We start from the raw sequence: 57,671 nt of genomic DNA on the forward strand, positions 1-57,671 counted from the left end.
GGCGTATTACAATCTCGGCAACGCGCATTTCCGCAAAGGCGAATTCGCCATCCAGAGCGGCAAGCAGGAAGGCATCGAGGACTACCGCGAGGCCATGGCCAATTACAAGAAGTCCCTGGAACTGCGCCCGGAAAACAAGGACGCGAAGCGCAATATCGAGGTGGTGCAAGCCCGCATCAAGGAACTCCTCGATCGGCAGAAGCAGGATCAGAAGCAGCAGGGCAATCACCAGAAGCCGCCCGAGCCCAGCGAAGAGGCCAAGAAGGTACTGGCGCGCGCCCTGCAACTGGTCCAAGAACGCCGCTATTCCGAGGCCAAGACCCTGCTCGAGGACATCATCCAGAAGGACCGCACCGCGGCGACCTTCCAAGCCTACGTGCAACGCATCGACGACGTGCTGAAGATCATGCGCGGTGAGACGCCCACGCATCCCAACGCCCAGGATCCGCGCGCCGCCCAACCCGGGGTCGGGGTCATATGATCTCCCTTCGCAATGCGATCCTGGCGCTGGCCCTGGCGGCCGGACTCGCCGCCGCGAAAGGCGCCGAGGACTATCTCCATGGCGGCGCCTCGTTGTACATACAGGGCCGCCTGCAAGAAGCCTCCGTCGAAGTCGAAGACGGCTTGTCCAAATATCCCAACGACGCCCGCCTCAAGGCCCTCGCGAACCAACTGAAGTCCATGAAGGACCAGCAGAAGAAGGACCAGGGCGGAGGCGAAAGCCAAGGCGGGCAGGGCAGCCAGCAAAAGCAGGACAAGCAGGATTCCTCCCGGAACAAGGATGGGCAAGGGAAGCAGGACCAGAACCAGTCCAAGCAGCAACAGAAGGAGCAGCAGAAAAAGGATCAGGACAAGGACAAGCAGGATAAGGATAAGCAGGGCGGCGACAAGGACCAGGACAAGGATAAAGACAAGGATCAGAACGGTCAGCAGAACGGCCCTCCGCCGGAGGCCCAGCCGGGAAAGCAAGGCGACTCGACCGGCAAGGGCGCCGCGCCCGTGCCTCCGGGGCAGATGAGTAAGGAAGAGGCGGAACGATTGCTAAATTCCTACCAGGACGACGAGAAGCGCGAGCAGAAGAACATGCAGAAGCGCTCTCGCAAGCAGGTGGAAGTCGAGGAGGATTGGTGAGGCTTACCCTGGCCCTATGCCTTACCTTGCTGGCGGCCGGCGCGGCGCGCGCCGAGATCGCGGCCCAAGCCTCGCTCACGGCCAGCCAGGTCGGCACCGGGGAGCCGTTCCAGCTGATCGTGCAGGTAACTTCCGACGAGAAGCCGGCGGACCTTCCCTGGCCGCAGGTGGAGGGCCTACAGAACTTCACGGTCGCCAAGAACATGGCGAATTCCCAAAGCTCCCAGACCACCATCGTCAACGGCCGGGTGAGCAGCAAGAACCTCTACATCGTCAACTTCACATACACCCTTACGGCGCATAAGCCGGGCGCCTTCCAATTAGGACCCATCAAGTACGCCTATAAGGACTACGAACGCAACATGGGTTCGGCCCAGGTCACCGTCGCCAAGCAAGAGCCGGGGCTCACCAGTACGCCGACCTTGAGCAAGCGCAAGGCCTATGTCGGCGAGCAGGTCTTCTACAACCTGCGCCTCGTCGCGGGTGCAGGCGTGCAGCAAATCAACCTGGTTCAGGATTTGCAAAAGCTCATCGGCGAGAAGTTCTGGTTCCAAAGGCTGGACAAGCAGGTGGAAGGGAAGACCATGAAAATCAACGGGGAGAACGCCCGCGTGTACGACATGCGCATCGTGCTCTTCCCGTTGCTGGCGGGCAAGGCCGACTTGGCGGGCATCCCCATCGAATACACCCAGGCGAGCCGCACCCAGCGCCGCCGACAGGGCTCGGTCTTCGACATGTTCGACGACGAGTTCTTCGGGAACGGCGGATCCGCGGTCAACATGTCGGCCATGGCCAGCCCCATCGATATGGAAGTCCTACCGTTGCCCGCCGGGGCCCCCGACGGATTCACGGGATCGGTCGGAATCTATTCCTTGTCTGCGACGGTGGATAAGACCAGCGTCGCCGCCGGCGATGCGGTTACCCTGACCGTGACGGTCAAGGGCGATGGCGAGCCGAAAACCATCACCAAGCCGAAGCTTCCCGACCTGGGGCAGTTCGAAGTCTTCGAACCGGAAGTCGCCACGAACTCGGCGCCGCAGGGGAACACCCTGATCACCGTCAAGACCTTCAAGTACGTGATGGTTCCCCATCGCCGCGGCGACTACGATTTGGGCGCCATCGCCTTCCCCTATTTCGATCCGGAGCGTAAAGAGTACGTAGAAGCGAAATCGCAACCCATCCGTATCGCGGTGACCGCCGGCAAGGAAAGCGAATATACGCCGGCCCGGGTCATGAGCCAGCGCGAAATCGCGGACATCGGTTCGGACATCCGCCACATCAAGACCTCCGGGGAGCTGAAAAGCCAGGACGATTTCGTGTACCGGCGGGCCTGGTATTGGCTGCTGTTCCCGCCCACCCCGGTCGCCTTCGCCATGCTCCTGCTGGTTCGCACGCGCAGCCGCCGTCTGGCCGCCGACGCCACCTTCAAGCGCAAGACCCTGGCGGGCCCCCAACTCAAACGCCGCCTGAGGGAGGCGGAGGATTCGCTTAAGCAACGCGATGCGCGGGGCTTTTACCGGGCCCTGTCCCAGGCGGTGGTGGGCTTCGCGAGCGACAAGACCAATGTCGAGTTCCGCGGCTTGACCGTCGAGGACGCGCAAGCGCGCCTGAAAGCCAACGGGGCCGGCGAGGCCGCCGCGACGGAATACGCCAAGGTGCTGCAAGCTTGCGACTTCGGCCAATTCGGAGGCGGGGAACGGGACGAGAAGGCTTGGAAAGCGGCGTTGGCAGCGGCCGAGAACCTGTTGCGCATATTGGACCGGGAGTTGGGATGAAGAAGCTATTCGGCTTGGCCCTTCTCATGGGCCTGTTCGCGAACGCGGGTGCCGTTACGCCCGAGGCCATGGCCCGGGCCAATCAGGCCTTCCACCAGGCCAATGCCGCCTATGAGAAGAACGATTACGCCCAGGCGGCCGATCTCTACCGCCGCGCCCTCGACGAAGGCGTCGCCGATTCCCGCCTGTATTTCGACTATGCCAATTGCCTGTTCCGCCAGAACCAGCTGGGGATGGCCATCCTTTATTACGAGAAGGCCCGCAAGCTCGATCCCAACGATCCCGACATCGCGTATAACCTCCGCTTCGTCAACGCGCAGATCCAGGACAAGATTCCCGCGCCCGAGGAAAACTTCCTGACGCGGGCGCTCGCCTACGCCCATGCCGCTTTTTCCATCAACGAAGGCCTGTGGATCGAGCTGGGCCTTTTCACCTTCCTGGGCCTGGCGGCCATCCTCTGCCTCTACGCCGGCGCCGCCCTGCGTACCGCCCTGGCGGTTTTGATGGTGGTCGCGGGATTGGGCATGCTTTCCCTCGCTCCCTCCCTGGTCCTCAAGATCAAGGACCAGGAAACCCTTCGCTTCGCCATCGTACTAAAGCCTTCCATCGAGATGTACAGCGGTCCCGGCGAGAACTTCCAGGTGCTCACCCAAGTCCACGAAGGCACCCGGTTCGAAATCGTCGAGACCCACGGGGACTGGGTATCGGTAAAGTTGGCGAATGGCAAAGGCGGCTTCGTCCGCCTCGCCGACGTCGGCAAAGTCTGATCGCGACATTGCCGCACCCTTGATGGATCCGGATTCGGTCGCGAAAAAGGCTGCTGGATCCCATCCATCGGTGAATCGCGCCAAGCCTTGATTGGCTCCGGAATCGGGAATCAGCCAAAACCCCATACCCGGGCAAGCCCGTTATATCGGCCCCTCCTGCCGATGCCGGGCCTTCCAGCTTCCCAAATTCCCGCCATCCCGCAAGCCTCATGGGGCTGATTTGACTTGAGTTGCGAAATCCTCGCGCCCATAATGGACTTGGGAAATTCGACGATCTGTCTTAGTGGATTCGGATATGGTATGATTTTGGGGATCTTGTGTCCGGGGGCCTTATGCGGCTAGATTGCATTCGCGTTCATCCCGGAATCGAAATGGAGAACATCATGTTGCGCACCGCGTACCCCTGCCATGCCAATCGGTCATCCACGCATCGGATGCCGAACGGGTCCCGACCCTCGCGTCTCGGCAGAATGGTTCTTCTTACGATCGCCGCCGCCCTCGCCTCATCGTTGGCGCAAGCGCAGACCAAGCGCTGCGACCTGGTGGGCCGGGATACCACCGTTTCCGGCAACCCCGCGTCCTTCAAGCGATGCCTGGATTTGTCGTCGCTGGATGGGAAGACGGTGAACGTGCCGTTGAACGTGACGCGCATCGACAACGACGGATTATCGCTTTGCAAGGGCGCCGTGCAAGCGGGCGGCGATGCCGATATCGTTTACGTCTACGATAACTCGGGAAGCATGCGCGCCGGTTCGGCCTACATCAATTCGGGGACCGGGGACACGACCTACTACTACGACGTGTGCGGGACTTCGGCGGGCGATTCAATCTCCTTCTACCAGTGGAACGACAACGGAACCAGCCAGGTCTTGCGGAAAATCCCGCATTTGTCCGCAAACGGGGGTTGCTCCAACATCTCGGGCGATCCGTACAATGCCCGCGCCAGGGCATTTTATCTGGGGATCCAGGATCAGGCGGCGCGGGCGCCGCAATCCACCGCAGGCATAATGGGATTCGAGAATGGGACCGAACCGGTGGTCCGGCCAAGAGTTTTGAACAGTACCGCCAACATAACCGCGGTCCAAGGAGGCATCAATACCGCTTTCACCGGCGGGACGAATTACAATCCGCCGCTGGACTCCGCACGGAAGTGGCTGACAACATCCACCATCACCTCCAATCCAAAGAAAGCGATCATTTTCCTTTCCGACGGCAGGCCCAGCGACAGCCCTAACTTCGGTTCCGGCACTCCGCCCATCTACGGTATTTTCCTGGGCCGCCCACGCAGCGACACCGCCGTCCTCTCCAACATGTCCCTGAGCACTGGCGGCAAATTCTTCATCATCCCCCCGGACGATCCCGACAGCCTGAAATCGGTGGTCGCATCCATCCTCAATATCGTCCTTCTGCAATATTCCCCGCAGAGCGCTTCGGTCACCAATTCCAGCATCGCCCCTGCGCAAACGGCTACCAGCGCCGCCGCCGACTTCATCCCGCAACCCGATGGGAGTTGGCTCATGAAATTGAGCGACATCATCGGCCTCAACGCCAACGGGTCGAATGTCATCTCGGTCAGCACCAGCTTCAAGGAGAAAACCTCCGGAAACGTGGATACGAAGACCATCAGCTTCACGGTTTCCACCACCTTGCCCGCGTCCAGTACGACCCAGAAAATCGGGACCACCCAATTCGGGATGACGTGCTACGATCGTTCCTCCCTGCTCATCCTCGATGCGGGGAACGCCCGGCCGGCTTACTTCACCGACTCCAACACCATCTACCAAGTCCGCATCCGGACTTCGCCATCGCCTCTCGATTCGGCGGTGGCCGCCGCCACGACGCGCGCCCAGGCCGACACCGAGGCTCCGCATCTCAAGCCCCCCATCATATCCAACGCGGATAGCCTGGTCTTCCGGAACGCCTTTCCGTTCCAGGGGACGGGAGCGGCACGCGTATTGCGCAACGGCACCTTGGAGTCGTCGGCATTCGATTCCATTATCGTGGCTTGGTCGCATCCGCGTGACCCGCAGGATTTCGTGGCCGATACCATGCGCGTGAGGCCCAAAGGGCAGGCCTCGCAAGTTTGGTTCGCGCAATCGAACGGCGGCGCGGCGGTTACCCAATTCCCGGCCAGCACCTCGGTCGTATACATCGTGGTGAAGGATCAAGCCCCGGACGCCCATAAATCCTATACCGCCATCGTCACATCGGAAACATTCAGCATAGACAAGGAGACCGTGGTTTTAACTCCGCTTACGCCGGGCTCGGGAACCCTGGTCGGGCAGCTTACGGTGGCCAACGACACCAAGACTCAGGGCAACGGGAAACTCGAGGTCTCGGTGGGCGGCGATCAATTGCGCGTCGTCTATAAGGACCCGGTGGACATAGGCGATTCGGCGCAGGCCACCGCCGGCTTCGATCAGAGCGTTGAAGAAGCACCCGCCCTGCGTTTTACCGACGCTTCCGGCAATCCGCTCCCGGCCGGCACCATCTGGTCCCCGGCCAACGGTAAGCTTTATTTCGATTACAGCGACGATGCCGTGAACGGCACGCTCGCGACCGAGCAAATCTTCCTCACCCTCGCGAGCAAGAAGTACGGCGTCCAGCTGGCCGCGGATCATGAACGGATCGCGGCCGATTACGTAGCCAAGCTGACCGATACGCGAGGCCATTGGAAAGGCTCCATCGACTTGGCCGATGCGATGCCCACCGACTCCAACGGCAAAGCGGAAACCCGCTTCCGCGGCGAAGCCACCATTTCCGCCAATGCCCATGACAATAAGGGCGCCAGCCAGAACCTTACCGTTACGGATTTCCTGGTCATCGCCTATCCGGATTCCCAAGCGAGCATCCAATGGAAGATGGACACCACCGTAACCTCGAACGAAGGCATGATCTTCACCGTCCGCGATCAGAGTTTCACCAAAGACAACGATACCGTGCTCGTGAACGTGGCCTGCGTCAAGTCGGGCGACAGCGTCGCCAATTTTCCCGCCGGGGAAGGCCCTACCCCCCTTTCCGGGCAATACACCACCGGTACCCTGCCCAAAGATGAAGGCACCCCGAACCTCGGCGATCGGATCCTTTCCTGCCTCACCACCGATCAGATCCGCGTGCGGTATACGGATCCCGTCTATGGCGGCATTACGGAAATAATCATCGAGGAAGTCGCCAAGCCCGTGGCTACGCCCGCCGGGAACAAATTCGTCACCAGCGAATCGGTTGAGCTGACGAGCGAAACCCCCGGAGCCGTCATCTGGTACACCCTGGACGGCTCCAAGCCGGTGCCGGGCCAAAGCCTGCTTTACTCCGATCCCATCCGCATCGGCGTAACTACCACCCTGAAAGCCATCGCCGTCAAGCCCGGCTTTAAGGACAGCAAGATCCTGACCACGGTTTACACGAAGGAAACGGTGGCCTCGCGGCTGGAGATCCTCGACGAGAACGGAAACGCCATACCCGGGAACGTCCTTACGGGAGCCTCGAAGGCGATTACCATCAAGCTGATCACCACTCAGGATAACCTCACGTCAGCGGACGTGCCCACGGTGACCCGGGCGGCAGGGGATTCGGAAACCGCGCTGCTCCGCTTCAACGGGTCCCTGGGAAACGCCATCGAGTTGTCCTCTAAATTGCCGCTGCTCTCGCCGGCCACGCGTTCATTGAGGAACGATACCTTGGATGCCGCCGGGAACGATACCATAGTGGTGCGCTGGGTGAATCCGTATAACCCCGCCGACGTCGCCGCCGATACCCTCGTGATCAAGCCCGCCTTCGTGGCGGCCGAAGTCTACTTCTCCGCCACCGAGAACGGCCCTAAGATCACCCAGTACCCCGTCAATACCGACACGGTCTACATCGTCGTGAAAACCCGCCCGCGCGATCCTTCCCTCACCTATAACGTGGTCCTCACCTCCAGCGACGGCAGCAGCGATACCGAGGTGATTGTCTTGACCGAACTCTCCCCCGGGGTCTTTTCGGGCAAGGCGCCGGTCGGCACGGGTGCCAAAGCCAAGGGCGATCACGTGATCCAGGTAGCGGCGGCCGGGGACCAGCTTACCGCGGTCTTCACCGATCCGGTTTACCACGATCCGTATCGCGGCGACGCCGGTTTCGCCCAGCAAGTGCAAGAGTCGGCGCAACTGGATTTCATCGATGAGAACGGGGATGCCGTCGCTCCCGGGGCCGTCTGGAGCCCCGCCAAAGGCAAGGTCTTCGTGCGCTACTCCGACGATTGGAACGCCGGCATCGATTCCCTGGTCCATTCCAAGACGGTCCGCTTCAGCTTGGTGAACTGGAAGTCGGGCGATTCCGTGGGCGCCGATAACGAGACGCTCGTCATCTCGCTCAAGTCCCACACCGTCAGCCGCGGGACCTGGGAAGGCTCCATCACCCTGGCGGATTCGTCGAAAGCGAAAGCCGGCGACAACATCCTGGAGACCTATTATCTCGGGAAGCTCCGCGCCGCCGTCACCCCGCATGACAATGCGGGCGCGGACCTCAACGGGGAGGTGACGGATACCTTGGCCATCGCCTATCCCGACCAACCCGCCGAGATCATCGTGCGCGACACCTCGGGCGGCACGGTGCAACGGAAAACCGATCAGGTCGAGATCGTCATCCATGATCAGCTCGTGACGAAATCCGGGGAAGCCACCATCACGGCCACGGTTTCCTGCAGCCAAAGCGGCGACCAAGTCCAAAACGTGGTCTTGGTCTGGAACGGGACGGAATACGTGGCCAAGCCGCCGGTGGAAAAGGGCGAGTTGAATTCCGGCACTCCGAACAAATCGGACGCGATCCTGCAATGCCGCCAAAACGACATCTTCGTCGTGAACTATACGGACCCGGTCTTCGGCACTCCCCGCAGCACCGAGGTGCGTTGGATCGACGATACCCCGCCCGAAATGTGGTATGCCTCGGTTAAGGACGGCTCCCGCATCGCATCGGTTACCGATGGCTCGGCCAACTCTTTCGTAATCGTGGTAAAAGGGGTCAGCCCTACGCGCGATAAGGTGGACACCATCTCGGTGACGTTATCCATCGGCGCTGATGAAAGCGAGATTTTCAAAGCCGTGGAAACCGGCCCTTTCACCGGGGAGTTCCGCACCACCGCCACCTTCCGCTTCCAGACCGGTTCTCCCCAACCCGGCGACGGAACGATCGAGGCCCGTCTCGACCCCAAGGCGCGCATCAACCAGGCGGTCGTGAACGGCAAGGCCACGATATCGGGTAGCGACGTCAAAGCCGATCTCACCTTGTTGTCCATCTTCGATTTGGCGGTCTCGGCCTGGGCCGCGGACGTCGACGGGGACGGTCGCGCCGATCATCTTTACTTCCGCTTCGATCATAGCCTAGCCCGGCTGCCGGATGGGCTCACTGCGGCATACTGGAATGCCGTCTCCCCGGATTTGAAGCAAAAGGCCGAGGCTTCGCAGCTCAGCTTCGCGAAGGGAGATTCTTCGCTCATCATCGCCGATTTCTCGAAGTCGCAGTTCGGCCTAGGCCTCACCGGCATCCCGGACGGCAAACCGGCGCCTTACGCCCTTTTCCCGGACGACAATCTCTTCGGCGGCCAACAGGCCCTCCTGGCCGACTCGGTCGGGCCCATACCCCTCACGGCCATGAAGCTGCCGTCCAATGGCCAGACCTATGCGGTCACCCAAACCGAAAGGCGCTTCACTCCGGATACCCTAGTCATCACGGTTTCGGAAAAGCTGCGCACCAGCACGTCCTTCTCCGCGGTCTTCCGCTTCTCCAAAGGGTGCCGGGACTATTCCGAAAGCGTTCCCTTGCTGTTGTTCAGCCTGCCCGAAACCTCCCCGGACGGCATCACCTATAAGGCCATCGTGGACAACGCCCTGGAAACCCAGACGCCCCTGGTCGGCGATTGCATCTTCCTGGAAACCGACGGGCGCTTCTCGGACTTGGCCGGGAATCTGCCCTCCAAGGTGGGCGCGCCCATCACGGGGGCCGACCCGAAACTCGTGATCCGGGCCTTCAAGGGCTATCCTCCGGTGGCCGGCATCGACGCCGGAAGCGTGGGCTTCACCACCGCGAACCAGGACAAGCTTTCCGACGGCACCTACCGCCAGGAAACGGGGATCGACCAGACCGTACAAGTCATCTGGGTGCCGCCGGTGGGATTCGACGTATCCAACCCCATCGGTTCCCTGGAAAACGTGGCCCGGGACTTCGGGAACTCGCAGACCGGCAACCGGGCCGGCGAGAGCGCGCATCCCCAACCCATGCCCCCCGGAATCAGTACGGTTCAAGTCATCACTTCCGCGGCCTACCTGGCCCACATCACCATCTTCGACAACCTGGGCAACTTCGTCCGCACCATGAACCAGTCTTTCGGGCATAATGGGGAATTACGGAACGGGTCGCGTACGGTGGAAGGGGGCCAAGTCAGCTTCCTGGTCTGGGATATGAAGGATTCCCACGGATCAATGGTGGGCCAAGGCGTCTACGTGTGGAAGGTGAACTTCACCTTCGAGGACACTAATCGGAAGTCCGAAGTGCGCTTTACGCGGACGGGCGTGCTGCGGCAAAACTAGTGGTGGATTCCGCTCTGTGAGGCTTGTGAGCATTCGCTTTCGGCCCATGCCGGAGGGAATGCGAGCCCTGGAAGCCTTTTCATCTAGGGCTTTTGGGGCCTAGCCCGATTATTGAGCGATTACCTTCCGAATCCAGGGGCGGAACATCCCCATCAACATGCGGAAATCCCGCAATTTTTCCTACTATTTCGAGCCTGGAAAACCGGTACAGGGTCGAGGGGTCCAACACCGCTGCATTTTTGAGAGCGGAAAGTATGCTTTCCCACGCGCTCGTTTCGGTTTTTTCGCATATCTTTGCTTAGCGCTAGGGAGGCCCGCCCTGAAAACACCTGCAAAAGGATCCGCCGTGAAGTCCAGACACTTCCTGTTCACCGCTCTTGTCTTTGGGTTTATCCTCTCCGCGTGGGAATCGCCCCTGGCCCAGACCCCTCCGAATATCCTGACCTTGACGGCGAAGGTCCGGGACTTCGCCGAGCTGCCGAATGCATCCAACCCTTGCACGGGCGCCAACTGCCCCAACCATCCGGATTTCAATACCTTCAATGGCGATTGCAGGAACGCGGTAAATCCTGTGATCGACACGACCGGCTCCGTCACTCCTGCGGTTTTCGCGTTCGATAACCGGAATCCCAAGATCCCGCGCGCAGTCACGGGATGCTACACGAGCACCGGCAATTTCGACGACTGGTATAACGATCGCATCACCGATGCCTTGCCCCACCAGAATAAACCATTCCTTTACAACATGATTTTCACGCGCAACGCCCAGGGCTTGTATGTGTACGACAACTCGAGCTTCTTCCCTCTTGATGACGATTCGGTGACTCGGGGAATCACTCGCCCCATCCCCGGTGGTCCCACGAAAACCTTCGGGCATTTGAATACCGTTAACCAAGGTGGCGTGAACACGGCGCTGCATAACTTCGGATTCACCACCGAATTCCATGCGACCTTTACCTATATCGCCTCGGAAACTTCCCCCCAGACTTTCGATTTCAGAGGCGATGACGATGTCTGGGTCTTCATCAACGGCAAGCTGGTAATCGACCTCGGGGGCGTGCATGCGGCCGAAGCCCTGGGAGTGACCTTGAATCAGGCGACCATCGATGCAAAGGGACTGGGCCTGGAGAACGGCAAGAGCTACATGCTGGACTTCTTCCTGGCCGAACGCCACATCGTCGCTTCGGACTGTAAAATCACCACCAGCCTCCAGCTACAGACCAATCAGGTTGACCCGCCCACGGCCGATCCCCGAACCGAAAACTTCGCTTCCCAAGTATCCGTAAGATTGAGCGAAACAACTCCGGGGGCAGTCATCCATTACACTACCGACGGCTCCGTCCCGGATAGCACTTCCCCGATATACGATACCGATCCTGCCAAGAATTTTTCCATCCTCGTCACCAAAACGACCACCATTAAGGCCATCGGGATCAAGGCGGGTTGGAAAACGAGCACGGTGATGAGCGAGACCTATACTAAGGTGTCCCCTGCCTCGACCCTGGATATCCTGGACCAGAATGGGAATACCCTGCCCGGCTACCTGAGCGAACTCAACACCGCTTATACGATTAAGCTGGTTACGTCGCAGGCCCAATTAACCACGGCCTCCGTGGCCGCATCCACCCAGGCGGCGGTGGACAAGGAGACGGTCAGCATCCCTAATCCGGTCTTCGCGAATGATCGATTCACCTTTACCGGGACGGAGCCGCTCGTCATCGGCGCCGCTACGGCCAATGACGGGAAATCCCAGGCTTCGCCCTACGATAGCCTCATCGTTCGTTGGGTCAATCCGCAAGACCCCACCGACATCGCCGAGAAGCATGTCTGGGTGCGGCCCGCGCCTAAACAGGCTAAGGTCTTCTTCGCCACCAATCCGGATGGCACGGGCGCGACCGATTCGATCTCGGGCACCGCGACCCAGGTATACGTTTTCGTTACGGATGAGATCCTGCGATCGACCGATCAACCTACCATCAAGCTGGTGACTTCGACCCCGACCGGTTCCGGCCGGACCGGGGATTCCTTGACCCTGAACCTGACCGTCGTTTCTCCCGGGCTGTACCGCGCGAAGGTTACGCTTTCAATCGTACCCGTATCCGTTCCTGCCGACACGATCATCCAGGTCCAGCTTGGCGACCAGATCAAAGCCAGCTATACGGATCCCCTCGACAAGGATGTCGCCAGCGCCAATGCCGGCTTCGGCAAGCAACCTGAAATCGATGGCGTCTTGACCTTCACCAACAAGGCCGGGGTGGCCGTACCCAACGGAACCCATTACGATCCGGCCCAAGACTCGCTCTTTATCACTTACATGGATGATTTCATCCTCGGCTTGAATTCGATTCCCGTGACCCTATCGATCGTGAACTACAATGGCACGGCGGATCCCGATCTGGAAACCGTACAGCTGAAATTCGTCCAGCAGACGGGCAGCACCGGCGTTTGGAAGGGATCCATCAAGCTGATGGACTCGCCGCACATCCTGAAGAACAACGACACGGCCGATACCTATGTGATCGGCGAGGTGCATGGCGAAGTCACCTCGCATACCAAGAACGGCGGCGCGGGCGCCAAAGCCACGGCCGATCTACTGGTGGCCAATCCCAATCAACCTCCGGGAATCGACATCACTAATCCGAACGGGGACGTGGTCATTAAGCGTACCGACTCCAGCATCGTAGTCACCATTACCGATCAGTCGTTGTCCTCGGCGATCGACACCCTTTATTTCAACGTGTCCTGTACGGGAAGCCGGGACGGGCTTGTCGACTATATGGCGGTGGAAACGGCGCCTGGTTCGGGGAAATACGTATCGACCCCGATTCCCAAGAGCGAAGGCCCGGCCGTCAACGACAAAAGCCTCCAATGCTTGTCCCACGACGTAATCCAGGTCACCTACACGGACCCGGTCTACAAGGACGGCAAGAGCGTACAGGTGGACATCAACGAGCCGATGACTCCCACCCTCTCCTTCTCCAGCGATCCGGCCGGCAAGAATCCGATCTTGTCGATATCGGACGCCGATGCGGATTCCTTTTACGTGGTGGTCACCGGACGCAATCCCGATATCAATGCCGTGGATAACGAAACCGTTACCATGACCATCGGTACCGAATCCGAGAATTTCATCGCGGTGGAGACGGGGAAGGCGACCAATATCTTCATCGCCAAGGTCCCGTTCAAGTTCGTGACCGGGGCGCAGACGCCGAACAACGGCATCCTGGAAGGCAAGGTCGCTTCGGGCAATCTCAACGGCCAAGTCACCGCCGTCGGAAAGGTGACCATCGACGCGGCGGTGGCGACCGGGTCCATCATCCTGAGCGCCGCCTATGACCAGGTCGTGAAGGCTTATATCAAGGATACCAACGGGGACGGCCGCGGCGACAAGGTCTACATCGTGTTCCAGAATCAACTGAGCCATCTTCCGGGTGCGGACACGGCCCATTGGAATTCGGAACTGTTGCCCGGGAAGCTGGCCGACAAGGCCAAAATCTCCTTCCTCAATTCCGATTCCACCACGGTGGTGCTGGATTACACCTCGAACCAGTTCGATCTTTACAAGACGGCCCTGGACCAGGCCAATCCGCCGATGGTGACCTTGCCTTCGGATGATGCGCTCTTCAAGGGCCAACATCCTTTCATCGATGATTCCATCGGGCCGGTGATCGTTTCCGCGGTCAAGCATCCGGTCAACGCCAACCTGATCGCGAAGGGCGACAAATCCTTGAACCAGGATACCCTTTACGTGAAGCTTTCCGAACCGTTGAAGCTCGGCGACTTCACCCAGATGCTGAAATTCGGCGGCAGCTGCACCGATTACAGCAGCGCCAAAGTCATCACCGCCTCCTCTCCGCCGGCGACGCAGACCAACCCGCCCGATCCGACCACCTATATCGTCATCATCGACAACAATACCGGGCTTTCCCCGGCGGCCGGCAAGGATTGCATCTTCCTCAACGCCGATGGAAAGTATACGGACACCTCCGGGAACATTCCGCCCAAGTACGGCGTGAAGCTCGAGGGAGACGACGGCAGAAGGCTGATCGAGCTTTTCCGCGGCTACCCGCCCGTGGCAGGCTTGAATCCGACGAACCCCGCTTACCAGGTTTCGAACCAGGATTCCCGCGATGATAACAAGGGTGGAATCGCCCAGGAAACCGCTCCCGGTTCGGACAAGTACGCCGTGTACTGGATTCCCCCCGTGGGATTCGTCCCCGGTAGCGCCACGAAATTCGATGGGTCGAAGACGGCCTCAGGGCGTACGGTGGCCATCAATGATCTGCCTTCCGGATCGGATCCCGGCGCGATCCAATGCGGGACAAGAACGGCCAGATCGCGGCCAATGGCGTGTACGTTTGGAAAGTCACCTTCCAGTTCCAGGGCGGCAAGCAAGAGGTCGAGTACACGCGTACCGGTATCCTGCGTAAGAATTAATCGGGATCCGAAAGGACCGGATGGGATAGGCCCCGCCTCAGGCGGGGCCTTTTTCGTTGGCAGCCGGGAAGGCTAGGTTCCGAGGGCAGCCAAGAATGCGGACACCGCCAGGCCGCGGTGGCTGATGGCATCCTTCACTTCGCCCGGAAGCTCGGCAAAGGTTTGCGCATAACCGCGCGGAATGATAATGGGATCGTACCCGAAGCCTCCCCCGCCCCGCTCTTCCCGGATGACCTCCCCTTCGCAGACCCCTTCGAAGTAGGCCGGAGCGGCTCCGGGAGCCAGGAAGCAAAGCACGCAGCGAAAGCGGGCGCGCCTGTCAGGAACGCCTTCCAGCGCCTTGAGCAGCTTGGCCCGGTTGGCGGCCGCCATGGGCAGGGCTTTGCCCGCCGGGTCTAGCCAAGGGCCCGGGGGGCCGCTTTCCAGGGCGGAATAACGGGCGGAGTAGAGGCCCGGGGCGCCGCCCAAGGCGTCCACTTCCAGGCCGCTATCATCGGAAAGGACGGGATGCCGGGTCAGGGCCGCCAGGGCCCGGGCCTTGAGGAGGGCGTTCTCCCGGAAAGTGGTCCCTGTCTCCTCCACGTCTTCGTGGAAGCCGATATCGGCAGGGGTGAGCAAGGAGAAGCCGGCAGGACCCAGCAGGGCCTGGAATTCGGCCACCTTGCCCTTATTGCCCGTGGCGATGACCAGGGCCTTATGGTTCTCGGGCAAGCCTTGGGATAAGTCCGAACGCATGCCCGGCCACCCTACTTCGGCTTGAGGACGAAGTTCACCAGCTTATCCGGCACGGCGATGACCTTGACCACGTCCGCGCATTCCAGGTAGGCCTTGAACTTGGGATGATTGCGGGCCAGCGCCTCCAGGTTTTCCTTGGAGGTGCCTTTGGCCACCGGTTGTTCCACGCGGACCTTGCCGTTGGTCTGGAAAACCACGTTCACGGTATCCTCCACCGTGAGGGCCTCATCCCAGGCGGGCCAGGGCGCGTAGGCCAGGCTTTCCTTATGGCCCAGGTTCTCCCACATCTCTTCGGCGATATGGGGCGCGAAGGGCGCGAGCAATTTCACCAGGGTCTCGGCGGCCGAGCGGCTGGTGGCGCCGGCCTGCTCCGATTCGCTCCCGATGTCGCTCACGAAGATCATCAATTGGGAGATGGCGGTGTTGAAGCGCAATCCCTCGATGTCTTCGGTGACCTTCTTGATGGTCTGGTGCATTCGCTTGGTCAGGGTCGCGGAGGGCGGCGCATCCGCGATGGCCGCGTCCGCCTTGTCATCCCCCACCACCGCGCGCCAGGCCTTGTTCAGGAAGCGCCACAGGCCTTCGATGCCGGCGGTCTGCCAGGGCTTTTGGCGTTCCAACGGCCCCATGAACATTTCGTACAGGCGCATGGAATCGGCCCCGTAGCGCTCGATCACGTCGTCCGGGTTGACCACGTTACCGCGGGACTTGGACATCTTCTCGCCATCCTCGCCGAGGATCAGGCCCTGGTTGACGAGCTTCTGGAACGGTTCGGCCTGGGATACCAGCCCCAAGTCGAAGAGGAATTTCTGCCAGAAGCGCGCGTACAGCAGATGCAAGACCGCATGCTCGGCCCCGCCGATGTAAAGGTCCACCGGCATCCAATACCGTTCGGCCTCGCGGCTGAAAGGTTCCTTATCGTTGCGCGCGTCCACGAAGCGCAGGAAGTACCAGCTCGATCCCGCCCACTGGGGCATGGTATTCAACTCGCGCTTGCCCGCGGGCACGGGGCCCTGGCCGGGATCGGGCGCGCCGGTGGACCCCGGGTATTCGGCCCAGGCGACGGCCTTGCCGAGCGGCGGCTCGAAAGTCCCCGTGGGGCGGTAATCCTGGACATCCGGCAGTATCAAAGGCAGTTCGGAGTCCGGGAGGGAGCGGACGCCCTCCGCGGTATTGACCAAGGGAAATGGTTCTCCCCAATAGCGTTGCCGGGCGAAAAGCCAGTCCCGCAGGCGGTACTGGATACGCGCCTTGCCCAAGCCCTTCTCTTCCAGCCAGGCGTTCATCTTGGCTTTGGCCGACTCCACGTCCAAGCCGTCCAGGAAGCCGGAGTTCACCAGCTTACCGTCGCCCGTCCAGGCTTGCTTGGCGATGTCGCCGCCTTGGATCACTTCGATGATGGGCAAGCCCATCACCCTGGCGAAGGCGTAATCGCGCTCGTCATGGGCGGGCACCGCCATGATGGCGCCGGTCCCGTAGCTCATCATCACGTAATCGGAAGTCCAAATCGGGATGCGCTTGCCGGTGGCCGGATTGATCGCGAAAGCTCCGGTGGCTTCCCCGGTCTTATCCTTGTCCAACCCGCGCTCGAAATCCGATTTGCTGCCGGAAGCCCTTCGGTAGGCGTCCACGGCGGCCCTGCGATCGGGCGTCACGATCGCGGCCAGGATTGGATGCTCGGGTGCCACGACCATATAGGTGGCGCCGAACAAGGTGTCCGGGCGCGTGGTGAAAACGGTGAGCGGCTGGCCATGGCCTTCCACTTGAAAGCGCACCTCGGCGCCGCTGGAGCGGCCAATCCAATTGCGCTGCATGGCCTTGATGGATTCGGGCCACTCGAGCCCGTCGAGATCCTTGATCAGGCGTTCGGCGTACGCGGTGATGCGCAACATCCATTGCCGCATGGGGCGGCGTTCGCACGGGAAGTCCCCGCGTTCCGAACGCCCATCGGTCACTTCCTCGTTGGCCAAGACCGTACCCAAGTCCTGGCACCACCAGACCGGCGCCTCGGCGATATAAGCCATGCGCTTGGAATCGCGGTAACGGGCGATCCCGGCCGCGCCCTGCGATTGCACTTCCGCGGGAATTGGCAGCTCGGCCATGGGCCGGGCCTTATCGGCCGCGAAATCGTACCAGCTCTCGAACAGGCGCTTGAAGATCCATTGTGTCCACTTGAAGTAGCCCGGATCGGTGGTGCTGATCTCGCGATCCCAATCGTAGGAAAAGCCGAGCGCGCGGATCTGCCGGCGGAAATTGTCGATATTGGAAAGGGTGGTGGCCGCGGGATGCGTCCCGGTCTTGATGGCATGCTGCTCGGCGGGAAGGCCGAAAGCATCCCAACCCATGGGATGCAGGACGTTGAAGCCCTTCGCCCGCTTGTAGCGGCAAACGATGTCGGTGGCCGTGTAGCCTTCGGGATGGCCCACGTGCAGCCCATTGGCCGATGGGTACGGGAACATGTCGAGGGCGTAGAATTTGGGTTTTGACCGATCGAGGGTGGCCGTGAAGGTCTTCTTTTGCAGCCAATGGTCCTGCCATTTGGGCTCGACGGTCTTTGGATTGTATCGGGGCACGAGGTACCTGGGTGTGTGGTTTGAGGGGAAAAAGATAGCTAAACAAGGGATTTCCCGTGATTGCTTAATGGCCCGCCGCGACCCCCGCCCCGCGGGAACGGGTCGGCATCGGGACGGGGTTGAACCGGCGCTCTCCAACGCATAGGATGGCGTACGCGGAAAAGGGTCGGCGAAATCCCATTTACACCAATATTAATGGTCTTAATATCGAATCACCGCGGTTGGCCGCTTCCCTGGACCCCGGGATTTGCGGCAAAAGTATCCCTCCCGCCGAACCCCGCCCGAATGGCGATTCGCGAGCTAAGGCGCCGCCGATGAAACCGCGGCATGGGCCCGGATTGCTAGCATTTATCCCCTATTCACGGGAACGGAGGCCTGAGCTATGCGGTTAAGGGAATTCGGGAAATCGGGATTGCGCGTGTCGGAAATCGGCTTCGGCGCTTGGGCCTTGGGGGAATCATGGTGGGGTAAGCAGGATGACAAAGAATCATTGAAGTCCCTCCACCGGGCCGCCGAACTGGGCGCCAACTTCATCGATACGGCGCAGGTCTACGGCGATGGCCGCAGCGAATCCATCATCGCCCGCTTCCGCAAGGAATGGAAGGGCGAACTCATCGTCGCCACCAAGACCCCTCCCGAAGCGGGCGAATGGCCGCCATCCCCATACGATCCGCCCTCGGTATCCTATTCGCCGGCCTACCTGCGCGCCAACGTGGAGAAGCGGCTCAAGGCGTTGGACGTCGAGCGCATCGATATCCTGCAATTGCATAGCTGGACCCGGGCCTGGAACCGGAATCCCGCGCCTTTCGAAACCTTGCGCCGGCTGCGCGAGGAGGGCAAGATCGGCCTCATCGGGGTCTCCACCCCCGAGCATGATCAGAATTCGGTGGTCGATTTGATCAAAGGCGGTTGGGTCGATTCGGTGCAGGTCATCTTCAACCTCTTCGAACAGGAGCCCGCGGCGGAGATCCTGCCGGCGGCGGCGGAGCATGGCGTGGGCATCATCGTGCGCATGGCATTCGACGAAGGCGCCTTGACCGGCAAGTTCAATCGCCAAACCGTTTTCCCCGCGGGGGATTTCCGTTCCGACTACTTCCGGGGCGAGCGCCTGGGCCGGGTGGTGGATCGAGTGGAACGCATCCGGAAGGATTTGGAAGGAAGCGGCTATACCATGCCGCAGGCTGCGCTCAAATTCTCCCTGGGCCATCCCGCCGTAAGCACGGTGATAGCGGGCATCCGTAATCCCGCGCAGGCGGAGATGAACCTGGCGGTCTCCGATCTGCCAGACCTCCCTAAAGTCCTGCAGGAGAAGTTGCGGAGGCATAATTGGCGCAGGGGGATCTGGTATGCTGACCATTGGTGAATGAGGTGGGTCTGGGCGGGGCCGCGAGCCGGTGGGGCGGCTCGGATGCTCGCTTTCGGTAAAGCGGTCCTTCCGCGGCTTGGGAACGCGACGCCCGCGAACCGCACTGCCGGTCTCTCGCCGGCTGACGCGGGCTTTCGAATTTTCCGGGCTGAATCGCTTTCCCGAGCCGCGACGCTTGCAACTCGCCGCCCCACCGTCTCGCGGCCCCGCCCGTCCCCGCTCTTCTCCCCATGTTCCGCATACCCGTTCATGATGCGTTCGAAGGGAACGGGGTTGCCGGTGCCCTTGGCTTGTGGCCGCGAAGATTGCGGCCTCGAAGATTGCCGAGTCTGATTGCCTGCCGGGGCGCCCGGGCTGTAGGATATGGATGATATGGAGAGGGATACCCGGCGACTGGCGATCGTGAGCGTTAGCTTGGGGATTTGCGTCGCTACCTTGATGCCCGTGCAGGCCGGGCTCCTCGATGCGTTGAAGCATGCCGGGTTGCCCTGGCGCGCTATCGCTCACGGCAGCAATGTCCTTTCCTTCTTCGATGCGGCGCAGAATATCCTTCTCTTTCTGCCATTGGGATTCCTCCTGGGGTCTGATGCGGACGGGTTGCCGGGGAAGTCGCCCAAGCGGGCCGCTGCCTTGTGCCTGCTCTTTAGCGCGGCCATCGAGTGCGCGCAAGCCTGGATTCCCGGACGCTTTCCCTCGATCTGGGACGTTACCTTCAATTCGATAGGCAGCGGCGATCCCCGGGGCGCGAATTCCCTTGCTTAACCGGGGGCCGGCAGATGATTTTCTTATTAACCCCCTTCCGGTTCCCTTTACTTCTCCGGAGGTACCAATGCGTATCCGCGGTTGGCTCGTTGCCCTTTTAGTCCTAAGCGCGATATACCGGCTTTCGGCCCATGAAGATTCGTGGCTCCGTTCCAACGATCCGGAGAATGCCTCTTATTTCGCGCCTAAGCTTAGGGTCTCGCATTTGCAGGATTCCCTGGCTTTTTGGCCCGGCGTGGGCATCGGTTGGATTGTCGGTTCGGTCATCTCGGTCGGGTTCGAAGGCTATATGTTGGCCACCGATCCGCGCGGCCCGAACGCCTCGGGGCGATTATCCATGGCTTTGGGCGGCATGTCCTTCGAAGCCACGCCCTTTCCCGAACGCCGGACCCATATGTCCTTCAACGTGCTCGTCGGGGCCGGCGGATCGCAAACCGAAGGCGAGGTGGGCCTCGACAGCCTATCGAACCATACCTTCTTTTTCGCGGCGCCCGGCGCTAAGCTGGAATTCAATCTGACGCCGAATATCCGGTTGTGCCCCGGCATCAGTTATTTATGGTCACCCGATCCCGTTTGGGGATTGCCGGGCAACGGGCTTCAGGAACCCATGCTCACCTTCGATTTGCTTTTGAAGAAGCGCGATCCGGATTGATCGACCGCGCTCAATCGATCATGTGAATGGGCGAATTGCGATCGATCCCCACGGCGCTGCGCTCGTAGAAATCGGCGAGAAGCTTATCGCGCTCCATCGCCGGCAACGCGAACTTATCCCGTCCCCTGGATTTCAGGAAAGCGTCCAGGTTGGCCGCCAAAACGCCCGCGCAGACCGAGACGTTCATCGATTCGGTGAGGCCGTATTGCGGGATGCGGAAGCGCACGTCCGCGGCGGCTAAGGTGTCGGGGTGGTTGCCCATGACCTCGGATCCGAGATAGAAAGCCGTGGGGCGCGACAGATCGACCTGGTCCAGGGGCAAGGACTCGGGCGCCGTGGAGGCGACGGCGATGCGGTAGCCCTTGGCCTTCAGCCCTTCCAGGCAGCGCACCCGCTTGGAATAGCTGTAAATATCCAGCCATTTGTAGCTGCCTTTCAGCACGGAACGGCCTACGCGATAGGGATTCACTTCGGATATGACGTGCACGTCCTGGAACCCGAAGACCTCGCTGGTGCGGATGACCGCGCTGATGTTATGGGGATCCTTCAGATCCTCCAATACGAAAGCGAAATGGCGGATACGTTGATCCACCACGCCTTTGAGGAGCTCCCGCCGGTGCTCGGTGAGCTTATGGCCGTATTTCTCGATGAGGGCGGATATGTTCTCGGATTCCATTGGCAGCTCACCGGGATGCCGGGATCGCGCAGGGATCCCGGGGCCGGCGGGGGCCAATATAGGAAAGGCAGCGCCTTCCAATCCGTTACTGGATGTGGATACCGTCGAACAAGGACGCTTCCGGGAAAGCGGGTAGCGCGCGGCCGTCCAAGGAGACCACGCCTTTACCATCCGGACGGGCGACCAGGATTTGGTTCGCGCCTGAGGCGCCGCGGCCGAAGAGCACCGAAGCGCGCGTGCTCTTCGCCAAGGGACGAATCTCGATGCCCGTAGCCGACCCGAGGAAAATCTTCTGCGCGAAATTGTAGAAGCTACGATCCCATACCCGCTTTTCATGCCCCAGGTTGGCCTCGATCTGCCAGACATGGGTGACGTTGTTCTGGTCGAAATAGTCATGGTATTTTTGGCCGTTGGTGACCAGGCCGTCCGTGCTTCCGTAAGACATGTAGATGAACTTCACGTTCTTCTTGATGACGGAGACATCCTTGATGGTCGCGGTGGGCGCTTGCGTATTGGGCGCGGCCGAGTAGGGCCCGAGATAGTGGAATAGCTCGGTATGCGGGAACCCGAAGTTGAAGGTCTGCCCGCCGCCCATGGATAGGCCGGCGAGGGCGCGCGAATCGGGATCGGTCGCCACGGAATACGTCTTCTCGACCCAGGGGATCAAGTCGCCGATGAGGACGTCCCCGAAAGCGGCGAAGCCATCCGAAGCGCCCTTGGTATTCCCGTCGGGCATGACCACGACGAAGGGTTTGATCAGGTTTTTCGAAAGCAGGTAATCCATGATGTTGGCGGCATCGCCTTCGTTGCTGCCCTGCCCGATCCAGGAAACCTCGTTCCCACCGATTCCATGCATCAGGTAAACCACAGGGTACTTCTGGCTGGTCGAATATCCCGGCGGCGTATATACGGTCACCTTTTGCGTGCTGTATTTCTGCGTCTGATAAGACTGGGAAGCCGTCACCGTTCCATGGGGAATGCTCGAGCTCTTGGAATCGAATCCATTAGGGGGAACCGGAAGATTGGCCGGATCGCTGGAGAAGGCCAGTACCGGAAGCAGAATCAATCCGAGGGTCGAAATCTTACCAATCATGATATTTTCTCCTGAGTGCGATTCGGAAAACGCGCCCCTACGGGTGCGCCGCAAATGCCGCATACCGGATCCGTTCCAAGAACCCTGCGTATGTGAAGATACGGGAAAAGCCGCTTTCCTGCGTTCGGAGAATGCGCGGAAAATCGCGACTCTTCATGACTCAAACGGATTTTTCCGAAACCGGAAAACATCTTCAAGTCATGATCAGCCGAGAAGCGCGACAAAGTTCACGAATCGGGAATTTGCGCTTGCGTTTTACCTGGAGCGTTCCAGGTGCGCCGAATCTCTTGCTAGGGAAGCTTGAGGAATTCGGAAATCTTCTTCTTCTCTTCCGGAGTCCAATCGGTCGCAGCTTGCAGCTTTTCCGCCGCGCCCGGCACAGCCAATTTCTTGGCTGTGTCGGTGATATCGTTGAGGACGTCCTTCACCTTGGATAGGACCACCTTGCGGAATAGCCCAAGGTTCATGATCCCGTTGATGACCCCATTGCCGGGGAAGACCAACAGGTTCATGCGGTACTTGAGTATGCGCGGCCGCGATGGATCGGGATAGTAGGAGAAGTCCATCAAGGAAGGCCCCTTCAAGGTCCACCAGGCCACGGTGGCGATGCCGTAGCCGAAATAGAAAAGACGCTTTTCCTGGGAAGAGCCGGAGATCAGGACCGCATCGCCCCGCAAACGCTTGCCCTTGGTCCCTTTGAAATGGCGCCGCTCGGCATCGACGTATTCCGCGGTGTAAGGCTCGTTCTGGAAATGGCTTACCAAACGCGCCGACAGGGGCAGGTCCGCGAGCAGATAAGCCAAACGCTCCTGCGAAATGGGAAGCTCATCCTCGATGACGTAAAGGGTGCGGTATTCCATTCCCAGGAAGCGGTAGAGGTTGTAGCCATAAAGCGGATGGCCCGGCGTGATGCCGCGCGAGTTGAGCAGGCGGGCCTCGGAACAACGCGTGCTGTCGAATTTGAAATCCGGCTTGGGGATGTATTTGGGGTCGGGGCAATAGCCCTGGGGCATCGGCAGGCCGCAGCCGGAAACGAGATTGCAGAAGTCGCGCTGCCCGGCAGTGACCTTGGGGGCGGGCGCGGGGCCCGGGGACGCGGGCGCCCCGGCCTTAGCCTGCGGAGCCGGCATCGGCTTGGCGGCGTACGCGATGAAGAGAGGGATGACCAGTAAAGCTGGCCATCGTACCGGTCCCTTCCCCACTTTTCCCTCCAGGTTACTGGAATTTCTTGAAAATAAGGGTGGCGTTGTGACCGCCGAACCCGAAAGAATTCGAGAGGAAGGTCTTGATGGGCTCCTCGCGCGCCTGGTTAGGGACGTAATCCAGATCGCATTCCGGATCGGATTCGAACTGATTGATGGTAGGATGCACCACGTTGCGGTTGAACGCCATGAGGCCCGCCACCGCCTCGGCCGCGCCGGCCGCGCCCAGCAAGTGCCCGATCATGGATTTGGTGGAATGCACCATCACCTTGCGGGCATGGTCACCCAGGGCGCGCTTGATCGCCAACGTCTCGCCCGCATCCCCGCGCGGCGTCGAAGTGCCGTGGGCGTTCACGAGATCGATGTCGGAAGGATTCATGCCCGCCGATTGCAAGGCGTTACGCATGGCGCGGTATCCGCCGGCCCCGTCCTCGCAAGGCGCGGTGATATGATGCGCGTCGCAGCCCATCCCGTAACCGGCGAACTCGCCATAGATCTTGGCGCCGCGCTTCTTGGCGTGTTCGAGCTCTTCGAGTACCAGTACGGCGGAGCCTTCCCCCATCACGAAGCCGTCGCGACCCTTGTCCCAAGGACGCGAGGCGGTCTTGGGATCCTCGTTACGGGTGGAAAGGGCCTTCATGTTGGCGAAGCCGGCGTAGATCACTTCGATCATGGAGGCTTCGGATCCCCCGGTGAACATGATGTCGGCGGCGCCGCGCTTGATGATTTCGTAAGCCTCGCCCATGCTGTGGTTGGAGCTGGCGCAGGCCGACAGGATGGTGTAATTGGGGCCCTGCAGGTTGTTCTCGATGGCGAAGTAGGCGGCCACCGTATTGGGCAGGATCATGGGGATGAAGAAAGGGGATACGCGCTTATGGCCCCGCTCCACCATCACCTTGGTATCGGACTCGAATGTGGAGACGCCTCCCATGCCGGTGGCGATGATGGCCCCGGCCCGCTCGGGATCGAATTTGCCTTCGAGTCCCGAATCGGCCATGGCCTGGTGGGACGCCACGTGGGCGTAAATGATGGCCCGGTCCAGGCGCCTGGCCATCTTCTGGTCCTTGAAGTAAGGCATCCATTCGAAGTCCCGCACCTGCCCGCCGATGCGGCTCGACATCGTTTCGTTCGGGAAGCGGTTCACCATCCCGATCCCGGATTCGCCGAGGGCCAGCCGCCGCCAATACTCGTCCACGCTCAAGGCCAGGGGATTGACGGTTCCCAGGCCGGTGATCACCACGCGTCTCGACATAACCGTTCCTCTTTCCCTAGCGTGTTACTTACGCGCCTCGATATCCGCGATGGTCATCTCGTGCACGGGCCCGAAATGCGAAAGGGCCGCCTGGTTGCGCTCATCCGTCTTCATCAGTTCCGCCTTGTTGCCCACCACGATGATGCGCATGGAATCGGGATCGAAATACTTGCGGAAGGCGGTTTCCACCTCGGCCTTGTTCATGCCGGAAATGGTTTTGATGTACTCGGTGAAATGGTCGGGGCTGCGGTGCCATATCTCGCCTTGGGCGAAGATATGGGCCGTGGCCGCGGGCGTGTCGAAGGTGGCGGGCAGGCTCTTGATCAGGCCGTCCTTGGCGCGCTGCAATTCCTCGTCCGTGACCCCGTCCTTGGCCATGCGCTTCATTTCGGAGAGCACCAACTTCACGGCATAAGCGGCGGTTTCCACCTTGGTCTGCAAGGATACGTTCACCGTGGATTTGCGGTAATAATCGCTTCCCACGTCGCTATCGATCCCGTAGGCCAGGCCCTCGTTGGAGCGAACCTTCTCCATCAGCCGGGAAGTGAAGCCGCCGTCCCCGAAGATGTAGCTGGCCACGATCAAGCGGTAGTAATCCGGATCGGGTCGTTTCACACCCGGCGCGCCCAGGCGGATGGTGGCCTGGGTGAAAGGCTTGTCGATGACGTAGACGCCGGGGGCTTGCGGCCCCGGGAACGGCGGAAGCGAATCGGTTCCGCCCTTGTAATCGGGGGGGAACTTGGCGATGAGCTTGTTGAGCTGGGCGATCATTTCCTGGCGATCGAATTGCCCCGAGACCCCGATGACCATGCCCTTGGTCGAGTAGCCCGAACCGATCCAGGTCTTGAGCTTGGCGGTGGTTACGGCTTCCACTTCTTTGGCATTGGCCAACCAGTTGATCGCGTTCGGGCCGAACATGACGTGCTCGTAGGCGACCCCCATTACCCCGTTGGGCGTGTCATAACGGTGCTTCAGGTTCTCGAGATAGGCGCGCTTCTGCACCTTGAAGACCTCGGGGTCGAGTCCGGGCCGCAAGGCCACCTCGGGCAGCAGATCAAATAGCGCGTAAGCATCCTTCTTGAGGGCGTCCAGGGAGAGTTCGGCCTGATAACGGCCGATACCGGCCCCCACGGATGCGGCCACGAACTCCAGGCTGTCTTCCAGTTGTTCGGGCTTGAGGCGGGCAGTGCCGCCCGATTTGAGCATGGCGGAATAGAGTCCCAAGGGGGCCACGTCGGCGGGCTGCTTGGGGAGATCGGGGTGGCCGAACAGGATTTGCATCTGGATCAAGGCCAGGGTGCTGTCCGGGACCAGGTAGGCTACCACTCCGCGATCCAGGACCACGCGATGATCCTTGGGATGCGGCGGTTGGTAGGTGAACTCGGGAAAGACGATTTTCGAGTAATGATCGGGAATGCCGGAGGAGGACATGGCGCCCGTCACCTTGGCTGTAGCCGTCTTGACCATTTCCTTTGTCTGGACGGCGGCGGTCTTGACCGCCTGGCCGGTAGCCTTGGCGGCCGTAGCGACGGCGTTACCGGGATGGGCGAGCGCCTGCTTCGCCTCGACGGCGGCCTGCTTAGGCCCCGAAGCGTGGGCCTTGGAAGAATCCACAGGGGCGGCGGCCCATGCGGCGCAGGCGATGAAAGGCACTAGTGCGGCGAAGCGGTTCATTGCGCGCCTCCTTCCTGGGCGGCAGCGGCTTTCGGCTTGGCCGCCTTGGGGGTCTTAGCCTTCCCACCGGCTGCGCCGGTGGGACCCAAAGCCCCATGCGCGCCGGGAACGGGCGCTTCGGGCAGGATCAAGCCGGTCGTCGAGTTTTGCACGGTGAAATATTTCTTGCATACGTCCTGCACCTGCTGGGCGGTCACTTTCTCTACGCCGTCGGGGAAGCGGTTGATGTAGTCCCAGCCGCCGCGCATTTCCCAGAAGGCGAGCTCGGTGGCCAACTCTTCCTTGTCCAACAACTGCCGTTGGGTGCGGGCCACCACCTGGTTCTTGGCCCGGGTGAGTTCGCGCTCCGTGATGGGCTTCTGCCCCAAATCGGTAAGCACTTCCCAAACGGCCTTTTCCACTTTTTCCGGCTGGGGATTGCCATCCAGATCCGCCTCGATGGAGAAGTTCGACGTGTACTTATCCACGCCGTTGCCGCCCGCGGCGTTCAGCGCGATTTTCTTTTCCTTCACCAACTTCTTGTAGAGCCTGCCGCTCTTCCCCGAAAGCACGCCTTCCACGATATCGAGGGCGTACAGATCGGGATGATCGAAACCGGGCGTGTGGAAGAGGATGTCCATGCGGGGCTTGGCCGAGTTCTTCAGTACCGTCATGCGCTTGGCGCCCGGCTGCTGGGGTTCTTCCACCACCACCGGCGGGAATTCCGACCCGCGCGGGATGCCGCCGAAGTATTTCTTGATATCGGCCAGGGTGGATGCCGGATCGAAGTCCCCCACCAGCACCAGGATGGCGTTGTTGGGCTTGTAGTATTTGCGATAGTGCTCGTCCGCCATCTCCCGGGTCAGGTTGCGGATGTTGGAAGGATATCCGATGGTGGGCAGGCGGAAGGGATGGGCTTCGTAGAACAAGGCCATCAGGCTTTCCCAATAGCGGCCGGTGGGGCTATCCTCCACGCGCATCCGGCGCTCTTCCATCACCACGTCCCGTTCCGAATAGAACTCGCGCAAGACCGCGTTCTGCATGCGATCCGATTCCAGCCACAAGTAGAGATCGATCTTGTTCTTGGGCAAGGTCACGAAATATGCCGTCATCAGATCCGAGGTGAAGGCGTTGAGGCCGGTGCCGCCGTTCTTCTCGTAGGCTTCCCACAGCTCGTACTTGATCATCAGCTTGCGCTCTTCGGCGATGAGGGAGTCGTAACGACGCTTGAGAGCCACGCGCGAGGCCGTGTCCGCGGGCGGCAGGCTGCGGTATTTTTCCATCAAGGCATCGATGGCCGTGATGTACTCGGCGTCCTTTTCGGGATCCTTCACGCCCACCTTCTTGGTGCCCTTGAAGAGCATGTGCTCGAGGAGATGCGCGATGCCGTTGTTCTCGAAATTCTCGTGCACCGATCCGGTGACGTAAAACAAGCGGCACGCCACCGTGGGCGCCTGCTTATCCTGGAACAGGATGACCTTGAGGCCGTTGTCGAGCACGGTATAGTCGGCGCGGATGGCGGCGCGCGCAGGCGCGAAAGCCGCCAGGGCCAGCGCCCCGATCGAGATCCAAACCCGCATGCGTCCCTTCATATCTGTTTCTCCTCCAGCATGGAGCGATTCCAATCCACGATGGCATAGGAATAGCCTTGCTCTGTGAGGAACAGTTGCCGGTTCATCCCGAACTCCTGTTCCTTGGTGTCTTTGGTGATGATGGTATAGAAGTGCGCCAGGGATCCGTTGGCTTTGGGGCGCAGCACGCGGCCCAGGCGCTGGGCCTCTTCTTGCCGGCTGCCGAAGGTCCCGGAGATCTGGATCAGGACGTTCGCATCGGGGATGTCCACGGCGAAATTCCCGACCTTGGAGACCATCAAGGTCTCGATCCTGCCATCTCGGAATTCCTTGTAAAGGACCTCGCGCTCGGAATTCGGCGTGGCGCCGGTGATAAGCGGCACCTTGACGGCCGCGGCGAGGGAATCCAATTGATCCAGGTATTGCCCGATGATGAGAACGCGATCGTGGTTGTGCTTTACGAGCAGTTCCTTCACCACCTTGAACTTCTCTGGATTACAAGCCGCGATCGCCATCTTCTTGCGCAAATCCGCCATAGCGTACGACATCTTCTCGTCGGGGCGCAATCCCACGCGGATCTCGGTGCAGGTGGCGGTGGCGATCCAACCTTGGGATTCCAGCACCTTCCAGGGGACTTCGAATTTCTTGGGGCCGATGAGCGAGAATACGTCCTTCTGGCGCCCGTCCTCGCGGATGAGGGTGGCGGTGAGGCCCAGCCGGCGCGTGGCCTGCATGTCCGCGGAAATGCGGAACACCGGCGCGGGCAGGAGATGCACCTCATCGTAAATGATCAATCCCCAATTGTTCTTCGAGAAGATTTCGAAATGGGGGAAGTCCTCGCTCTGCCGTTTGCGGTAGGTGATGATCTGGTAGGTCGCCACGGTGACCGGAGCCAGCTTCTTGCTGTCCCCCGTATACTCGGCGACTTGGTCGGCCTTGAGCGTGGTCTTGTCGAGGATTTCGCGGATCCATTGCCGCGCGGCGGTCACGTTGGTCGTGAGGATAAGGGTATGGCAGCGCACCTTGGCCATGGTCGCCAACCCCACCAGGGTCTTGCCCGCGCCGCAGGGGAGCACGATCACGCCGGAGCCGCCCTTGTCGCTTCCGCCCGCGTGGAAGACCTGGACCGCATCGTTCTGGTACTGGCGGAGGTTCAGCGGCTTGCCTTCCAATGTCTTCTCGCGGACGTCCACCTCCAGAGGCGCGCCGGTAACGTAACCCGCGAGATCCTCCGCCGGGAATCCGATGTTGGTTAACGCCATCTTGACCGCCCCGCGCGTATGCGGGAAAAGGGTCACGCGACGATCATCGAGAACGGAATCGATAAGGGGCGCCGTCTGCCGATGGTTGCGGATCTCGGTAAGCAAGGCCGGATCCAGCGTCTCCAGGATCATGCGGCCGTCCTCGCGGAGGATGCGCACCTGGCCGTACCGCTCCATGAAGGTTTCGACCTCGAAGATGAGGTTGTGCGGCAGATCGAAACGGGAATAGGCCCGCAAGGTGTCGAGGACCTCCTTGGCGCTATGCCCGGACGAAGCGGCGTTCCAAAGGGACAAGTGCGATATGCCGTAGGTATGCATATGTTCCGGGCTCTTGAGGAGCTCGGTGAAGGGGGCGATCTTGTCGCGGGCCTCGGCGTACATCGGATGGGCGACTTCCAGCAGGATAGTCATGTCGCCCTGGACGATCAGCGGTCCGGAGACCGCCGACCCGTTGGCAGAACTCGTCAATATGTCCTCACGCGAAAGCGCGTAATTTATAAAAAACGGCGATTTCCGGCACGTTTGCGGCGGATCCCTGCCAAAATCACGGGATCAGGGGATGGCTACGGGCAGGTTCGCCCTTCATCAAGCGACGGATGGAGCGGGACCCGGGAAAGGATTCCCGCCAGGGCTCCCATTCCGATCAGCTGGCGCTTCTTCCGGGTATGGCGTCGAGCAATGCGCGGGTATAAGGATGCTCCGGAGCGCGGTAAAGCGCCTCCGTCTCCTTACGTTCCACGATTTCGCCGCGCTGCATCACCGCCACCTCGTGGGCGATATGCTTCACGACCCGCAAATCATGGGAGATGAACAGGTAAGAGAGCCCCAGGCGTTCCTGCAAATCCATCAACAGGTTCAGGATCTGCGCCTGGATGGAAACGTCCAGGGAGGAAACGGGTTCGTCGCAAATGAGGAACTCGGGCTCGACGCAAAGGGCCCGGGCGATCCCGATGCGCTGGCGCTGGCCTCCCGAGAATTCGTGGGGGTAACGGCTGAGATACTCCGGGGCCAGGCCCACCAGCAGCATCTTTTCCTCGAGGATGCCTTCCCAATCCGCGCTTTCGCCCGGGTGCCCCAATTCCAAGGCTTCGCGCAAGGTCGCCCGGATGGACAGGCGGGGATCCAATGAGCTATAGGGATCCTGGAAGATCATCTGGATTTTCTTGCGGTAGGGACGGAAAGCCGAATCGCCCAGGGAGGTAAGCTCGGTTCCCGCGAAACGGATGGACCCGGCGGCGGGTTTGGCCAAGCGGATGACGGCGCGGCCCACCGTGGTCTTGCCGCTCCCGCTCTCCCCTACCAGTCCCAAGGTGCGATTGCGCCCCAGGCTAAGGTCCACGCCCTTTACGGCCTCGACCCGGTTTTTCCCGTGCCCGAAAACCACCCGCAGCCCTGAGACCTCCATCAAGGGATGGGGGATTTCCGCGCCCGTGGTCATGTCTCGGTTCTTTCCGTGGTTTGCGGTTGCGGCTCGGCCATCGCTTTGCGGCCCTTGCGGACGCGAACGGGAGACGCCGCGGCCGGATGGTACAGCGCCCGATAGCCTAAGGCTGCGCGACCCCAGCTATACCGCGAGCGCACGTATTCCCGCTGGCGATGCCGTTGCGGCCATTCGATGGCGCTGCGCAATTCGGCTTCCAGGGCCCGCGCCAGCGCTTCCTCATCATCGGGTTCGACCAGCCGGCCCCAGGGCCCGGCCACTTCCGGGATCGATCCCGCGCGCGTGCTCACCAGGCCTTGTCCCAAGGCCAAGGTTTCGGCCACCGCGTTGCCGAAGGATTCCTCGCGGCTGGGAAGGCAAACCGCCTTCGAATCCTGGATGGCCCTGGCCAGATCCCGTCCCGCCAGCCAGGGCGAAAAGCTGACTTCCACGCCCAAGATGCGGGCCCTGGTTTCGAGCTCCTTCTGGATGGGCCCGTTGCCGATGATTTTGAGGGGATGACGGGCCTTCAGATCCTCGGGCAGGCGCGCGTAGGCCGCGAGGGCGAGGTCGGCGCCCTTGGCCCGGGTTAAGCGGCCGAAGAAAAGCACTCCCCGGCCGGCGCCGTCTTCCAGCGGCAAATCCAGGAATTGGGGATCGATTCCGTTGGGCACCACGCTGATGGCCGCGGGATCGAGGCCGAAGGCTCGGACCACCTGGTCGCGGGAATGCTCGCTGGTGACCGTGACCTTGTCGGCCCGGCGCAACCCTAAGGCGATGGCCACGAATCGGGGTTCCCGGAGAAAGACGGCGATCCAGGTCGTGAAACGCGACCAGGCGCGCCCGCCCCGGGAAAACATGAAGGCGGGGAACTCCGGATAGCGGTTGGTGTAGATGAAGCGGGCCTTGTTCGGGACCAGCCACAACAGGCTGGCCTCGTCCCCGTTGGCGTGGATTATGGTATCGGAACAGGACAGCGAGCGAACCTTGAGCCAGAACAGGATCCCGTTCAGAAAGCGCAGCGGCGAAGAAATATCGGGCCGGATGCCGAAGAAACCCGCCCAATGCACGTCGTACCCCGTCTCGGGATGCGGCTTAATGCATTCCCACCGGCCCTTGCTATACACCGCAGCCACCCGCAACCCCTGCTTCGCCATGGCCGTGGCCAGCATGTGGACCGACTTCTGGCCGCCTCCGCAATAGGATGACCAAGGGGAATAATTGCAAGTCAGGATGACGTCGTAGCTACGCCGGGGATTCATGCCGCATCCTTCAGGAGTTCTTCGCGGCGGATGCAAGCCGAAGCCTGCCCGGCCTCGCCCACGAGAGGCGGCTCCGCCCGTTTGCAAGCCTCCACGCTCATGAAGCAACGGGGATGGAAGCGGCAGCCCGGAACCGTATCCGAGGGCTTAGGCACCACGCCTTCGATGGAAGCCAGGCGTTCGGATTTCCCCGAGAGGGAAGGGATGGAACGCAACAGCCCCAGGGTGTAAGGATGCGATGGCCGCTTGAGCAACTGCGCCGCCTTGCCCCGCTCGACGATACGGCCCGCGTACATCACCAGCAGGTCTTCCACGGTGTCCTTCACGATGCCGAGATCGTGGGTGATGAGCATGAGGGCCATGCCGAAGTCCTTTTGCAACTCGCGGATGAGGCGCAGGATCTGGGCTTGGATGGTCACGTCCAGGGCCGTGGTGGGTTCATCGGCGATGAGGAGCTTGGGCCGGCAGGAAAGGGCGATCGCGATCATGACGCGCTGGCGCATGCCTCCGCTCATCTCGAACGGATAGGTGCGCGAGCGCTTCCCGGGATCGGGAATGCCCATCCGGTCCAATAGGGCCACGGCTTCCAGCTTGGCTTGGCCCCGGCCTTTCCCCTGGTGGAAACGGATGGTCTCCGCGATCTGCTCCCCGCAACGCATGAGGGGATTGAGGGAGGTCATGGGATCCTGGAAAACCATGGCGATGTCCTTGCCGCGCAGGGCGCGCATCTCGCGGGGCGGCAAGGCGAGCAGGTCCTTGCCCGCGAAAGCCATCCGCGTAGCAGTAACACGCGCGCTACGTCTGGGGAGCAGTCCCATCAATGCCAGGGAAGTAACCGATTTGCCGCTGCCGGATTCGCCCACGATGCCGAGGGTGGCCCCCGGGGCGAGATCGAAGGATACGCCCTTGGTCACGGGCACGAAATCGCGTTCCCCTTTGAAGGCTACGGTCAGGTCGGATACTTGCAGCATAGTCCCCGGAGTCCAGTCCTTGGGTTCGAAGGCCAGTCCATACTTAGGTAGCCAAGTCCGGCCCCGAGTTCCATTATCATATTCGTTTTTATCGGGAGTTCAACCACCGATTTTCCGGAAATTCAACCGACGATCGAAAGCGCCCTCGCCTTTTCCGCCGACTTCAGCCCATCCCTCTCATCGGCGTTCAGGCCCATCGGCCGCCCTTCCACTCCCAGCGCAAGGGCGATGCGCTCGGCGAAGCCCATTGACAAATCCTGCCATCGGACCGGCCGGTCCCATGCGATGTCCAAGGACACCGCATTCCGATCCAATATATCCAAGTACCCGGCGCGTTTCCCGGCGTCCAGCTTCAAGCAAGCGACGATGTCCCGATGCTTGCGGGATACGAGGATGGATCCATGCTGCAGGAAGGCTTCCCGCGTGCGACGTTGCGCCGAACCGACCACTTTCCGATCCCCGAAGACCACTTCGGAACGCGCCGTGGATGCGAAGCATGGGGTCATGGCGCGCAGGCCTTGCGGCTTTTCAACGGGATAGCCGCGATCCAAGGATAAGCCGAACCCCGCTTCCGAAAGCGCCTGGGCGACCGCCTGGGAGATGGCCCGGTAGGACAGGCCCTGGGACGCGCACCAGGCGGCGGAATCGGCCCGGGCGACGATGGAATAGGTGAGCTCATCGATGTGGAGGACGGCGCGGCCCCCGGTGGCCCGCTTCACGACGTCATAGCCGCGGGCGGCGACGGCTGCGAGGTCCAGTTCGCGGGAAGGATCCTGGGAATGCCCCAAGCTGATGCACGGCGGCGACCAACCGTAGACGCGAAGGGTGGGCGGGGATCGGCCGGCCTCGACCGAAGCCAAGAGGACTTCATCGATGGCCATATTGCGCGCGCCCGGCAACCCTGTCGCAGGATCGGACTCGGACAAGATGCGCCAGATCATGCCGGATGGACGGGACGTGGCGGGTTACCCGGCAGCCTGGGCGCCATTCCCGTCCTTGCGGGGATCGGGCCCGCGGGAGGAGCCTTCGGCCGCCTTCTCGACGCTGCCTGTCATATTGGCCAGCGCCACGCGCGCGCCCGCTTGCTCGGCGCTCTTCTTGGAATTGCCGGTGCCCCGGCCCCATTCCTGGTTCTGCACGTACACTCCCACCACGAAGCTCTTCTGATGCTCCGGACCCGATTCCTGCAGCACGTCGTAGCCGGGGATGCCCAGGCCGCGGGACTGGGTGTATTCCAAAAGCTTGCTCTTGTAGTTCGCCAACTCCTCGTCGTCCAGTACTTCGTCCATGATCTTCATGAGCGAACCGTGGATAAGCTTGCGGGCGGCCTCCAGCCCCCCATCGAGATAGACGGCTCCGATCACGGCCTCATAAGCGTCCGCCAGGATGCTCAGGCGCTTGCGGCCGCCGGATTTCTCTTCGCTGCGGGAAAGCAGGATGAATTCCCCCAGCTTCCAGGCGTCGGCGCAAAGGCCCAGCACCTTGGAGCTGACCACCAGGGACTTCATCTTGGACATGCGCCCCTCTTCCCTATCCGGGTATTCGCGGAAGAGGTAATCGGTGACGACGATGTTCAGCACGGCGTCCCCCAGGAATTCCATGCGCTCGTTGGAATCCAGCTTCTTATCGGTCCGTTGGCTATTGACGTAGGAACGGTGCGAAAGGGCGGTGACCAGGAACTCGTTGTTCTGGAACCGGTAGCCGAGGGTCCGCTCCAGTTCGGAGAGGGACGGCTCCTTGCGGGCGCTTTTAAAGAATTTGCGCAGGAATGCGAATAGCATGGAGGGGAGGCGCCCGTCCGAACGGCCGGAGCGCCTGCGTCCTATCGTAGGTAAGGGGGAATCAGGCCTTGGAGTTGACGTAAGCGATGACGTCGCTGACCTTCTTCAGCTTCTCGGCTTCCTCGTCGGGGATTTCGATGTCGAACTCGTCTTCCAGGGCCATCACCAATTCCACCTGATCCAGGGAATCGGCGCCCAGGTCGTCGATGAAAGCGGCCTCGGGCTTGACCTGATCCTCGGACACGCCGAGCTTCTCGACGATGACCTTGGTGATTTTCTGGTTGATATCCTCAGACATTCAATGCTCCTTAGAAAGGTAGGGTAAATATAATCGAAAAACACGGCCTGACCAGGCTTCGAGGCGCAAGGGATCCCCGAAATCCGCTCAATATCGAGGCTTTCGGGCGTTAAATGCCCATGCCCCCGTCAATGCCGAAAACCTGTCCGGTGAGATATCCCGCCTCCTTCGAGGCGAGAAAGGCGATCAGCGCCGCGACCTCGTCGGGCGAGCCCATGCGGCCCATGGGAATGCCCGCGATAATGCCCGCCTTCTGATCGTCGGTGAGGACCTTGGTCATATCCGAATCGATGAAGCCCGGCGCCACCGCGTTGCAGGTGATGTTGCGGGAAGCCACTTCCTTGGCCGTGCTCTTGGTAAAGCCGATGATGCCGGCCTTGGAAGCCGCGTAATTGGCCTGCCCGGCCTGCCCATGCACGCCTACGATGGATGTCAGGTTGAGGATGCGGCCGTACTTCTGCTTGATCATGGTCCGCAGCACGCCGCGCGTCCCCAGGAACACCGAACGCAAGTTGATGCGGATGACCTCGTCGAAGTCCTCGTCCTTCATGCGCATGAGCAACCCGTCGCGGGTAATGCCGGCATTGTTCACCAGGATTTCCACCGAGGGGGATTCCTTCAAGATGGCCGCGAAGGCGGCGCCGGCCGATTCCGCATCGCCCACGTCGGCGGCCCAAGCCTTAGCCGTTCCGCCGGTGGCCGCGGAAAGCTTGGCCGCCGCTTCTTCCACGCCCGCCAGGTTCCGTGCGATCATATGCACCTTCGCCCCGGCCCTGGCCAGGCGCTCGGCGATGGCATAGCCCAGCCCGCGGCTGGCGCCGGTTACGATGGCGGTTTGTCCTTGCAGGTCGGCCATGGTCATTTCCAATCTTCCGGGTTCTCGACGGGGGTCACCTTCATATCGCGGCTGATGCCGCGGGCCAAGCCCATGAGGACCTTACCGGGCCCGACTTCATAGGCTTCCTTGGCATCCAGCCCTAAGGCCTGTTGCATCGATTCGACCCAACGCACGGGCGAGGTGAGCTGACGCAAGAGCAAAGCGCGGATGGCCTCGGCATCGGAGACGGGCTTCGCCTCCACGTTGCTGATGAGCGGGACCGAGGGAGCCTGGATGGCCGTTTTGGCCAGGCCCTCTTTGAGGCCGGGGACGGCGAATTCCATGAGCGGGGAATGGAAGGCGCCGCTCACCGCGAGTACGACCACCTTCTTCGCCCCGGCGGCTTCCGCCCCCTTGGCGGCGGCCTGCACTCCGGCCACCGATCCGGAAATAACGATCTGCGACGGGCTGTTGAAATTGGCGGCCACTACGATTCCAGCGGTTGCGGCCTCTTTGAGGACGGCGCCGAGTTTATCGGCTTCGAGACCGAGGATGGCGGCCATGGATCCGGGGCTCTTGTCGCCGGCCTGGGCCATCAATTGCCCGCGCAAGCGAACGAGGGCGAGGCCGTCCTCGAAGGAGAAGGCGCCCGCGGCGCACAGAGCGGAATATTCCCCCAGGGAATGTCCCGCTACGTAATCGAAAGCGCCGCCGTTGGCCTTCACCACCTCCATGGCCATCATGGAAACCGTGAAGATGGCGGGCTGAGTGATTTCAGTGCGGGTCAGCTTGTCCTCGGGGCCGTTGAACAGGATGTCCGCCAGATCGAAACCGAGCACCGTATTGGCGCGATCGAGTATCGCTTTGGCCTTGGGCAGGGAATCGGCGAGCTTCTTGCCCATGCCGACGTATTGGGAGCCTTGGCCGGGAAAGAGTAGGATGCGTTTGGACATGGTCTATTCTCTGTGATCGAAGTTTAAAGATTAGGGTAAAGGGTAAAGGGTACAGGGTAAAGGGTGGAGAAGATGCATTGATTTGGTTTTCCCCTGTACCCTTAACCCTTTACCCTGTACCCTTCTTCGCGGTCTTTCGCTGTCACCACCGCATCAAATTGCAGCCCCAGCTCATACCTCCCCCGACCCCTGCCAGTGCCACCAGTTTTCCTGGTTGCAGCTTCCCTTGCGACTCGGCCTCATGCAAGGCCAGGGGGATGGAGGCCGAAGAGGTATTCCCGAAGCGCTCGACGTTGATGATCATCTTCTCCGGAGGCAGTTCCAGCTTTTCGGCGACGGCGTTGAGGATGCGCACATTGGCCTGGTGCATCACCAGCAAATCGAGATCGCGCAGGGTAAGCCCCGCCTTGGCCACCGAGCTCTTGACGATGTTCGTAATCTCCGTGACGGCGGCCTTGAAAACCTGCTTGCCGTCCATGGCCATGCCCTTTCCCGCCGTGGCCGCCCCGCCGGAAAGGCAATCCAGGTAAAGCGCATCCGCCTGGGTGCCGTCGCTCTTGAGTTGGGAGAGGATGACTCCCCGATCCTTCGGGCCGGGCGAAAAGACCACGGCGCCGGCGGCGTCCCCGAAGAGGATGCAGGTATTCCGATCGTTCCAGTCCAGGACGCGGGAAATGATTTCCGCACCGATCACCAGGACATGCTTCGCCTGGCCCGCGTCGATGAGCAGATGGGCCATGTTGGCCGCGTATACGAATCCGGCGCAGGCGGCGGTCACGTCATAGGCGAAGGCGTTCTTGGCCCCCAGCTTGGCCTGGATGAAACAGGCGGTGGCCGGGAATTGCTTGTCCGGGCTGATATTGGCGCAGATAATCCCGTCGATCTCCTCGGCGGTGACGCCGGCCTTAGCCATCGCGGCCCGGGCGGCGAAGGTCCCGAAGTCCGACGACTTGAGGGGCGAGTCCTTCGGGAGGATATGCCGCTGCTTGATGCCGGTACGGGTGGTGATCCACTCGTCGGTGGTATCCACCCTCTTCTCGAGATCCGCGTTGGTGAGGATTTCTTCGGGATAGTAGACCCCGATGCCGCGGATCACCGCGCCCATCAGGCGACCTGGCTCAGCTTCTCGGCGATCTTGGCGGCCACTCCGGCTTCGGCCAGCCGGTACGCCTGATCCAACCCGTTCTTGATCACTTTCGAGTCGGCGCGCCCATGGGTGATGAGGCCGGTGCCCTTAAGCCCGAGCAGCATCGCCGCCCCGAAATTGGCGTAATCCCAATCGTGATGGAACTGCTTCGCGCCGGGGACGTCGAGCTTTCCGAAGGTCTTCATATGGTACTCGTAAAACCCTTCCATGAGCTTGAGCACCACGTTTCCCGTGTATCCGCCGGTTACGATCACGTCGGCCTCGCCGAGCATGATGTCCCTGCCCTCCACGTTCCCGATGAAGTTGATGGGCGCCTGCTTCAGGAGCTGGTAGGCCTCTTGCAGGACCTCGGTGCCCTTCTTTTCCTCCTCGCCCATGTTGAGCAAGCCCACCTTGGGGTTCTTACGCCCGAGCATGGTTTCGGAATAGATGGAGCCGCAAATGCCGAAGTGGACCAGGACCGGCGCCTTTTCATCCACGTTGGCGCCGCAGTCGAGCAGGGTCACCTTGTGCTTCAAGGAGGGGACGTCGCAAGCGATGGCGGGACGGGGCATGCTGCCCACGCGGCCCAGGACCATGAGGCAAGCAGCCATCATTCCGCCGGAATTGCCCGCGCTGATGGACGCCTGTACGACCCCGGCCTTTTGCAGGGCGACGCAGGCGAATAACCCTGAGTTTTGCTTCTGCTTTAGGACGACCGTGGGCGAATCCTCCATGGTGACCACTTCGGGCGCATGGTGGATCTCCATGCCCTTCCCGTCGTAACCGAAGGAGGCTAGTTCCGCCTTGATAATGTCCTCGGGACCGGTGAGAACGATCCCGTACTTACCCTGGGCTTCTTTGGCGGCCAGGATGGCGCCTTCCACGATCGCCTTGGGGGCATGGTCGCCCCCCATGGCGTCTAGGGCGACTTTAATCATGATGCCTGGATTACTCGGCCGGTTGGCGGACTTCCGCCCCTGCGTAGTATCCGCAGTTGGAACACACCCGGTGGGAAATCTTGGTCTGCCCGCAATGGGAGCACTTGGTGACGGCGGGCGCCTTCAGCTTATAATGCGTCTTGCGCTTATCGCGGCGGGCGGTTGAGGTTTTGCGTTTGGGAACTGCCATGTTCGACTCCAGTTAATTTTCGTGTCTGCCGCGGTTTCCCGCTTCCGTCATTTTCCTTTGGGGGGATCCTGCTCCGGCTTCTTCAGCCCCTGGAGCTTTTCCCACCGCGGGTCCACCCTGTCCTTCCGGACGGCTTCCGCTTGGAAAGCCTGCCGGCCGCATTGGATGCATCGATCCTTCTCGTCCAGCGAAGGTAGGGGATTGAGGTTGTAGTTGAGAATGATCTGCTCGGCGATGAGATGCTCCAGGGGTATCTCCTGGACGTCCGGTCCTATCTGGACCAAGTACTCATCGATTCCGAGAGCCTCGCTCTCCTCCCACTCCAGTCCCTGCTTATCTCGCTTTTCGATCAGAATGCGCAGCTTTACCCGGAAGGCGCCCGTCAGCTTATCCAAGCAGCGGCCGCAATCCAGAGTGATAGATCCCTGAACCGACATATCCATCAAGAGATGGGTAAGAGTCGGTATGGACTTGACCGTAGCCGCCAACGGGCCGCTACACCCAAGTTCAAATAATTCGGGAAGATCTTCACTTAAGCCATCGAGCGTGAACTCGGTAGGCTCGCTACCCGTCGAACTTAGAGAAAGTACCAAAACGGGGAATAACTTAGTCAAAATGGCCGAAATCCGTCAAATGAAGCCGGACTTTCCGAGTATATTGAACCGATGCCCATTTCCCCCGTTTGGCTCCTTTTAGGGGCCGCCAATGGCGTTTATGCCGTTTTGAACGGTCAGCTGGTCCGGGGTCTGGATAATTTAGGCAAAAAATCCCGCCCGAAATCGGGTTCGCCTCGGCCCAAGGTTTCGGTTCTCATCGCCGCCCGCAACGAGGAGTTCCGCATCCGCAAATGCCTGGAGTGTCTGGCTGCGCAGGACTACCCGCGCGAACTGACCCAAATCCTGGTGGTGGACGATCGATCCACGGATGGGACCGCCGGCATCCTGGACGAATACGTGGCGCGCGTGCCGGGGTTCCAGTATCTATCCGTGAGCGAGAAGGCGGCGGGGATCAGCCCGAAGAAAAATGCCTTGAGCCAGGGGTTGCGGCTCGCCACCGGTGAAATCATCATCACCACCGACGCGGATTGCATCATGGCCCCGCAATGGATCAGTTCCTTGATCTCCGAGTTCGGGCCGGAGACCGGTTTGGTATCCGGGTTGACCACTTATTATGATGCGGGACCGGGCGTTTGGAACGGGGTGCAGGCCCTGGAGTTCTTTTCCTACGCCGTGGTTGCCGCCGCGCTCATCGGCCTCAACTTCCCGGTCAACGGCAACGCCAACAATCTGGCCTACCGTCGCGAGGTCTTCGACCAGGTCTCCGGCTTCGCATCGCATGGCGGCATCGTGAGCGGCGACGACGACTTCCTGATCCAAGCCATCCACAAGCAAGGCCGTTGGGCCATCCGCTACGCGGTAACCCCGGAAAGCCAGGTGCGGACCGAGCCGCCCGAGGATCTGCGGCAATTCTGGGAGCAGAGGAAGCGCTGGGCGAGCAAGTGCGGACTTTACCAGCCCAAGCAAGTCGCCTTCCTGGCCTTGATTTTCGCCTATTACCTTTCCATCCCGCTTTTCGTGCTGGCAGGGCTGTATTATCGCCCTTGGCTATACGTCGGGCTGGCCGGCTTCGCCGTGAAGACCGTCAGCGATGGAATGGTGATGCGCCGGGCGGCGAAACTATTCGGTAAGCAGAGCTTGATGCGCGCCTTCCTGCCTGCGGCCTTGTTGCATATCCCCCTCATCATCGCGGCGGTGGCGGCCGGGAGCTTCGGCGAGTTCACTTGGAAGGGCGAAACCCATCGCCGTAAGGTCAAGGTTCCGCAAATCAAGGGCGCGACCGCGCGTTAAGCGTCGTCGCTTCACTGAACCTCGATCTTGGCTTTCACGGTCCCCCGTCCTAGCAACCCGATTTTGCGCGCGGCCGCCGGGGATAGGTCGAGGATGCGATCTTCCGAGTAAGGTCCGCGATCGTTGATCTCCACGATCACGCTTTTCCCGTTCGCGAGATTGGTCACGTTCACCTTGGTGCCGAAGGGAAGCGATCGATGGGCCGCGGTGAAGGCGTTCTTATCGAAGCGCCGGCCGCTCGCGGTCTTGCGGCCCTGGAATTTGTCCGCGTAGTAGGAAATGATCCCCTCTTGGGACCAACCTGATTCGCGCGCTTTGGTATTCTCGGAATGCTGACCCATATCCCGATCATAGCCGCCGCGCTCCGGCCCGGGGTGCATGGTGCAAGCCCCCAAGAGCAAGGCGCCGCCGAGAAGCGCTGCCAACCGTAGATCAGTATTGGTCAACGTTCTCGTACCCGTTGTCGAGGATTTCCTTCGTCTTGCCTTCCGGCGCGGCGGTGGCGGTATCGGAAGCCGGGGGAGCGGGAGTATCGGGAGAAGGGACGGTTTCGTGAGGGTTGGTCTGGGCCGCGCTTGGCGCCGGCGATCCGCCATGGGCCTGGGGGGACGGGGAAGCGGGCGTGGTGGTGGAAGTAGCCGCGGCCGGAGCGGCCCCCGTGGCGGGCGGGGCCGCGGCCGGGGACGGAGCCGCAGGGGACGGGGCGCCGGGAGCCTTCGCTGCCGGGGTCTTCGCGGCGGCATTGGGAGCGGCGGATCGGACGGGAGGTTTGATGCCCGCGGCCGACAACTTCGCTTGCGCGACCTCGCCTTGGGGGGATCGCGCATACCGTTCGCGCAGGATCTGATAGGCCGCCACCGCCGAATCCAGGCTGCCGGGGACTTTCTCCTCTCCTTGGGACATCTGTTCGTATAGCATGGCGATGGCGAATTCGGCGCGGGCCGCTTCCCGGGTATCGGGATATTCGCCGGCCACCTTCGCATAGGCGGGAATCACCTCGGACTTGAGGTCATGCCCTCCGTAGCGCGCGGCCTCGGCATCCAGGAAGAGCTGGTGCGCCTTATCCTCGCGGGTCTGCACGGTCGGCTTCAGCCCCAGGTTCCGTTCCGCCTGCTTGGCGTATTCGGTATTCGGGTATTTATCCAGAACGTAACGGTACAGGGAATCGCTGATCGGCTTCTTGCCCTTGAACTCGTCCTGGATGAAGGCGCGCGCGTAGGCGGCCCGCATGGAATGGGACGAATCCTGGCGCGGATCGGCGACGATCCGATCGAGATGGGTCAGGGCGCTGTCCACGTCGTCGAGACGGAATAGGAAGAGCTCGGCAATCATGAAGTCGCGGTAATGCTTTTCGGAAGACGCGGTGTCCACGGAGGGCTTGCGCAAGTCGGCGAGGCGGCCCAGGGCGGCCGATCGCTCGGCGCCCAGGATGGCGTACTCGAAGGTGGAACCGGCCGCCGCCGCGGAGTCGAAGAAGATCTTCGCTTGCTTCTCGTCCTTCAGATCCCGGAGCTGATGATCGCCCAGGCGATAGAAGGCTTCGGCCGACCAAGCGGACTTGGGGGCCTGCTTAGGCACGCCGGCCAACAGCGCCACGGCTTTCTCCGGTTGCTTAAGTTGGAAATAGCCTTTGGCCAGCTGTAAATCGATCTCGGGGAAGGAAGGGTAATAGAGGCGGTTTTTCTTCATCGCCTCGAATTCGCGTATCCCGTCCGCCGGCCGCTCCAGCCGGTAAAGGCAAACGGCGGCCAAGGTATCGCAACGATAGTGGAGCTTGGTGGGCAGCGCTTTTACGTTCTTGTCGGTGGCATGACCGCGCGCCCGTTCCCACTGCTTCAGATCGAAAGCCAGCTTGGCGGCCTCGAAATGGGCCGTGCCGCGCGCCTCGGGCGTGCGCGCGTTCTCGCGTAAAAGCTTTTCGTAAAGTTCCAAAGCCGCGGCGGGGGAATTGCCGGCGAGCTCCAGCTTGGCCAGCAGAGACATGGCCTCGAGGCGGAAGTCCGGATTCGGGGATCCGTTCATAACCGTTTCCAGCGCCGGGCGCGCCGCCAGGTATTGGCCGTTCAGGAACAGGCATTTGGCGCGGTGGAAATCCGCCGTGGGCATTTCGGCCGCGTTCGGGTAATACCTGGCAAGCTCTTCGTACTTGGTGATGGCTTTGGAGTATTCGCCCAGGACCAGGTAGCTTTCGCCGATGAGGAACAAGGCTTTGGGCTGGTATTTTTTCTTATCCGGGTAGAGCTCCAGAACCTTGGAGGATTTGGCGATGCTGCGTTCGAGCTTGGTCTTCTCGTCGGCGGCGACCAGCAGGGTATCTTCCGGATTCTTGTCGAGGCGCTTTTCGCGCAGGCGCATGGCGTCGTCGTACGCCTTCTGCGCATTGTAGTAGGTATTGAAATAAACGCAGCCCGTGAAGGACATCCCCAGTAAAAGCAGGATAAGGCGCAAGTACCCGGATTTCATGCGAGTATAGTGTACGAATTCGGGCGGGAAAGGACCCCCAAGTTATGGGGGTCCCGGCTCAGGAATCAGGCCGTGACCGGCATCTGGATCAGGCCCTTCACCTCGGGAATGCCTGCCAAACGGTAGTATTCCTGCAAGGAGCAGACGTCCAGTTCCCCTTCCCGCAGGGCGGCGATGGCCTCTACGGCCGCCTCGGCGGCCGAAAGCGTGGTCGTATAGGGTATCTGGGCCAGCAGGGCGGCCTTGCGGATTACCCCGTCGTCATCCTTGGAGAGTTTGCTCAAGGGCGTGTTGATGATGAGGGAGAACTCCTTGCGCGCGATGAGTTCGGCCACGTTGGGATGGCCCTCGGAAACCTTTTTCACCACGGCGGCAGGGATCTTGTTCGCCTCCAGGACGGCGACCGTGCCCGAAGTGGCCATGATTTCGAAACCGAATCCGTGGAGCTTGCGCGCGAGGGAAACCACTTTCTCCTTGTCGCGATTGTTCACGGATATGAAGACCTTGCCGGAACGCGGCAGGGAATTGCCGGCTCCCATCTGGGCCTTGGCGAAGGCGACGCCGAAGCCGCGAGCGATGCCCATAACTTCTCCCGTGGATTTCATTTCCGGGCTGAGCAGGGTATCCACGCCGTGGAACTTGGCGAAGGGGAAAACGCTCTCCTTGACCGCGACATACGGGGGCATGCGGCTTTCGGTGAATCCGAGATCGACCAGGGTGCGGCCGATCATGACCTTGGTCGCCAGCTTGGTGAGGGGAACGCCGATGGTTTTGCTCACGAAGGGCACCGTGCGGCTGCCGCGCGGATTCACCTCGAGGATGTAGACCAGTTCGTCCTTGATGGCGTATTGCACGTTCATCAGTCCGATGACCTTGAGTTCCTTCGCCATCGCGATGGTCTGGCGTTCCAGTTCGCGCAGCAGGCGCGGGGAAAGGTCCTGCGGCGGGAGGATGCAGGCCGAATCGCCGGAATGGATGCCGGCTTCTTCGATATGCTGCATGATGCCCGCCACCACCACGGTCTCGCCGTCGGAAATGGCGTCCACGTCCACTTCCATGGCCGAGTCCAGGAACTTGTCGACCAGCACGGGGCGCTCGGCGGAAGCCTCCACGGCGGTCGCCATGTACTTGCGGAGTTCGTCCTCGGAATACACGATCATCATGGCGCGGCCGCCCAGCACGAAGGAAGGCCGGATGAGGACCGGATAGGTGAGTCGGGTCGCGATGGCCACGGCTTCATCGGTATTGGTCGCGATGCCGTTGGCGGGCTGCCGGAAACCCAGCCGCTCCACCATGTCGGAGAAGAGCTTGCGGTCCTCCGCGATGTCGATGGAGGTGGGCGACGTGCCGATGATGGGGGCCTTGGCGGCCTCCAGGGGCTTAGCCAGCTTGAGCGGCGTCTGCCCGCCGAACTGGAGGATGATGCCGTCGGGCCGTTCCAGCTCGACGATGTTGAGGATGTCCTCGCGGGTGAGCGGCTCGAAATACAGTTTATCCGACGTATCGTAATCGGTGCTCACGGTCTCCGGGTTGGAGTTGACCATGATGGACTCGTAGCCTTCTTCTTGCAAGGCGAAGGAGGCCTGGCAGCAGGCATAGTCGAATTCGATTCCCTGCCCGATGCGGTTGGGCCCGCCGCCGACGATCAGCACCTTCTTGCGCGGGCTGCGGATTGATTCGTTTTCCTCGTCGTAGCTGGAATAATGGTAGGGCGTGAAAGCCTTGAACTCGGCCGCGCAAGTGTCCACCGTCTTGAACACGGGGATGATACCATCGGCCTTGCGGCGTTGCCGCACCGCCTCCTCGTTGGACTTCAGCAGGAAACCGAGCTGATAATCGCTATAGCCCCATTGCTTCGCCTTCTTGAGGACCGCTTTCGGCAAGGCCGCCAGGGTCTTTCCGGTTAGCTCGGCCTTTTCGAATAGGACCAGATCGCGCATCTGGTTCAGGAACCACGGATCGATCTTGCTGATATCATGCAGCTTCTCGATGCTCCAGCCGAGCTCGAAACCGCGGCGTACGGAAAATACGCGATTGATGCCCGGCCGCCGGTAATCGAGGTTGGCTTCGATCTGATCCTCGGGAATCTCTTTTTTGCCGTCGGCCCCCAGGCCCATGCGATCGTTCTCCATGGAGCGTAGGGCCTTTTGCAAGCTTTCCTTGAAGGTGCGGCCGATGGCCATGGCCTCGCCCACCGACTTCATCTGGGTGCCCAACACGGGTTCGGCCTGCGGGAACTTCTCGAAGGTGAAACGCGGTACCTTGGTCACCACGTAGTCGATGGTGGGCTCGAAGCAAGCCGGCGTCACGCGGGTGATGTCGTTGAGTAATTCGTCGAGGGTGTAGCCGACCGCAAGCTTGGCGGCGATCTTGGCGATGGGGAAACCGGTGGCCTTGGAAGCGAGGGCCGAGCTGCGCGACACGCGCGGATTCATCTCGATGATGATCATGCGGCCGTCGGCGGGGTTCACGGCGAATTGCACGTTGGAACCCCCGGTCTCGACGCCGATCTCGCGGATGCAGGCGATGGACGCGTCCCGCATGCGCTGGTATTCCTTATCCGTCAGCGTCTGCGCCGGTGCCACGGTGATGGAGTCGCCGGTATGGATGCCCATGGCGTCCAGGTTCTCGATGGAACAGATGATGACGACGTTGTCGGCCTTGTCGCGCATGACCTCCATCTCGAATTCCTTCCATCCCACGATGGATTCCTCGATCAGGATTTCGGAGATGGGGCTGAGTTGCAGGCCGCTGGCGGCGATGCGCTCGAACTCTTCTTCGGTGTAGGCGAAGCCGCCGCCGGCGCCGCCCAAGGTGAAGGCGGGACGCACGACGATGGGCAGGCCGATCTTATCCTTGCCTTCGCGGGCTTCTTCGATGGTGCGGGCCACGTAGGAACGGGCCGACTCGATGCCGATCTTCTCCATCGCGACCTTGAATTGCTGGCGCGATTCGGCCTTCTCGATGGCTTCCAGGTTGGCCCCGATCATTTCGACGCCGTATTTCTTCAGGATGCCGCGCTTGGCCAATTCCACCGCGGTGTTGAGGCCGGTCTGCCCGCCCAAGGTGGGCAAGAGCGCGTCCGGCCTTTCCTTGGCGATGATCTTCTCGCACATCTCCCAGGTGATGGGCTCGATGTAGGTCGCATCCGCCAGGCCGGGATCGGTCATGATGGTGGCGGGATTGGAATTAATCAGGACGACCTGGTAGCCTTCCTCCTTCAGGGCCTTGCACGCCTGGGTGCCGGAATAATCGAATTCGCAGGCCTGCCCGATGACGATGGGGCCGCTGCCGATGAGCATGATTTTCTGGAGGTCGGTTCTTTTGGGCATCGGCGGGGAAAGATAACAAAGGGGCCTGGAGTTTGCTGGGCTGGTAGGGCGCGAAGCGCGATTCCAGGCCGGATCCGGAGCATGGATGGGCCTCTTGCTCGCCGGCCTACGAGGATGGGGCCGCCAAGGCCCGGTTAGCGGAGCGGGACCTTTTTCGCGCCGGCAGTCTTCTTTCCCGCTTTCTTTCCCGAACTCTTTCCCGTCTTGGGCGGCTTCGACAGCGCATGCGCCACCGAGGTCTCCACCCAGGAGCGCAGATCCTTGGCCGCCTTCACCCCTACGGGTCCCACGTAGAGGATGCCCTTCATGGGCCGGCCGGAGAAATCGAAAGGGCGGGCGCCGGGCTTTTTCAGCAGGGCGTCATGGCGTTCCGGATCCACCTTGGCGATCAAGTCACCGTTCAGTACGCCGCAGGCCATGTTTCCGTTGATCAGGAAGCAAAGGCCGCCGAACATTTTCTTGGCCTCGAGATCGGTGCGTGGGCCGAGGAGGTCGCGGATGCGCGCTTCCAGTTTCTGGTCGTATGCCATTGAATCTCCCTCTCCTACGGGGCGGCGGCCCCCGGAAAAAGTTAGCAACGGACCAGAGTCCGATAGAAGCTTGCGCAGAAACCATTCTTGATCCATCGCCCAGTCGCGAACCGCAAACCGAGGGTATGAGTCAACTGGAAGACTTCGCGCGTCGGAACTTGAATACCGCGCGAAGTCTCCCCAACGAGGTGCAGACCGGTATCATCATTCTATACAGAGGGGCGAAATCAATGAGTCAAAAACACTTCTCCGTCATTTCAGGCGGAATTTCCGGGCGGGCCGCCCTGTTGGCGGCCTGTCTCGCAGCCGCGGCGCAAGCCACCACCTACAGCATCAATACCACCAACATGGGCTTTGTCAACGACGGCAATTGCGGGCTTAGGGAGGCCATCGATGCCATCAATACGCAGACTCGGAGATGGGGTTGTCCCGGCCCAGACGGATCGAGTGATGGCATCTTTTTACAGGCAGGCACCTATACCGCCCCGGTGGGGATGACCCTGGACCGGTCGGCCAGCATCAATTGCCCCGTAGGGACATGTATCGTCGATGCCGGAAGCATCAATACGAACTTCATCACCCTCTCCAGTTTAGGCCCGACCGTCTTCGTCAACGACATTACCTTGAGGCAATCCTCAGGAAATACCAACAACATCAACGGTTTGAAGGTGCTGGGCGGAACCGTGAACCTGTACCATACCGTGGTCACCGGTTTTAAGCTCGCCGGAGTCTCCATCCAAGCCGGGAGCAATCATACTATCTCGCACAGTACGTTCACCGGCAACAAATGGGGCTTCTACCTTTCCGACGGGACAGGGATCCAGTCGGATCACAACACCATTTCCAATAATTGGCAGGGTATCCGGGCGGGGAATGTTGTCGGATTCAATGACGATGGTAGCGTCATCTCCGATAACGCCGATGCGGGCGTTGAGATTCCCAATGGCGGCAGTCTGGCCTGGATAAATACAACCATAAGCCGGAACCGGAACCGGGGAATCCACATGGGGGAACCCGGTAGCCTATTCACCCTCTTCGGTTGCACCATCGATGGAAATACGACTTCGGGGGACGGGGCAGGCCTATACGTCCCAGGCCCTTCCAGCGGCTCCAACATCGAGGTCGATCTCAAAAGTTCCACGATTTCGAACAATCGGGCCCAGGGGGATGGCGGAGGAGTGTATTGTACCGCCACGGTCCTTCTAACCAACTGCACCATCAGTAATGATACGGCCAAACGAGGAGGGGGCGCATTCGCCAGCGGCGTTTCCAGCAATGCCTACCTGAGCATTACAACGAGCACGATTGCCTTCAACCGCGCCGTGGATTCGGGAGGAGGCCTGTACTACATAGGAACCCCCCTGGCCCACGATAACTTCATCGGCGTTGCCGGTTGCATCGTGGCGCGAAATACCGCCGGCCTTAAGTATCCTGACATGTGCGGGGCGGCCTCAGGCGTTCGCTCCCTGTTCGGTGACTGGACGGGCTCCACGGGCCACTCCGAGGATTTAACCCCTGCCGATCCGCTTCTCGGGCCTTTGATGGACAATGCCGGCCCCATCCACGTCAAGACCCGGGCTCTGCTCAAAGGCAGCCCGGCAGTCAACAGGAATCAACGCGGCTTCTCTCAACTAATCGATAATAGGGGGATCCCCCGCCCCACCCCTCCCGACCAGGCGATATCGGATTGGGATGTAGGCGCGTATGAAGTGGCGCCCTTCGAAACCGAGGTCCTGGATTTGGCCGCGGCATCGGGATCGGTTGGCATCTTCAGTGATGCTACTTTCAGTAACGGCGCCGGCACGCGGATAGAAAACGGCACCGTGGGCAACTATGCGACCTACATCGTGGCGGTTCCGCACGCCGTATCGACCGGCACACAGTATACCGTCCTATTACGGGCCAGAGCCCTTCCCAACGGGGCCAAGATTGAACTGGCCAGCGCTCCCGCTTCCCCGACGCCGCAGTTCACCACCATAGGCACGGCCGACTTGTACGCGCCTGCCCCCGAGTATGATACCTACGCCTTCTTCTTCAAATTTACGTCGGTGGGCACCAAATATTTCCGTCTCAAGATCATCGGCAAGAATGCCAAAAGCACCGGCTACGCGGCGGACTTCGACAACATCGAGATCACCGAGCAATAGCCTGTTAAGGTGAAGGCCGGATGCCTATCCGGCCTTTTCCGAAACCTCCAGCCAGGGCTGGCATGCCGTGCAGGACGACCCAAGCCTCGGCAATGGCGCAGGAACGGTGATGTGCTCCGGCGTCATCGGCGATGTGGCGGGGCAGCCGCCGCCGCGGCCGGAATTCCGATATCCGTCTCCGTCAGGCCCTCCGCATACTTCCGGATCTCCTGGGTGAGCGCGAAGTCCTCGATCAAATCGGTGAAGCGCAGCCCCCCGTAACCGCTCTGTTCCGTCCCTTCCAAAGCCCCAGCCCCGCGCGACTTCAGATCCATTTCGGCGATGGCGAACCCGTCCGAAGTCTCCGCGAAGGAAGCCAAACGCTCGTAGGTTTCGGGAGGGATTTCCTTCGGCGGCAAGGAGAGGAAGCACCAGGCCTGCGCCGTTCCGCGTCCTGTGCGGCCGCGCAGCTGATGCAACTGCGCCAGGCCGAAGCGATCCGGCCCCTCGATGACCATCAGGTTGGCCTGGGGCACGTCCACGCCCACCTCGATCACGGTGGTCGCGACCAGGGCATGCAACTCGCCGCGCCGGAAAGCGGAGAGCGCCGCCTCCTTCTTTTCCGCAGGCATCTTGCCATTCACCATCCCTACCTTCCAGTCCCGCGAGAAGGCTTCCAGCTCGGCTTTCACCTTGTCCACCGTCGCGAGATCCTCCACGGGGCGCTGGGCGGGAACGAAGATATCCGGATCCTCGGCGGCCTTGCCTTTCGGCGCCGAGGCGCCGATCTGCGGAACCACCCAGAACAATTGGTTCCCGCCCAGCGCCTCCTTCACCAGGAAGCCCAGCATATCCTTGCGCTTCTCCGGCCCCACCAGGCGCGTCTTCACGGGCAACCGGCCCGCGGGCTTATCCCGGAGCACGAACGTCTCCAGATCGCCGAACACGGTCTGCGCCAAGGTGCGGGGGATGGGCGTAGCCGACATGTAGAGGATGTCCGGATGGCCGCCTTTTTTCGCCAGGGCCTCGCGTTGCGCCACCCCGAATCGATGCTGCTCGTCGACGATGGCCAACCCCAGTTTCGCGAAGACGATGTCGCCGGAATAGAGCGCATGGGTGCCGACCACCATGGGCAAGGTTCCATTTCCCAATTCGGCCACGAGCGCATCCCGCTCGGCCTTGGGCGTATCGCCCGTGAGCAGGGCGACGCGCAAGCCGGCCTGCGCGAGGAAGGGAGACAAGGTCTGGAAGTGCTGCACGGCCAGGATTTCCGTGGGGGCCATCAAGGCCGCCTGTCCCCCGTTCCCGATCACGTTGGCGGCCGCCAACATGGCCACCACGGTTTTGCCCGAACCCACGTCCCCCATAAGCAGGCCGCAGAACTGGCCGGTCGAAGCTTGACACGCGGAGATCCCGGCCACGGCCTCGACTTGCCCGGAGGTCAATTCGAACGGTAAAGCGGCCCGCAACTTTTTCCGCAGTTCCAGGGCCTCGGGCCAGGCGCGGCCGACCTTGCGGCGCGCGCGCCGGACGGCTTCGAGCTTGCAGGATAAGGGCAGCAGCTCGCGCACCTTGAGTTGCCGGCGCAGGAGGGGGATGCCTTCGACCTGATCCGGCCGATGGAGGGAGCGCAGCAATTCGACCTCGGGCAAAAGGCTCAGCGCCTTGCGATGGGGCTCGGAGACGGCATCGGTAAAGCCGAATCCATCCAAGGTCTCCAGCGCGATTTGCTGGAGGAACTTATGGCCGACATGCGCCTCGGACATGTCCACGGTCAAGGGATAGCGCGGAAGGACCTCGCGCTTCGGCTCCTGGCCCTCCGCCAAGGATTCGAATTCGGGATGCACCATCTGAACGTCGCGGAAAAAGCTAGGCACGCCGGCCACGGCCAGCCGTTGCCCTTCGTGGAAGCGCTTGCGCAAGAACTGCACGCCATTGAAAAAGACGAGCTCGATGCTGCCCGTCTGATCCGCGACCTCGATCACCATCCGCGATTGGATCATATTGATGGAAGCGACCGTCGCGACGAAGAGGGCGTCCTCCCCCACCTTGAGGCCGGCGATGGGAGTCAGCTTAGTGCGATCGAGGTAGCGGCGCGGGAGATGGTAAACCAAGTCGCGCAAAGTGGCGATGCCGGCATCCGCGAGGATCCGGACGCGCTTGGGACCGACTCCGGAAAGGCGCGCGAGATCGGACATGGCCCCAAAATAGGAAAAGCCCAATCGCGCGCGAGCCGCTTCGCCGGACGAGGTCCGGGGGCGTCAATACTTGAATTCGGTGGCCTTGATCCCGAACCGGCTCAACGCGTACCGCAATTGCCGCAGCGACACGCCCAGCATGCGGGCCGCATGGGTTTGGATTCCGCCCGCATTGTGCATGGCCTCGCGGATGTCCTTTTCCCGTAATGGCACCCTCTCGTAGAGTTGCCGCTCCTTGGAACGGCGGCTCAAAGGCGAAAAGGTGACCACCCCGTTCGCCGGCGGCTGCGGCACGAGGGCCGGCTCCGGGGATTCGACCATGGAGTTGAGGATGGGGATGTCCTTGGCGGTAAGGGCCTCGCTGCCGGCCAGCACCACGGTGCGCTCGATGGTGTTTTCCAGCTCGCGTACGTTTCCCGGCCAGGGATAGCCTTCCAGGAATTCCATTACCTCCCGCGAGATGGAAATGCGCTTGTTGTACTTGGTGGTGAACTTTTTCAGGAAATAGCTCGCCAAGGGCAGGATATCCTCGCGGCGGCTGCGCAGCGGCGGCACGTTGATGGGCACCACCATCAATCGGTAGTACAGATCTTCGCGGAACAATTTATCGCGCACCAGTTGCTCGAGATTGGCGTTGGTCGCGCAAATGAGACGCACGTCGGCGGTCATGGTCTTGGAAGAGCCCACGCGCTCGAAGGTTCCGTCCTGGATCACCCGGAGCAATTTCGCCTGGGTTTCCGTGGGAATCTCCCCGATTTCATCGAGGAAGATGCTACCCGAGTCGGCGGCTTCGAATCGGCCGATGCGTTGATTAAGGGCGCCCGTGAACGCGCCTTTCTCATGGCCGAACAGCTCGCTTTCGATAAGGTTGGCGGGCAGGGCGGCGCAGTTTACGATGACGAAAGGATTCTTCTGGCGCGGGCTGACGTAATGGATGGAACGCGCCAGCAAGGTTTTACCGGTCCCGCTCTCCCCCCGCAGCAGGACGGACGCATCCGTTCCCGATACGCGCTTCACCATCGCCAGGGTTTTGGCCATGGCCGAGGAGTTGCTGATCAGGTTGTCGGGATTGAAGCGTTCCTCCAGCTCGGCATGCAGCTCCTTGTTCTCTTGCACCAGCTTCGAGTTTTCTTCCCGGATCATTTCGGCGATGCGCAGGGTTTGCGAGAGCAACGAAGCCACGATCTTCATGACCTTGATGTCCTCGTCCACCATGGTGGTGCTGCGAGTGGTGCGATGCGCGGTGATGACCCCGATAGGACGGGAATCAAGGATGACGGGCACGGCGACGAAACCGATACGGTACAACTTGAAATCGTCGATGTTTTCCTTGGGGGTGGGAATGCCATCGAATTCCTCGCCGTCGGGCACGGCCATGGGCAGGCAATTGCTGAAGACCTTGCCTACGAAGTCCTCGCCTATCTTATAGACCGAACTGCGGATTTCCTCCGGACTGAACCCACTGCTCGCCTTGATGACAAGGAACTTGCGATCGGTGGTGGGCATGAGCAGGGTACCCCGCTCCAACTCCAAGGTTTCCGAGAGGGTCCGCAAGCATTGGTGGGCCACCTCCCGGTAATCCAGGGAGGAGCTGAACAACTTGCTGATTTCCGTTAAGGCCGACATGGTGCGGGCCTGATGGACCATGAAATCTTTCATTACCTCTTTCCTATTGTCAATTATTGACAAATGATTTAGACAATTCCCTCTTTTGTCATTTTTTATTTTTAATTCGAGTCTATTCTGGCTTCTTCTTTACAGAACCTTGTCCTGGAAGCCTTAGAAAAGGCTAATACTGAGGCGTTACCCGCCTTGGTTCTGCTCGCCGAACAAGAAAAATTGCTGGGGGAGCTGCCAAAAGACCGTTCCAGACTGCAAAGCCAAGTTTCAGCCGTCCTCAAAAATCAAACCGGAAAGGTACTCAGCGACCCCCTGGAATTGGTTTTCACGACGGACTGCATTATCGGCATTTTGCAGATTCCCCAGAAAAAGGGTCTATCCCGGGAAGATCGGTTACGCTTGGCGGCCTCCCGCATTGGGGACCTCCAGAAAAGTCGCTCTTGGCCCAAAACCGCGATCTCGGCGGATGGGCTGACGATTCCGGAAATGAAGGCCCTGGCCGAAGGCCTTCATCTCTCGTCCTACGAATTCCGTAAGTACAAATCCGAAAAGAAGCCGGAAAAATCCGAAGCCGAAACCATCCTATGGGTCGCGGGCGAGAATATGAAAAAGGCGACGGTCGCATTGGCCGAAGCCGAAACGGTATCCCGTCTGATCAATTCCTGTCGCGATCTGGTGAACGAACCGGGTTCGCACCTCGATCCCGACGATTTCACCGAAGCGGCGCGGCGCGCCGCCAAGGAATTCGGCCTGACCATCAAGGTTCGGGACGAGAAGAAGCTGCAAAGCGAAGGCTTCTTGGGCTTATGGACGGTGGGCAAGGGTTCCGATCGGCCTCCGCGCATGGTGACTTTGGGCTATGAAGGCAAAGCCGCGAAGAAAGGCGGTAAGGCGCCGCACCTGGTGCTGGTGGGAAAGGGCGTCACCTTCGACACCGGCGGCATCAGCATCAAGCCGAGCCAGGGAATGTGGGAAATGAAAAGCGACATGGCTGGCGCCGCCACGGTGCTCTCCGCGCTCTGCGCCATCGCCGCCCTGAAGCTTCCCATCAAGGCCAGCGCCGTGCTCTGCCTGGCGGAAAATCGCCCCGGTAACGCAGCCGTGCTTCCCGGCGACATCTTTACCGCCAAGAACGGCAAGACCGTAATGGTGGACAATACCGACGCCGAAGGCCGCCTCATCCTCTCGGACGGGCTGGCGGAAGCCGGGGCCATCGGCGCGACCCATATCATCGATTTGGCGACCCTGACCGGCGCCATCATCCGCGCCATCGGCCCGTCCATCGCCGGCCTGTTCTGCAATGACGAGGACTTCACCCGCCTGATGCTCCAGGCTGGAGGGACCGCATCGGAGAAGTTCTGCGTGATGCCGCTCGAGGAAGAGTACCGCGAATACCTGGATGACCCCGTGGCGGACATGAAGAACGTGGGCAAGCCGGAAGCGGGCGCCATCACCGCCGCCTTGTTCCTGCAGGAATTCGTCCCACCCAAGACCGCTTGGTCCCATTGGGATATCGCGGGGACGGCGTTTACCACGTCGCCTTGGAAATATTTCAAGGCTGGGGCGACGGGCTGGGGCGTGCGTTCGCTTGTGGAAGTTGCGCGGATGCTTGCTGGGTAGGTCTCTGGGCGGTGCGGCGCGTCGGTTTCGGCGCGGGGTCGGCTCACCGTTGAATGGAATCGATGTTCGGCCCGGAAAAGGGACGGCCGCGCATTTGAAGAGCGCGGCCTTTCGACTGAAGTAATCGTTCCCTTTTCCGGGCCTCCTTCCGCCTCGCATGCGCCGAAACCGCCGCGCCCCACCGCCCCGGACCCCGCCCCGCAGCCCGCACGCTTTTTGCGCGAAGACCCACCACGGTTCGACAGCCAATAATTTTGGTCGAATGGAGAACTTTCCCGCGGCGGAGGCCCAAGGAGTGCGGCCGTGCACCGCTGTTCTCCTGCAGGCCCGAGTCGATGCGCCCGCAGGGGTGGGCTGGATCGGGCGCGCGCACGGGGGAAAGGGCGGGGGCGGGGCTCCGGGCCGGCGAGTTATGCGCGCGCGGCTTCCGGGAAAGCGAATGGTTCCCAGGGAATCGACAGCCCGCGCTCCCCAAATGCGCGGGCGACCGCTTTCCCGGAAACCGCAACGACCGCCTGGCACGGAAAGCGCATAGCCGAGCCGTCCCGGAGCCACGGACACGCCCGGAGCCACAGCCGAGCCCGCTCCAGCCCGCCGACCGAGCAGCGCGCAACGACCCACCAGTAGGAGACCCCGCGCGCCCAGCCTTTTCTATCTTGGAAGAGCCTATGGAAAAGATCGCAATCGTCGATTTCGGAGGCCAATACACCCACTTGATCGCCCGCCGCGTGCGTCAGTTGGGCGTGTACTCGGAAGTGGTGGGCCCCCACTCGGGCGCCGAAGAGGTGAAAGGCTTCAAAGGGCTCATCTTCTCGGGCGGGCCGGCCTCCGTGTACGAGAAGGGCGCGCCCCAGGCCAATCCCGCGCTGTTGAAATCCGGACTGCCCATTTTGGGCCTGTGCTACGGCCATCAATTGATTTGCCGCGATCTGGGCGGGGAAGTGAAGCAGGGCAAGGTGCATGAGTTCGGGCCCGCCGAGTTCCATCCTGACCGCAGCCATCCGCTTTTCGCGGGAATGTCGGACGCTTCAACCGTGTGGATGAGCCACGGCGATGAGGTCTCCAAACTGCCCTCAGGCTTCCGCCGTATCGGTTATACGGTGAATTGCGATTTGGCCGCGGTGGCCAACGACGCGCGGAAGATCTTCTGCGTGCAGTTCCATCCCGAAGTGACCCATACCGAAGAGGGGATGATCCTCCTCAAGAATTACCTGACCCATATCGGTTGCAAATTCGAATGGAAGGTGGCGGATTACCTGAAGGGCCTGGAAGAGAAGTTGCGCCTTCAATGCGAGGGCAAACGGGTGTTCCTGCTGGTATCCGGCGGGGTGGATTCCACCGTGGCCTTCGCGCTGTTGAACAAGGCCCTGGGCCCCGAGCGCGTGCTGGGATTGCATATCGACAATGGCTTGATGCGGAAGAACGAGAGCGCCGACGTGATCGAGTTCATGAATAAGGAGGGGTTCCGCAACCTCAAGGTCCGGGATGCCGCGAAGGATTTCCTGAAGGCCTTGGAAGGCGTGCATGCGCCGGAGGCCAAGCGCAAAATCATCGGCGAAACCTTCCTGACCGTGAAGGACGATGCCCTGGCGGCGTTAAACCTCGATCCGGACGGATGGCTTTTGGCGCAAGGCACCATTTACCCGGATACCATCGAGAGCGGCGGAACCAAGAACGCGGCCGTCATCAAGACCCACCATAACCGGGTGGGCGCGATATTGGAACTGCTGGCGAAAGGCTTGGTGGTGGAACCGCTGGCCGATCTGTATAAGGACGAGGTGCGCGAACTGGGTGAGTTGTTGGGAATCCCGCATCGGCTGGTGTGGCGGCATCCCTTCCCGGGCCCGGGCCTAGGCGTCCGGCTATTGTGCAGCGCCAAGGCGGATCGCAAGGTGGACCCCGGGGTAACCGCCAAGGTACTGGCTACCTTGGCCCCCGAAGGCTTGGATGGCGAAGTGCTGCCGGTGGAAAGCGTGGGCGTGCAGGGCGATGCGCGCACCTATGCCCATCCTTTGCTGCTACGGGGCCTGCGCGATTGGGAGAAATCCGATAAGTTGGCCGTGGCCCTGGCCAATCGCATTCGCGAGGTGAACCGCGTGGTGCTGGAATTGGGCGCGTTGCCCGGGCCCTACAAGACCGTAGCCGCTCAATGCGACAAGCCGCGGCTGGATCTTCTGCGCGAGGCCGATGACATTTGCACGCGCTTCCTGGAAGCGGAGAATTTGTACGCCACCTTGTGGCAGATGCCCGTGGTGCTGCTGCCTTTGGAGAAAGGCGGCCAGCCGGTTTTCGTCCTGCGCCCGGTGATTTCCTCGGAAGCCATGACCGCGCGCTTCGCGGCCCTGCCGTTCCCCTTGCTGGACAAGCTTTGGACGGCGCTCAAGGCCGCCGGGGCCGGGGCCATGCTATACGATATCACGCATAAGCCCCCAGGGACGATCGAATGGGAATGAACGGCGCCCATGCCCGTTCCTCCCCAGGCCATCGCCATCGCGACCGCATCGTGAGCAAATCCCAGGACATCCGCAAGCAGAAGGAAAAGGCCATCCTCGTGGGCGTAGCCACGAAATCGGTCACCATCAAGATGGCCCGCGAGCATATGGAAGAGCTGGGCCGGCTGGCGGACACCGCCGGCGCGGTGGTGGTGGACAGCACCTTGCAGCGTCGCGAGACCCTGGATCCCGCGACCCTGGTGGGAGCGGGCAAGGT

Annotated in this window: 41 protein-coding genes (1 of these 41 running past the window's edge); 14 read left to right on the forward strand and 27 right to left on the reverse strand. The window is 61.2% G+C overall.

Annotation, left to right across the window (positions count from 1 at the left end; all coding sequences use genetic code 11):
- From JF616_18340 to JF616_18365, 6 genes are all read left to right on the forward strand, one after another.
- Positions 1-481, forward strand: a 481-nt coding sequence (locus JF616_18340; GenBank protein ID MBW8889721.1) for a hypothetical protein, incomplete at its 5' end; no start/stop codon positions are given.
- Entirely contained in the window at positions 478-1,131 is a 654-nt protein-coding gene (locus JF616_18345; GenBank protein MBW8889722.1) for a hypothetical protein, read from the forward strand. The genes JF616_18340 and JF616_18345, both read left to right, overlap by 4 nt.
- Positions 1,128-2,906 carry a protein BatD gene (locus JF616_18350; GenBank protein ID MBW8889723.1) on the forward strand — a complete coding sequence of 593 codons (1,779 nt, stop codon included), beginning with the start codon at positions 1,128-1,130 and terminating at the stop codon, positions 2,904-2,906. Before JF616_18345 ends, JF616_18350 begins: the two co-directional genes overlap by 4 nt.
- Positions 2,903-3,673 (forward strand): tetratricopeptide repeat protein, encoded by a 771-nt coding sequence (locus tag JF616_18355; protein MBW8889724.1) that lies wholly within the window; start codon positions 2,903-2,905, stop codon positions 3,671-3,673. The genes JF616_18350 and JF616_18355 overlap by 4 nt, the downstream gene beginning before the upstream one ends.
- A gap of 470 nt (positions 3,674-4,143) precedes the next feature.
- Positions 4,144-10,233 (forward strand): chitobiase/beta-hexosaminidase C-terminal domain-containing protein, encoded by a 6,090-nt coding sequence (locus JF616_18360; protein MBW8889725.1) that lies wholly within the window; start codon positions 4,144-4,146, stop codon positions 10,231-10,233.
- Positions 10,234-10,579: 346 nt separating this feature from the next.
- Complete coding sequence (locus JF616_18365; protein MBW8889726.1) at positions 10,580-14,746, forward strand: fibro-slime domain-containing protein; 4,167 nt, start codon at positions 10,580-10,582, stop codon at positions 14,744-14,746.
- Here JF616_18365 and rdgB read toward each other — a convergent pair.
- Together rdgB and JF616_18375 are read right to left on the reverse strand one after the other, a co-directional pair.
- A complete protein-coding gene (gene rdgB / locus JF616_18370; protein MBW8889727.1) occupies positions 14,743-15,405 on the reverse strand; it encodes an RdgB/HAM1 family non-canonical purine NTP pyrophosphatase in 663 nt (220 codons plus the stop codon). The genes JF616_18365 and rdgB overlap by 4 nt on opposite strands.
- Before the next feature lie 11 nt (positions 15,406-15,416).
- Positions 15,417-17,978, reverse strand: a complete 2,562-nt coding sequence (locus tag JF616_18375; GenBank protein MBW8889728.1) for a leucine--tRNA ligase — start codon at positions 17,976-17,978, stop codon at positions 15,417-15,419.
- A 382-nt stretch (positions 17,979-18,360) separates the two neighbouring features.
- Between JF616_18375 and JF616_18380 the strand changes: the two genes are divergently transcribed.
- From JF616_18380 to JF616_18390, 3 genes are all read left to right on the forward strand, one after another.
- Positions 18,361-19,341 (forward strand): aldo/keto reductase, encoded by a 981-nt coding sequence (locus tag JF616_18380; GenBank protein ID MBW8889729.1) that lies wholly within the window; start codon positions 18,361-18,363, stop codon positions 19,339-19,341.
- A gap of 375 nt (positions 19,342-19,716) precedes the next feature.
- Positions 19,717-20,106: a VanZ family protein gene (locus JF616_18385; protein MBW8889730.1), complete on the forward strand. Its 390-nt coding sequence runs from the start codon at positions 19,717-19,719 to the stop codon at positions 20,104-20,106.
- 67 nt (positions 20,107-20,173) lie between these two features.
- The gene (locus JF616_18390; GenBank protein MBW8889731.1) at positions 20,174-20,758 is read left to right on the forward strand and encodes a hypothetical protein; all 585 of its coding nucleotides are present in this window, start codon (positions 20,174-20,176) and stop codon (positions 20,756-20,758) included.
- A gap of 10 nt (positions 20,759-20,768) precedes the next feature.
- On the opposite strand, the gene JF616_18395 is transcribed toward JF616_18390, so the two are convergent.
- The 19 genes from JF616_18395 to JF616_18485 all read right to left on the reverse strand — a co-directional run bounded on the left by JF616_18395 (position 20,769) and on the right by JF616_18485 (position 39,714).
- Positions 20,769-21,434, reverse strand: coding sequence for an RNA methyltransferase (locus JF616_18395; GenBank protein MBW8889732.1), 666 nt, complete (start codon positions 21,432-21,434; stop codon positions 20,769-20,771).
- A gap of 85 nt (positions 21,435-21,519) precedes the next feature.
- Entirely contained in the window at positions 21,520-22,527 is a 1,008-nt protein-coding gene (locus JF616_18400; protein MBW8889733.1) for an esterase family protein, read from the reverse strand.
- A 290-nt stretch (positions 22,528-22,817) separates the two neighbouring features.
- Positions 22,818-23,729 carry a hypothetical protein gene (locus tag JF616_18405; GenBank protein MBW8889734.1) on the reverse strand — a complete coding sequence of 304 codons (912 nt, stop codon included), beginning with the start codon at positions 23,727-23,729 and terminating at the stop codon, positions 22,818-22,820.
- Positions 23,730-23,742: 13 nt separating this feature from the next.
- A complete protein-coding gene (gene fabF, locus JF616_18410) occupies positions 23,743-24,981 on the reverse strand; it encodes a beta-ketoacyl-ACP synthase II (protein ID MBW8889735.1) in 1,239 nt (412 codons plus the stop codon).
- Between the two features lie 24 nt (positions 24,982-25,005).
- Positions 25,006-26,655, reverse strand: a complete 1,650-nt coding sequence (locus tag JF616_18415; GenBank protein ID MBW8889736.1) for an insulinase family protein — start codon at positions 26,653-26,655, stop codon at positions 25,006-25,008.
- Complete coding sequence (locus tag JF616_18420; GenBank protein MBW8889737.1) at positions 26,652-28,226, reverse strand: insulinase family protein; 1,575 nt, start codon at positions 28,224-28,226, stop codon at positions 26,652-26,654. The genes JF616_18415 and JF616_18420 overlap by 4 nt, the downstream gene beginning before the upstream one ends.
- Positions 28,223-29,878, reverse strand: coding sequence for a DEAD/DEAH box helicase (locus JF616_18425; protein ID MBW8889738.1), 1,656 nt, complete (start codon positions 29,876-29,878; stop codon positions 28,223-28,225). The genes JF616_18420 and JF616_18425 overlap by 4 nt, the downstream gene beginning before the upstream one ends.
- 232 nt (positions 29,879-30,110) lie before the next feature.
- The gene (locus tag JF616_18430; protein MBW8889739.1) at positions 30,111-30,905 is read right to left on the reverse strand and encodes an ABC transporter ATP-binding protein; all 795 of its coding nucleotides are present in this window, start codon (positions 30,903-30,905) and stop codon (positions 30,111-30,113) included.
- Positions 30,902-32,149: a glycosyltransferase family 4 protein gene (locus JF616_18435; protein ID MBW8889740.1), complete on the reverse strand. Its 1,248-nt coding sequence runs from the start codon at positions 32,147-32,149 to the stop codon at positions 30,902-30,904. Before JF616_18435 ends, JF616_18430 begins: the two co-directional genes overlap by 4 nt.
- Positions 32,146-33,120 (reverse strand): ABC transporter ATP-binding protein, encoded by a 975-nt coding sequence (locus tag JF616_18440; GenBank protein ID MBW8889741.1) that lies wholly within the window; start codon positions 33,118-33,120, stop codon positions 32,146-32,148. Before JF616_18440 ends, JF616_18435 begins: the two co-directional genes overlap by 4 nt.
- Before the next feature lie 122 nt (positions 33,121-33,242).
- Positions 33,243-34,061, reverse strand: coding sequence for a lipoate--protein ligase family protein (locus JF616_18445; GenBank protein ID MBW8889742.1), 819 nt, complete (start codon positions 34,059-34,061; stop codon positions 33,243-33,245).
- Between the two features lie 24 nt (positions 34,062-34,085).
- Complete coding sequence (rnc, locus tag JF616_18450) at positions 34,086-34,901, reverse strand: ribonuclease III (GenBank protein ID MBW8889743.1); 816 nt, start codon at positions 34,899-34,901, stop codon at positions 34,086-34,088.
- A 61-nt stretch (positions 34,902-34,962) separates the two neighbouring features.
- On the reverse strand, positions 34,963-35,199 hold the full coding sequence (gene acpP / locus JF616_18455; GenBank protein MBW8889744.1) for an acyl carrier protein: 237 nt from the start codon (positions 35,197-35,199) through the stop codon (positions 34,963-34,965).
- Positions 35,200-35,308: 109 nt separating this feature from the next.
- Entirely contained in the window at positions 35,309-36,055 is a 747-nt protein-coding gene (gene fabG, locus JF616_18460; GenBank protein ID MBW8889745.1) for a 3-oxoacyl-[acyl-carrier-protein] reductase, read from the reverse strand.
- A 2-nt stretch (positions 36,056-36,057) separates the two neighbouring features.
- Positions 36,058-36,969 (reverse strand): ACP S-malonyltransferase, encoded by a 912-nt coding sequence (fabD, locus tag JF616_18465; GenBank protein ID MBW8889746.1) that lies wholly within the window; start codon positions 36,967-36,969, stop codon positions 36,058-36,060.
- Between the two features lie 142 nt (positions 36,970-37,111).
- Positions 37,112-38,074: a ketoacyl-ACP synthase III gene (locus JF616_18470; GenBank protein MBW8889747.1), complete on the reverse strand. Its 963-nt coding sequence runs from the start codon at positions 38,072-38,074 to the stop codon at positions 37,112-37,114.
- Complete coding sequence (gene plsX / locus JF616_18475) at positions 38,074-39,036, reverse strand: phosphate acyltransferase PlsX (protein MBW8889748.1); 963 nt, start codon at positions 39,034-39,036, stop codon at positions 38,074-38,076. The genes JF616_18470 and plsX overlap by 1 nt, the downstream gene beginning before the upstream one ends.
- Positions 39,037-39,046: 10 nt before the next feature.
- On the reverse strand, positions 39,047-39,226 hold the full coding sequence (gene rpmF, locus JF616_18480) for a 50S ribosomal protein L32 (protein ID MBW8889749.1): 180 nt from the start codon (positions 39,224-39,226) through the stop codon (positions 39,047-39,049).
- Between the two features lie 47 nt (positions 39,227-39,273).
- Positions 39,274-39,714: a DUF177 domain-containing protein gene (locus JF616_18485; protein MBW8889750.1), complete on the reverse strand. Its 441-nt coding sequence runs from the start codon at positions 39,712-39,714 to the stop codon at positions 39,274-39,276.
- A 177-nt stretch (positions 39,715-39,891) separates the two neighbouring features.
- Here JF616_18485 and JF616_18490 point away from each other — a divergent pair, with 177 nt between their 5' ends.
- A complete protein-coding gene (locus tag JF616_18490) occupies positions 39,892-41,073 on the forward strand; it encodes a glycosyltransferase (protein ID MBW8889751.1) in 1,182 nt (393 codons plus the stop codon).
- A gap of 11 nt (positions 41,074-41,084) precedes the next feature.
- Here JF616_18490 and JF616_18495 read toward each other — a convergent pair whose 3' ends face one another.
- From JF616_18495 to JF616_18510, 4 genes are all read right to left on the reverse strand, one after another.
- Positions 41,085-41,453: a septal ring lytic transglycosylase RlpA family protein gene (locus tag JF616_18495; GenBank protein ID MBW8889752.1), complete on the reverse strand. Its 369-nt coding sequence runs from the start codon at positions 41,451-41,453 to the stop codon at positions 41,085-41,087.
- A gap of 52 nt (positions 41,454-41,505) precedes the next feature.
- The gene (locus JF616_18500; GenBank protein ID MBW8889753.1) at positions 41,506-43,536 is read right to left on the reverse strand and encodes a tetratricopeptide repeat protein; all 2,031 of its coding nucleotides are present in this window, start codon (positions 43,534-43,536) and stop codon (positions 41,506-41,508) included.
- Positions 43,537-43,601: 65 nt separating this feature from the next.
- Positions 43,602-46,868 carry a carbamoyl-phosphate synthase large subunit gene (gene carB, locus JF616_18505; GenBank protein MBW8889754.1) on the reverse strand — a complete coding sequence of 1,089 codons (3,267 nt, stop codon included), beginning with the start codon at positions 46,866-46,868 and terminating at the stop codon, positions 43,602-43,604.
- Positions 46,869-47,002: 134 nt separating this feature from the next.
- Complete coding sequence (locus tag JF616_18510; protein MBW8889755.1) at positions 47,003-47,398, reverse strand: TfoX/Sxy family protein; 396 nt, start codon at positions 47,396-47,398, stop codon at positions 47,003-47,005.
- 230 nt (positions 47,399-47,628) lie between these two features.
- Here JF616_18510 and JF616_18515 point away from each other — a divergent pair, with 230 nt between their 5' ends.
- A complete protein-coding gene (locus tag JF616_18515; GenBank protein ID MBW8889756.1) occupies positions 47,629-49,545 on the forward strand; it encodes a right-handed parallel beta-helix repeat-containing protein in 1,917 nt (638 codons plus the stop codon).
- Between the two features lie 122 nt (positions 49,546-49,667).
- Here JF616_18515 and JF616_18520 read toward each other — a convergent pair whose 3' ends face one another.
- Positions 49,668-51,722, reverse strand: coding sequence for an ATP-dependent DNA helicase RecG (locus tag JF616_18520; protein ID MBW8889757.1), 2,055 nt, complete (start codon positions 51,720-51,722; stop codon positions 49,668-49,670).
- 63 nt (positions 51,723-51,785) lie between these two features.
- Positions 51,786-53,381 (reverse strand): sigma 54-interacting transcriptional regulator, encoded by a 1,596-nt coding sequence (locus JF616_18525; protein ID MBW8889758.1) that lies wholly within the window; start codon positions 53,379-53,381, stop codon positions 51,786-51,788.
- Between the two features lie 84 nt (positions 53,382-53,465).
- On the opposite strand from JF616_18525, the gene JF616_18530 reads away from it, so the two are divergent.
- The 3 genes from JF616_18530 to hflX all read left to right on the forward strand — a co-directional run.
- On the forward strand, positions 53,466-54,962 hold the full coding sequence (locus JF616_18530) for a leucyl aminopeptidase family protein (protein ID MBW8889759.1): 1,497 nt from the start codon (positions 53,466-53,468) through the stop codon (positions 54,960-54,962).
- A 668-nt stretch (positions 54,963-55,630) separates the two neighbouring features.
- Positions 55,631-57,415 (forward strand): glutamine-hydrolyzing GMP synthase, encoded by a 1,785-nt coding sequence (guaA, locus tag JF616_18535; GenBank protein MBW8889760.1) that lies wholly within the window; start codon positions 55,631-55,633, stop codon positions 57,413-57,415.
- Positions 57,406-57,671, forward strand: the 5' portion of a protein-coding gene (hflX, locus tag JF616_18540) for a GTPase HflX (GenBank protein ID MBW8889761.1). It continues 1,024 nt past the right edge of the window; the window shows 266 of its 1,290 coding nt (coding positions 1-266); it begins with the start codon at positions 57,406-57,408; its stop codon lies beyond the right edge, outside the window. Before guaA ends, hflX begins: the two co-directional genes overlap by 10 nt.

It is taken from the genome of Fibrobacterota bacterium (genome assembly GCA_019509785.1).
Lineage (GTDB): Bacteria > Fibrobacterota > Fibrobacteria > UBA11236 > UBA11236 > Chersky-265.

Excerpts from the sequence above, each read along its gene's own strand:
- JF616_18385 (MBW8889730.1), top strand. The coding sequence starts at position 19,717 with ATGGAGAGGGATACCCGGCGACTGGCGATCGTGAGCGTTAGCTTGGGG.
- rdgB (MBW8889727.1), bottom strand. The coding sequence starts at position 15,405 with ATGCGTTCGGACTTATCCCAAGGCTTGCCCGAGAACCATAAGGCCCTG.
- JF616_18500 (MBW8889753.1), bottom strand. The coding sequence starts at position 43,536 with ATGAAATCCGGGTACTTGCGCCTTATCCTGCTTTTACTGGGGATGTCC.
- fabD (MBW8889746.1), bottom strand. The coding sequence starts at position 36,969 with ATGTCCAAACGCATCCTACTCTTTCCCGGCCAAGGCTCCCAATACGTC.
- rnc (MBW8889743.1), bottom strand. The coding sequence starts at position 34,901 with ATGCTATTCGCATTCCTGCGCAAATTCTTTAAAAGCGCCCGCAAGGAG.
- JF616_18420 (MBW8889737.1), bottom strand. The coding sequence starts at position 28,226 with ATGAAGGGACGCATGCGGGTTTGGATCTCGATCGGGGCGCTGGCCCTG.
- plsX (MBW8889748.1), bottom strand. The coding sequence starts at position 39,036 with ATGATTAAAGTCGCCCTAGACGCCATGGGGGGCGACCATGCCCCCAAG.
- JF616_18490 (MBW8889751.1), top strand. The coding sequence starts at position 39,892 with ATGCCCATTTCCCCCGTTTGGCTCCTTTTAGGGGCCGCCAATGGCGTT.
- fabG (MBW8889745.1), bottom strand. The coding sequence starts at position 36,055 with ATGGCCGACCTGCAAGGACAAACCGCCATCGTAACCGGCGCCAGCCGC.
- JF616_18435 (MBW8889740.1), bottom strand. The coding sequence starts at position 32,149 with ATGAATCCCCGGCGTAGCTACGACGTCATCCTGACTTGCAATTATTCC.
- JF616_18345 (MBW8889722.1), top strand. The coding sequence starts at position 478 with ATGATCTCCCTTCGCAATGCGATCCTGGCGCTGGCCCTGGCGGCCGGA.
- JF616_18380 (MBW8889729.1), top strand. The coding sequence starts at position 18,361 with ATGCGGTTAAGGGAATTCGGGAAATCGGGATTGCGCGTGTCGGAAATC.
- JF616_18515 (MBW8889756.1), top strand. The coding sequence starts at position 47,629 with ATGAGTCAAAAACACTTCTCCGTCATTTCAGGCGGAATTTCCGGGCGG.
- JF616_18415 (MBW8889736.1), bottom strand. The coding sequence starts at position 26,655 with ATGAACCGCTTCGCCGCACTAGTGCCTTTCATCGCCTGCGCCGCATGG.
- JF616_18470 (MBW8889747.1), bottom strand. The coding sequence starts at position 38,074 with ATGGGCGCGGTGATCCGCGGCATCGGGGTCTACTATCCCGAAGAAATC.
- JF616_18445 (MBW8889742.1), bottom strand. The coding sequence starts at position 34,061 with ATGATCTGGCGCATCTTGTCCGAGTCCGATCCTGCGACAGGGTTGCCG.
- carB (MBW8889754.1), bottom strand. The coding sequence starts at position 46,868 with ATGCCCAAAAGAACCGACCTCCAGAAAATCATGCTCATCGGCAGCGGC.
- acpP (MBW8889744.1), bottom strand. The coding sequence starts at position 35,199 with ATGTCTGAGGATATCAACCAGAAAATCACCAAGGTCATCGTCGAGAAG.
- JF616_18510 (MBW8889755.1), bottom strand. The coding sequence starts at position 47,398 with ATGGCATACGACCAGAAACTGGAAGCGCGCATCCGCGACCTCCTCGGC.
- guaA (MBW8889760.1), top strand. The coding sequence starts at position 55,631 with ATGGAAAAGATCGCAATCGTCGATTTCGGAGGCCAATACACCCACTTG.
- JF616_18395 (MBW8889732.1), bottom strand. The coding sequence starts at position 21,434 with ATGGAATCCGAGAACATATCCGCCCTCATCGAGAAATACGGCCATAAG.
- JF616_18430 (MBW8889739.1), bottom strand. The coding sequence starts at position 30,905 with ATGACCACGGGCGCGGAAATCCCCCATCCCTTGATGGAGGTCTCAGGG.
- JF616_18425 (MBW8889738.1), bottom strand. The coding sequence starts at position 29,878 with ATGACTATCCTGCTGGAAGTCGCCCATCCGATGTACGCCGAGGCCCGC.
- rpmF (MBW8889749.1), bottom strand. The coding sequence starts at position 39,226 with ATGGCAGTTCCCAAACGCAAAACCTCAACCGCCCGCCGCGATAAGCGC.
- JF616_18355 (MBW8889724.1), top strand. The coding sequence starts at position 2,903 with ATGAAGAAGCTATTCGGCTTGGCCCTTCTCATGGGCCTGTTCGCGAAC.
- JF616_18360 (MBW8889725.1), top strand. The coding sequence starts at position 4,144 with ATGGTTCTTCTTACGATCGCCGCCGCCCTCGCCTCATCGTTGGCGCAA.
- JF616_18495 (MBW8889752.1), bottom strand. The coding sequence starts at position 41,453 with ATGCACCCCGGGCCGGAGCGCGGCGGCTATGATCGGGATATGGGTCAG.
- JF616_18440 (MBW8889741.1), bottom strand. The coding sequence starts at position 33,120 with ATGCTGCAAGTATCCGACCTGACCGTAGCCTTCAAAGGGGAACGCGAT.
- JF616_18390 (MBW8889731.1), top strand. The coding sequence starts at position 20,174 with ATGCGTATCCGCGGTTGGCTCGTTGCCCTTTTAGTCCTAAGCGCGATA.
- fabF (MBW8889735.1), bottom strand. The coding sequence starts at position 24,981 with ATGTCGAGACGCGTGGTGATCACCGGCCTGGGAACCGTCAATCCCCTG.
- JF616_18525 (MBW8889758.1), bottom strand. The coding sequence starts at position 53,381 with ATGAAAGATTTCATGGTCCATCAGGCCCGCACCATGTCGGCCTTAACG.
- JF616_18520 (MBW8889757.1), bottom strand. The coding sequence starts at position 51,722 with ATGTCCGATCTCGCGCGCCTTTCCGGAGTCGGTCCCAAGCGCGTCCGG.
- JF616_18400 (MBW8889733.1), bottom strand. The coding sequence starts at position 22,527 with ATGATTGGTAAGATTTCGACCCTCGGATTGATTCTGCTTCCGGTACTG.